The sequence below is a fragment of the Streptomyces sp. NPDC059989 genome, from assembly GCF_042736975.1.
Classification (GTDB): domain Bacteria; phylum Actinomycetota; class Actinomycetes; order Streptomycetales; family Streptomycetaceae; genus Streptomyces.
This window is the reverse complement of sequence record NZ_JBHWUO010000052.1, coordinates 3,472-49,091: the sequence shown is the minus strand read 5'-3', so window position 1 is coordinate 49,091 and position 45,620 is coordinate 3,472. Positions and strand designations below refer to the sequence as shown.

General features: G+C 69.1%; 40 protein-coding genes and 4 pseudogenes. 20 read left to right on the top strand and 24 right to left on the bottom strand.

The window, feature by feature from the left end:
* Positions 1 to 104: 104 nt before the first annotated feature.
* A complete protein-coding gene (locus ACFWBN_RS32585) occupies positions 105 to 1,469 on the bottom strand; it encodes an NAD(P)-binding domain-containing protein (RefSeq protein ID WP_385182946.1) in 1,365 nt (454 codons plus the stop codon).
* 132 nt (positions 1,470 to 1,601) lie between these two features.
* Between ACFWBN_RS32585 and ACFWBN_RS32580 the strand changes: the two genes are divergently transcribed.
* Positions 1,602 to 1,964, top strand: coding sequence for an ArsR/SmtB family transcription factor (locus tag ACFWBN_RS32580; protein ID WP_385182935.1), 363 nt, complete (start codon positions 1,602 to 1,604; stop codon positions 1,962 to 1,964).
* Complete coding sequence (locus ACFWBN_RS32575; RefSeq protein ID WP_385182932.1) at positions 1,961 to 2,455, top strand: GNAT family N-acetyltransferase; 495 nt, start codon at positions 1,961 to 1,963, stop codon at positions 2,453 to 2,455. The genes ACFWBN_RS32580 and ACFWBN_RS32575 overlap by 4 nt, the downstream gene beginning before the upstream one ends.
* A gap of 17 nt (positions 2,456 to 2,472) precedes the next feature.
* Here the strand turns inward: ACFWBN_RS32575 and ACFWBN_RS32570 are convergent, their stop codons facing one another.
* From ACFWBN_RS32570 to ACFWBN_RS32555, 4 genes are all read right to left on the bottom strand, one after another.
* Positions 2,473 to 2,751, bottom strand: coding sequence for a hypothetical protein (locus ACFWBN_RS32570; protein ID WP_385182929.1), 279 nt, complete (start codon positions 2,749 to 2,751; stop codon positions 2,473 to 2,475).
* 89 nt (positions 2,752 to 2,840) lie between these two features.
* Positions 2,841 to 3,896, bottom strand: a complete 1,056-nt coding sequence (locus tag ACFWBN_RS32565; protein ID WP_385182926.1) for an ArsO family NAD(P)H-dependent flavin-containing monooxygenase — start codon at positions 3,894 to 3,896, stop codon at positions 2,841 to 2,843.
* Complete coding sequence (locus ACFWBN_RS32560; RefSeq protein WP_385182923.1) at positions 3,893 to 4,684, bottom strand: aquaporin; 792 nt, start codon at positions 4,682 to 4,684, stop codon at positions 3,893 to 3,895. The genes ACFWBN_RS32565 and ACFWBN_RS32560 overlap by 4 nt, the downstream gene beginning before the upstream one ends.
* A 40-nt stretch (positions 4,685 to 4,724) precedes the next feature.
* A complete protein-coding gene (locus tag ACFWBN_RS32555) occupies positions 4,725 to 5,039 on the bottom strand; it encodes an ArsR/SmtB family transcription factor (protein WP_385182920.1) in 315 nt (104 codons plus the stop codon).
* 76 nt (positions 5,040 to 5,115) lie between these two features.
* On the opposite strand from ACFWBN_RS32555, the gene ACFWBN_RS32550 reads away from it, so the two are divergent.
* From ACFWBN_RS32550 to ACFWBN_RS32540, 3 genes and pseudogenes are all read left to right on the top strand, one after another.
* The gene (locus tag ACFWBN_RS32550; RefSeq protein ID WP_385182917.1) at positions 5,116 to 5,745 is read left to right on the top strand and encodes a low molecular weight phosphatase family protein; all 630 of its coding nucleotides are present in this window, start codon (positions 5,116 to 5,118) and stop codon (positions 5,743 to 5,745) included.
* Between the two features lie 57 nt (positions 5,746 to 5,802).
* Positions 5,803 to 6,222, top strand: coding sequence for an arsenate reductase ArsC (locus tag ACFWBN_RS32545; RefSeq protein WP_315895706.1), 420 nt, complete (start codon positions 5,803 to 5,805; stop codon positions 6,220 to 6,222).
* 4 nt (positions 6,223 to 6,226) lie between these two features.
* Positions 6,227 to 6,426 (top strand): annotated as a pseudogene (locus tag ACFWBN_RS32540) (NAD(P)/FAD-dependent oxidoreductase); the annotation flags it as partial.
* Here the strand turns inward: ACFWBN_RS32540 and ACFWBN_RS32535 are convergent.
* The 3 genes and pseudogenes from ACFWBN_RS32535 to ACFWBN_RS32525 all read right to left on the bottom strand — a co-directional run.
* Positions 6,415 to 6,838: pseudogene (locus ACFWBN_RS32535) on the bottom strand (cation transporter); the annotation flags it as partial. The pseudogenes ACFWBN_RS32540 and ACFWBN_RS32535 sit on opposite strands and share 12 nt — an antisense overlap.
* Before the next feature lie 11 nt (positions 6,839 to 6,849).
* A pseudogene (locus ACFWBN_RS32530) lies at positions 6,850 to 7,223 on the bottom strand (ArsR/SmtB family transcription factor).
* A 78-nt stretch (positions 7,224 to 7,301) separates the two neighbouring features.
* Positions 7,302 to 8,531 carry an MFS transporter gene (locus ACFWBN_RS32525; protein WP_385182913.1) on the bottom strand — a complete coding sequence of 410 codons (1,230 nt, stop codon included), beginning with the start codon at positions 8,529 to 8,531 and terminating at the stop codon, positions 7,302 to 7,304.
* 490 nt (positions 8,532 to 9,021) lie between these two features.
* On the opposite strand from ACFWBN_RS32525, the gene ACFWBN_RS32520 reads away from it, so the two are divergent.
* Positions 9,022 to 9,873, top strand: a complete 852-nt coding sequence (locus ACFWBN_RS32520) for an MBL fold metallo-hydrolase (protein ID WP_385182910.1) — start codon at positions 9,022 to 9,024, stop codon at positions 9,871 to 9,873.
* A 373-nt stretch (positions 9,874 to 10,246) separates the two neighbouring features.
* Here the strand turns inward: ACFWBN_RS32520 and ACFWBN_RS32515 are convergent, their stop codons facing one another.
* Both ACFWBN_RS32515 and ACFWBN_RS32510 read right to left on the bottom strand, forming a co-directional pair.
* Entirely contained in the window at positions 10,247 to 10,675 is a 429-nt protein-coding gene (locus tag ACFWBN_RS32515; RefSeq protein WP_385182908.1) for a nucleoside deaminase, read from the bottom strand.
* A gap of 11 nt (positions 10,676 to 10,686) precedes the next feature.
* Entirely contained in the window at positions 10,687 to 11,535 is an 849-nt protein-coding gene (locus tag ACFWBN_RS32510; RefSeq protein ID WP_385182905.1) for an LLM class flavin-dependent oxidoreductase, read from the bottom strand.
* A gap of 94 nt (positions 11,536 to 11,629) precedes the next feature.
* Between ACFWBN_RS32510 and ACFWBN_RS32505 the strand changes: the two genes are divergently transcribed.
* On the top strand, positions 11,630 to 12,097 hold the full coding sequence (locus tag ACFWBN_RS32505; protein WP_385182902.1) for an Lrp/AsnC family transcriptional regulator: 468 nt from the start codon (positions 11,630 to 11,632) through the stop codon (positions 12,095 to 12,097).
* Between the two features lie 419 nt (positions 12,098 to 12,516).
* On the top strand, positions 12,517 to 13,758 hold the full coding sequence (locus ACFWBN_RS32500; protein WP_385182899.1) for a tyrosine-type recombinase/integrase: 1,242 nt from the start codon (positions 12,517 to 12,519) through the stop codon (positions 13,756 to 13,758).
* A gap of 474 nt (positions 13,759 to 14,232) precedes the next feature.
* Here the strand turns inward: ACFWBN_RS32500 and ACFWBN_RS32495 are convergent, their stop codons facing one another.
* The 13 genes from ACFWBN_RS32495 to ACFWBN_RS32435 form a co-directional block, all read right to left on the bottom strand.
* Positions 14,233 to 14,436, bottom strand: a complete 204-nt coding sequence (locus ACFWBN_RS32495; RefSeq protein WP_385182944.1) for a winged helix-turn-helix domain-containing protein — start codon at positions 14,434 to 14,436, stop codon at positions 14,233 to 14,235.
* Between the two features lie 764 nt (positions 14,437 to 15,200).
* On the bottom strand, positions 15,201 to 15,344 hold the full coding sequence (locus ACFWBN_RS32490; RefSeq protein ID WP_385182896.1) for a hypothetical protein: 144 nt from the start codon (positions 15,342 to 15,344) through the stop codon (positions 15,201 to 15,203).
* A gap of 119 nt (positions 15,345 to 15,463) precedes the next feature.
* Positions 15,464 to 15,910: a hypothetical protein gene (locus tag ACFWBN_RS32485; protein WP_385182893.1), complete on the bottom strand. Its 447-nt coding sequence runs from the start codon at positions 15,908 to 15,910 to the stop codon at positions 15,464 to 15,466.
* An 11-nt stretch (positions 15,911 to 15,921) separates the two neighbouring features.
* Positions 15,922 to 16,344, bottom strand: a complete 423-nt coding sequence (locus ACFWBN_RS32480) for a hypothetical protein (RefSeq protein WP_385182890.1) — start codon at positions 16,342 to 16,344, stop codon at positions 15,922 to 15,924.
* A gap of 552 nt (positions 16,345 to 16,896) precedes the next feature.
* The gene (locus tag ACFWBN_RS32475; RefSeq protein WP_385182887.1) at positions 16,897 to 17,106 is read right to left on the bottom strand and encodes a hypothetical protein; all 210 of its coding nucleotides are present in this window, start codon (positions 17,104 to 17,106) and stop codon (positions 16,897 to 16,899) included.
* A gap of 187 nt (positions 17,107 to 17,293) precedes the next feature.
* On the bottom strand, positions 17,294 to 18,151 hold the full coding sequence (locus ACFWBN_RS32470) for a BTAD domain-containing putative transcriptional regulator (RefSeq protein ID WP_385182941.1): 858 nt from the start codon (positions 18,149 to 18,151) through the stop codon (positions 17,294 to 17,296).
* Positions 18,152 to 18,265: 114 nt separating this feature from the next.
* Positions 18,266 to 18,871 (bottom strand): LuxR C-terminal-related transcriptional regulator, encoded by a 606-nt coding sequence (locus ACFWBN_RS32465; RefSeq protein WP_385182884.1) that lies wholly within the window; start codon positions 18,869 to 18,871, stop codon positions 18,266 to 18,268.
* 414 nt (positions 18,872 to 19,285) lie between these two features.
* Entirely contained in the window at positions 19,286 to 20,221 is a 936-nt protein-coding gene (locus ACFWBN_RS32460) for a JmjC domain-containing protein (RefSeq protein ID WP_385182880.1), read from the bottom strand.
* Positions 20,218 to 21,963, bottom strand: a complete 1,746-nt coding sequence (locus ACFWBN_RS32455; protein WP_385182877.1) for an AMP-binding protein — start codon at positions 21,961 to 21,963, stop codon at positions 20,218 to 20,220. The genes ACFWBN_RS32460 and ACFWBN_RS32455 overlap by 4 nt, the downstream gene beginning before the upstream one ends.
* Entirely contained in the window at positions 21,950 to 23,362 is a 1,413-nt protein-coding gene (locus ACFWBN_RS32450; protein ID WP_385182874.1) for a class I adenylate-forming enzyme family protein, read from the bottom strand. Before ACFWBN_RS32450 ends, ACFWBN_RS32455 begins: the two co-directional genes overlap by 14 nt.
* A gap of 6 nt (positions 23,363 to 23,368) precedes the next feature.
* On the bottom strand, positions 23,369 to 23,617 hold the full coding sequence (locus ACFWBN_RS32445) for an acyl carrier protein (RefSeq protein ID WP_385182871.1): 249 nt from the start codon (positions 23,615 to 23,617) through the stop codon (positions 23,369 to 23,371).
* A gap of 78 nt (positions 23,618 to 23,695) precedes the next feature.
* Entirely contained in the window at positions 23,696 to 25,024 is a 1,329-nt protein-coding gene (locus ACFWBN_RS32440) for a condensation domain-containing protein (RefSeq protein WP_385182868.1), read from the bottom strand.
* Positions 25,012 to 27,207, bottom strand: coding sequence for a peptidase domain-containing ABC transporter (locus tag ACFWBN_RS32435; protein WP_385182865.1), 2,196 nt, complete (start codon positions 27,205 to 27,207; stop codon positions 25,012 to 25,014). Before ACFWBN_RS32435 ends, ACFWBN_RS32440 begins: the two co-directional genes overlap by 13 nt.
* A 1,021-nt stretch (positions 27,208 to 28,228) precedes the next feature.
* Here ACFWBN_RS32435 and ACFWBN_RS32430 point away from each other — a divergent pair.
* From ACFWBN_RS32430 to ACFWBN_RS32380, 11 genes are all read left to right on the top strand, one after another.
* Positions 28,229 to 31,261: a glycine--tRNA ligase gene (locus tag ACFWBN_RS32430; protein WP_385182938.1), complete on the top strand. Its 3,033-nt coding sequence runs from the start codon at positions 28,229 to 28,231 to the stop codon at positions 31,259 to 31,261.
* A gap of 397 nt (positions 31,262 to 31,658) precedes the next feature.
* Positions 31,659 to 34,682: a BTAD domain-containing putative transcriptional regulator gene (locus ACFWBN_RS32425; protein WP_385182862.1), complete on the top strand. Its 3,024-nt coding sequence runs from the start codon at positions 31,659 to 31,661 to the stop codon at positions 34,680 to 34,682.
* A gap of 244 nt (positions 34,683 to 34,926) precedes the next feature.
* A complete protein-coding gene (locus ACFWBN_RS32420; protein WP_385182859.1) occupies positions 34,927 to 35,277 on the top strand; it encodes a hypothetical protein in 351 nt (116 codons plus the stop codon).
* Positions 35,278 to 35,503: 226 nt separating this feature from the next.
* Positions 35,504 to 36,685 (top strand): radical SAM protein, encoded by a 1,182-nt coding sequence (locus ACFWBN_RS32415; protein WP_385182856.1) that lies wholly within the window; start codon positions 35,504 to 35,506, stop codon positions 36,683 to 36,685.
* Positions 36,682 to 37,542, top strand: coding sequence for a radical SAM protein (locus ACFWBN_RS32410; protein WP_385182854.1), 861 nt, complete (start codon positions 36,682 to 36,684; stop codon positions 37,540 to 37,542). Before ACFWBN_RS32415 ends, ACFWBN_RS32410 begins: the two co-directional genes overlap by 4 nt.
* A 7-nt stretch (positions 37,543 to 37,549) precedes the next feature.
* Positions 37,550 to 38,359 carry an aldo/keto reductase gene (locus ACFWBN_RS32405; protein ID WP_385182851.1) on the top strand — a complete coding sequence of 270 codons (810 nt, stop codon included), beginning with the start codon at positions 37,550 to 37,552 and terminating at the stop codon, positions 38,357 to 38,359.
* Complete coding sequence (locus tag ACFWBN_RS32400; protein ID WP_385182848.1) at positions 38,346 to 39,029, top strand: phytanoyl-CoA dioxygenase family protein; 684 nt, start codon at positions 38,346 to 38,348, stop codon at positions 39,027 to 39,029. Before ACFWBN_RS32405 ends, ACFWBN_RS32400 begins: the two co-directional genes overlap by 14 nt.
* The gene (locus ACFWBN_RS32395) at positions 39,026 to 39,712 is read left to right on the top strand and encodes a phytanoyl-CoA dioxygenase family protein (RefSeq protein WP_385182846.1); all 687 of its coding nucleotides are present in this window, start codon (positions 39,026 to 39,028) and stop codon (positions 39,710 to 39,712) included. The genes ACFWBN_RS32400 and ACFWBN_RS32395 overlap by 4 nt, the downstream gene beginning before the upstream one ends.
* A 61-nt stretch (positions 39,713 to 39,773) precedes the next feature.
* Entirely contained in the window at positions 39,774 to 40,967 is a 1,194-nt protein-coding gene (locus tag ACFWBN_RS32390) for a cytochrome P450 (RefSeq protein ID WP_385182843.1), read from the top strand.
* Between the two features lie 184 nt (positions 40,968 to 41,151).
* Entirely contained in the window at positions 41,152 to 42,399 is a 1,248-nt protein-coding gene (locus ACFWBN_RS32385) for a YcaO-like family protein (protein ID WP_385182840.1), read from the top strand.
* Positions 42,400 to 42,402: 3 nt separating this feature from the next.
* Complete coding sequence (locus ACFWBN_RS32380; RefSeq protein ID WP_385182838.1) at positions 42,403 to 43,578, top strand: TfuA-like protein; 1,176 nt, start codon at positions 42,403 to 42,405, stop codon at positions 43,576 to 43,578.
* 44 nt (positions 43,579 to 43,622) lie between these two features.
* Here ACFWBN_RS32380 and ACFWBN_RS32375 read toward each other — a convergent pair.
* Positions 43,623 to 44,443, bottom strand: a pseudogene (locus tag ACFWBN_RS32375) (hypothetical protein); the annotation flags it as partial.
* Positions 44,444 to 44,871: 428 nt separating this feature from the next.
* On the opposite strand from ACFWBN_RS32375, the gene ACFWBN_RS32370 reads away from it, so the two are divergent.
* Entirely contained in the window at positions 44,872 to 45,294 is a 423-nt protein-coding gene (locus tag ACFWBN_RS32370; protein WP_385182835.1) for a hypothetical protein, read from the top strand.
* Positions 45,295 to 45,620 lie beyond the last annotated feature (326 nt).

Below are 45,620 nucleotides of genomic sequence, written 5' to 3'. Positions count from 1 at the left end.
GTGGGTGCCGGGGGGGGCCCCGGGGGGGGGGGGGGGGGGGGGGGGCGGCCCCCCCCCCCGGGTCGGGGGCGGCCCCACGCCGGCCTGGGTGTTGGGCACGGTGGTCAGCAGCCGCCGGAGGAGGCGGGGGCGCCGATGGTGAGGGTGGCCGGGGCGGCGCAACAGCCGCCGCCGGTTTCTTCGGCGGCTTCGGGCTGGTCGAAGAGGCCCGCGCCGCCGCAGACGCCGGTCTCGGGGAGGGTGAGCTCGACGCGCTCGGCGGCTGCCTGGTCGCCTGCGAGAGCCGCGGCGATGGAGCGGACCTGCTCGTAGCCGGTCATGGCGAGGAAGGTGGGAGCGCGGCCGTAGGACTTCATGCCCACCAGGTAGACGTCCTTGTCCGGGTGGGAGAGCTCGCCCGCGCCGTGGGGGTAGACGGTGCCGCAGGAGTGCTGGTTCGGGTCGATCAGCGGGGCGAGTTCGGTCGGTGCCTGGAGGCGCTCGTCCAGGCCGAGGCGGAGCTCGTCGAGGAAGGTGAGGTCGGGGCGGAAGCCGGTCAGGACGATGACCTCGTCGACAGGGTCCAGGCGGCGGCCGTCCTCACCGACGAGGACCAGGCGGCCGTCCTCGGTCTTCTCGATGGCGTCGGTGCGGAAACCGGTGACGGCGTCGGCGTAGCCGCCGTCGACGGCGGCCTTGGCGGCGAGGCCGAGGGCGCCGCGGGCGGGCAGCTGGTCGGCGGTGCCGCCGCCGAAGGTGGAGCCGCTGATCCCGCGCCGGAGGATCCAGGTCGCGTGCGTCCCGATGCCGTCCTCTTCGTTCTTGGCGAGGTCGGCGAGGTAGGCCAGAGCGGTGAATGCGGAGGCACCTGAGCCGATCACGGCGGTGCGCTTGCCGGCGTAGCGGGTGCGGACGGCCGGGTCCTTGAGGTCTGGGACGCGGTACGTGATGTGGTCGACCGCGCTCTTCTCGCCGAGTGCGTGCAGGCCGCTGCCGCCTGCCGGGCTGGGGGTGGACCAGGTGCCGGAGGCGTCGATGACGGCGCGGGCGAAGATCCTCTCCTCGCGGCCCTCGGGGCTGGTGAGGTGGACGACGAAGGGCTGGGTTTCGCGGTCGGCGTCGACGATGCGGTCGCGGCCGGTGCGCGAGACGCCGGTGACGGTCGCGTTGTAGCGGACGCGGTCGCCGAGGACGTCGGCCAGGGGCTGGAGGTAGAGCTCGGCCCAGTCGCCGCCGGACGGGTAGGTGGCACCGTCGGGCTTCACCCAGCCGGTAGGGGCGAGGAGCTTCTCGGCCTCAGGGTCGACGACCTCGGACCAGGGGGAGAAGAGGCGGACGTGCGACCAGTCGCGCACGGCGGACGCGGCGGCCGGTCCGGCCTCCAGGACCAGGGGCTCGATGTCCCGCTCGATGAGGCGGGCAGCCGCGGCGAGTCCGATCGGGCCGGCGCCGATCACGACGACGGGCAGGGCTTCGGTAGATGCGTTCACGGCGTTCACGGCGTTCACGGCGGGCTCCCCAGTTGATTCGACGTCTGTCGATGTCCTGACGCCTCCAGAGTGGACCCTGGATCGACGTTCGTCAACATAGACATCCGTCGAAATTTCTCGGATGATGGGGGCATGACTACGAAGGTGTTGCCGCTGCTGGAGCCGGAGGCCGTGGCGGCATGCTGCTCGCCCCTGTCGGAGCGCCCGCTGACGGCCGAGGAGGCCGAGCGGACCGCCGTCATGTTCAAGGCCCTGGGCGACCCGGTCCGCCTGCGGCTCTTCTCGCTGGTCGCCTCGCACGAGGGCGGCGAGGCATGCGTGTGCGACATCTCCGACGTCGGCGTCTCCCAGCCGACGGTCTCCCACCACCTGAAGAAGCTGCGGGAGGCGGGGCTGCTGTCCTCCGAGCGGCGCGGCACCTGGGTGTACTACCGGGTCGAGCCCTCGGTGCTCGCCGCCATGGGCCAGCTGCTGACCCGCGCGGCCTCCGTTTGAGCATCACCATCGCGCCGCTGGCCGCAGCGCACGCGGATGAGGTCCTGGCGATCTACCAGGCGGGAATCGACGAGGGCAACGCCACCTTCGAGACCACCACCCCCACCTGGCAGGTGTTCGAGGCGAGCAAGCTGCCGGAGCACCGCTTCGCCGCCGTCGGCGAGGACGGCAAGGTACTGGGCTGGGTCGCGGCGAGCGCGGTATCGGACCGGTGCGCGTACGCGGGCGTGGTCGAGCACTCCGTCTACGTCCACCCCGCCGCCCGCGGGCAAGGAGTCGCCATGCAGCTCCTCACCGCACTGATCGACTCGACGGAGGCCGCGGGAATCTGGACGATCCAGTCCGGCATCTTCCCCGAGAACCGCGCGAGCCTCGCCCTCCACCAGCGGGCCGGCTTCCGGATCATCGGCACCCGCGAACGCATCGGCCGCCACCACGGCGTATGGCGCGACGTGGTCCTGCTGGAGCGCCGCAGCCCCGCTGTCACCTGACGTTTCCCGTCTGCCGGTCAGTACGGGCGCGGGGACATGACGTGCTGCTCGCCGTCGGGCAGGTGCAGGATGCAGCGCGGGACACCGGGCCCGGATGCCGTCCTGACCTCGGCCGAAGTCGGCGGGTCGGTGGGCAGTTCAATGGGCAGGACGATGGGCCGGTCGTGGGCGGTCGTCTCGTGGGCGACTTCCTTGCCGTCCACGAGGACTTCCACCACGGGGTTGCGGCCAGTCTCGACGGTGACGCTTACCGAGTGGCCGGCGTGGTCGATGTGGAAGTGGTGGCGCATGTGCATCGGACGGCCTTCCCGCAGGCCCCCCGGACAGCCTTGCGGTTCCAGGGTAGGCGTGCCGGCAGGTCACGGCGCGGAGCCTTGCCCTGCAGTCAGGACAGCAGGGATGCGATCCCACGTGCGGCGTCGCGGGCGGGACGGCCAATGCCGATGAGGGTGGCGGAGGCGGGGCCGGTCCAGTCTCCGTAGCCGAGCAGGTGCAGACGGGGCTCATCCAGCGCCCGGGTGCCGGCGGTCGCGATGTGGCCGCGGGTGCCACGCAGGCGCAATGAGGCGAAGTGGGCGAGGGCTGGGCGGAAGCCGGTGCACCAGATGACCGCGTCCGCTTCCGCGAGGGTGCCGTCGGCCCACTCGGCGCCCGTGGCGGTGAGGTGGGTGAACATCGGCTTCGCATGCAGGAGTCCGGCATCGCGGGCGGCGCGTACGGGCGGCACAGCCACGATGTCACCGAGGGAGGCCACGCCACCGGTGTCGGTGCGGCCGGCGTCCAGGGCGCGGCGGCGGGCGGTGGCCGCGTCGAAGAGGGCCCGGCCGTCGATGTCGTCGGCCAGGTAGCGGGGCGGACGCTGGGTGACCCACGTCAGCTCGGCCACAGAGGCGAGGTCGGCGGCGATCTGGGCGCCGGAGTTGCCGCCGCCGACCACGATCACCCGCCGGCCCGCGAACTCGGCGGGGCTTTCGTACTGCACCGTGTGGAGCTGGCGGCCGGAGAACTCCCGGCGACCGGGGACGGCGGGGATGAACGGGCGGGTCCAGGTGCCGGTCGCGCTGATGACCGCGCGGGCCTGCCAGGCGCCCGAGTCGCTCGCCACCCGCAGACGAGCGCCGTCGCGATGGACCGCGTCGACCCATGCGCCGCGCTGGACCGGCAGCTCGTAGCGCTTCTCGTAGTCGGCGAGGTACTCCACGACATGTTGTGCGTCCGGGTACGTCTCTCCGGGCTGGGCGGGCATCAGCCGCCCGGGCAGCGAGGAGTACTGCGCCGGGGAGAACAGACGGAGGGAGTCCCAGGTGTGCTGCCAGGCCCCGCCGGGTGCCGCCTGGGCGTCGAGGATGACGTGCTCGATGCCCAGCCGGCGCAGGTGGTAACCGGCGGCGAGCCCTGCTTGGCCGCCGCCGATCACCACCACGTCCGTGCGCTGCGTCATGCTGCGGGCTGCTCCGTGTCGCTCTTGCCGCGCATGAAGATGACCGCCACGAGCGCCAGGCCCACCACGGCGCCGACCAGCTGCATGCCGATGAAGCCGACCACCGAGGCCGGTGCGATGCCCGCGAAGGTGTCGGTGAAGGCGCGGCCGATGGTGACCGCCGGGTTGGCGAAGGAGGTGGAGGAGGTGAACCAGTACGCGGCGCCGATGTAGGAGGCCACGGCGACGGGTGCGAAGCGGAGGCGGTCGGTGCGGGCCAGGCCGAAGATCAGCAGGATCAGGCCGGCGGTCGCGACGACCTCGCCCAGCAGCAGGTTTCCGGCGGAGCGGTCGTGCGTGGACCACTTCACCAGCGGCTCGCCGAACATGGCGTCGGCCAGGATCGCGCCCGCGATGGCCCCGACGATCTGCGAAGGCGCGTAGACAGCGAGCTCGCGGGCGGTGACGCCGGCGCCGCCGCGGCGGGCGGTCCACCACTCGGCCAGGGTGACGGCCGGGTTGAAGTGCGCACCGGAGACCGGACCGAGCAGGGCGATCAGGACGCCGAGCCCGAACACGGTGGCGGTGGAGTTGGCCAGCAGCTGGAGAGCCACGTCCTGGGTGAGCTCGGTGGCCTGGATGCCGGAGCCGACGACGATCGCGACCAGGGCCGCGGTGCCGACGAGCTCGGCGGCGGCGCGGGCGATCAGCGGGGTGCGGGGCGGGGTCGCGCCGGGGGCGGGCTGGGGCGCGTCGGCGGCTATGTCGCTCTCCACTGCGGGGGCGGCGACGGGCTCGGTGGCGGTCAAGACGGGTTCTCCTCGGGCAGGTGAGGCAAAGCGCGGAAGGCTATGGGCAGGACCGCTTGAGGTTCGCTTCGGCGGTGGCACGCGCGGTCGTGGCGAGGTCGGCGAACTGACCGGCGAGGACTTCGATGACTTCCGGACGCAGGCGGTAGTAGATGTACCTCCCGCATGGCTCCGTATCCACGACCCCGGCCTCGCGCAGCACCTTCAGGTGGTTGGAGAGGTTCGTCTGCTTGGCACCCGTCTCCTCCACGAGGTGGGTGGTGCACAGCGTCTCGCGAGCGAGCAGGGTCACGATCCGGAGCCTGAGCGGGTCGGCCAGAACCCGGATCAGATCAGTGTCGACTGACGTCATCATGGACTGATACTGTCACATCAGCTGAGGCTGACACCAGTCCGAGCTGACCTTATTGGCTCCTTTGAACGGGAACGCCATGTCCACGCCTTCCTCGCCCCTCCTGCCGGACGAACGCCTGGCTGCGGGGGCTGCCCATCTCGCCTCCCGGTACGCCGGCCACTTCGCGCCGGAAACCGTGCTGAGCCTGCTCTCCGATTCCTCCGCACGTCTTGCCGAACAGGCACGGATCCGCACGCACCTGGTCGTGCCGGCGGAACGGCTTACCGCCGAACGCCTGGACGCCCTCGCCCACACCCAAGGGCTGACGAGCGGGCCGACCCGGGTGCTGTTCGTGTGCAGCCAGAACGCCGGCCGCTCCCAGATGGCCGCCGCCCTCCTGGCCCACCGGGCAGGCGAGCGGGTAACGGTCTCCTCCGCGGGCACCCACCCCGCCGACGCGGTGGAGCCGCACATCGCCCAAGCCCTCACCGAGGCCGGCGTGGACCTGGCCGATGCCTACCCCAAGGCCCTGACCCAAGAGGTCGTCCAGGCCGCCGACGTCGTGATCACGATGGGCTGCGGCGACGCCTGCCCCGTCATGCCCGGCCGCCGCTACCTCGACTGGCCCGTGGCCGACCCCGACGGAGCGCCGATCGCCGTCGTCTGCGACATCCGCGACGCCATCGACGCCCACATCACCGAGCTGCTCACCCAGCTCGCCCCCTGAAGCCCCACAGATCCCCACAGATCCCCACCGCAGTCGCCTCACCCCAAGGAAGAACAGATGTCCTCCGCTCCTGCCGCCTCCGTCCTGTTCGTCTGCATCCACAACGCGGGCCGCTCCCAGATGGCGGCCGGGTTCCTGCGCCACCTCGCGGGCGACCGCGTCGAGGTCCGCTCCGCCGGCTCCGTCCCCGGCGAGCAGATCAACCCCTCGGCCGTCGCCGCCATGGCCGAGCTGGGCATCGACATCTCCGACCAGAAGCCGAAGGTCCTCACCCCCGAGGCCGCCCAGGCGTCCGACTACATCATCACGATGGGCTGCGGGGATGCCTGCCCGTACTTCCCCGGCAAGACCTACCTCGACTGGCAGCTGGAGGACCCGGCCGGCCAGGGCGTCGAGGCCGTCCGCCCCATCCGCGACGAGATCAAGGGCCTCATCGAGGGCTTGATCGCCGAGATCGACGCCAAGAAGCAGGGCTGATCCCGTGACCGACGCGACCACCGCCGACGAGGCATACGCAACGTCATCATCATCGGCTCCGGCCCCGCCGGATACACCGCCGCCCTCTACACCGCCCGAGCGCAGCTGAAGCCCCTGCTGTTCGGCAGCTCCATCTTCGTCGGCGGGTCGCTGACCACCACGACCGAGGTGGAGAACTTCCCCGGCTTCCCCGACGGGGTCGACGAGGGTGGCGTTGAGGACCAGGCCGACCAGGAGGACTGCGGAGAGGTACGTGCACAGCAGGGTCTGCTTGGAGTCGGCGACCGCGCTGGCGGAGCCGAGTTCGCGACCGGCCCGGCGTTGGGCAGCGGAGAGGAAGGGCATCACCGCGAGCGACAGGGCGGCAATGACGATGCCGGGGATCGAGCGGTCGGCCTCGCCGGAGCCGCCAGGCGACCGCGGTGGCGGAGGAGACCTCGATGACCGAGTCGAGGCCGAAGCCGATCAGGGCGGTGGAGGAGGCGGGCGTCCCTGCGGTGATCGCGACGATCGCCTCGATGATGTTGTAGGCGATGGTGGCGGTGACGAGCAGGCGTATTCGGCGGGCCAGCACGTCTCGGCGGGCCGGTGACGGACCCAGCGATATCGAGGCCATCAGCAGCAGCCCTACGTCTCGGATTCCAGGCAGGCCTTGTCGGCCTCGACCGCCACCACGGCGGCGCGCAGGTCGTCCAGGGCGTGGGCGAGGCGTTCGTCTGCGAGTTCGTAGCGTGTGCGCCGGCCGTCGGGAACGGTGACGACCAGGCCGCAGTCGCGTAGGCAGGCGAGATGGTTCGACAGCCGGGTCCGGGAGACCCCGAGCCGGTCAGCCAGATCGGACGGGTACGCGGGAGCCCTGGCGCCGCGCCAGCAGCAGGCGGCAGGCGGCAGGCGGCAGGCGGCAGGCGGCAGGCGGCAGGCGGCAGGCGGCAGCGGATCGGATCGGCGAGCGCGCGGCCGAAACGAGCCGGCACCTCGATGTCAGAAGCGACGGTCAGCACACCGCAACAGCACAAAGAATCCTGAATTCAGGGAACCATGGATCGCGGTTTCCGCAGGCGGATCTCTCTCCCGTCGAGCTATCGGCGGCGCGCAGAGATGAGCAAGCCGGCCAGGGCCAAGACCATCCAGGCCGTGAGGTAGGTGAAGGCCGCAGCCGGGGAGACGGTGGTCCAGAGGATGCCGGCGATGGTGCTGGCGGCGAGGTTGCCGAGGGACTGGACTGTGGCGAGCATGCCGAAGGCGGAGCCGCGCAGGCCCTTCGGTGCGAGGGCGGCTACGGCGGAGTGCTGTGCGGTCTCGACCGCGCCGATACCGACGCCGGCGAGGACGAACGGGATCGCGAGAAGGGCGATCGCGGAGGCGTCGATAGTGAACAGGCCGTAGGAGAAGGCGAAGGCGGCGACGCCGCCAGCCAGGACGATGACCGGTCCACGGTGGCCGAGCTTGTCGGAGAGCCGCCCGGCGGGGACGGAGGCGACGGTGGCCGCGACGTTGTAGGCGGCGTACAGGCCGAGCGCGATCGTGGTCGCGGTCTTCGTGCCGTGTTCGGGAGTCAGCAGGTCCGAGGCGCGCAGAATCAGCAGGGTGGCGGCTACGTTGCCGACCTCGAACGCGGCGACCGCACCCAGCAGTTTGCCCAGGTCACCCCGGAGGACGGGCTTGATGCGGATCTTGAGGGGCACCTTGTCCCTGCTGGTCGGGCGCGGGGTCTTGCGGATCGCGTAGATGATCGCGCCGGCGGCCATCAGCCCGGGAATGACCGAGAGGCCGATCGCCCACTGGACGCCGACCCACGCGACCAGGCCGAGAGCAAGCAGGGGCCCGAAGATCGCGCCGAGGTTGTCCATCATCCGCTCGAACCCGTACGCCCGCCCGTACGCCTTGGGCGGGACGATGTCCGCCAGCAGGGCGTTGCGGGCAGGTACCCGAAGCCCGCGTGCGGTCCAGGCGGCGGCACGGAGAAGACCCACCTGCCACACCGCGGTGGCGCCCGCGGTCGCCGCGCCCAGTACCGCGGTCGTCGCGTACCCGCCGACGGCGACCTTCCGACGTCGCGCCGGATCGTCGGCGAGGACGCCGCCACCGAACCTGGCCGCCCCCGCCAGCGCGTCGGAAATACCCTCGATCGCCCCCAGCGCAGCGGCGGGAGCGCCGAGCGTGGAGGTCAGCAGGGAGGGCAGCAGCGCGGTCGGGATCTCATGGCCGACGTCGGCGAGGAAACTGGCCGAGCCGATACCTTTGACGCCCGGGGTGAGCCACCGGTCCTGGTCGGGGGCGGTGTCAGCGGGCGGCGCGGTGTCAGTCATGTTGGGCAGTCTGACGGGCGCAAGGAGTCGTTCACAGTGGACGATCCCACCAGCTCCGCAGGCCGGGGTCTGCGATCTCTCCGAGGCCGCCGACCTCGCAGATCGCAGGAGAACCCAAGTCTTCGAGCGCATCTACGCAACGGAACGGTGATCCGGGCTGCCCCTGCCTGCCCATCGTTCGGGTTCCCGTGCCGGCTTCGCCCGGGACGGAGTCCCCGGACTCCCCGGAGCGGCAGTTCCGGTGGGCCTCCCGGGGCGGCCAGGGTCGGGTGCAGCCGATATGGCGTGCGCGGCGAGGCCCGGTGCCCCAGAGGGCTCTGGGGCATCAGCATCACCGGGCCGCCCCGAACATACGGCTCTCCGGATCCGCTGAAGGCCATAGTCGCTCACCGCAGCCGACCACCACGAGTTCTGCGGTTGACGACAGCCCGGCAGGCGGCTGCACTGGATACATGGACGCTGCGGCGACTCCACACTAGGGAGAGCAGCGATGACAGCCACGGATACCTTCAACCTTCTGCAGCCGTACAAGATCGCCGAGGAGACGTTCGTCATCCCGTGGGCTCTTGAGGCCCCGCCGGTCGGCCACTTCCCGATGAACTCGATGGTGATCCGGGGAGCCGAACCGATCCTCGTGGACACCGGGGCGCCCGCAGTGCGCTCCCAGTGGCTGGAGGCAGCCTGGTCCGTCGTGGATCCCCTGGACGTACGGTGGATCTTCCTCACCCACGACGACCGCGACCATGCCGGCAACCTCCTGGCGGTCCTCGCCGACTGCCCGAACGCGACCCTGCTGACGACATGGTTCTCCATCGGCCGCATGGCCGAGGAGTGGGAGACCCCCATCAACCGGTGCCGCTTCATGACCGACGGCGACACGATCGACGCGGGCGACCGCACCCTGGTCGCCAAACGACCGCCTCTGTACGACAACCCCACAACCCGCGCCCTCTTCGACCCGAAGACCAACGTCCTGTGGGCCGTCGACACCTTCGCCACGAACGTGCCGACCCCCATGCCCGAAATGGCAGCGCTGTCGCCGGACGAATTCCGCGACGGCCAGTTCTTCGGCGGAAGGCTGGTCTCCCCCTGGGTCGCGCTGCTGGACGCCCAAAAGTTCGGGACGGTGGTCTCCGCATTCCAACACCTGAACGCCGAGGTCATCGCCGGCTGCCACTGCCCTGTCCTCCGCGGTTCCCAGATCCCCGAGGCCTACGACCTCCTCCGCCAGCTCCCCGAGATCCCACCGTGGGCAGAGTTCACCCAGGCCGACCTGGACCAGTGGATGGCGGTTGCCGAGAGTTCGGTTCCGCCGGAGCAGCCGCGGCCGTCGGGGACGTGAGACGCGCTGTCGCACGGCGCCGCAGTGCCGTGCACACCGGTGTCCGGCGTCAGTGACCGTGGTCACTGCCGCTCAGTCTCTGAGAACCGCGACCCGCGCGGATGTGGGCGGATCACCCGGTCGCGCAGGTCCGGGACCGGGCGTACGTGCTGCACCATCCGCCCGGTCGTGGGTGAACTGACCCCGCACGGCGAGCTCATCGCACTGCCCGACGAGCCGTCGTGCTGGGGGCTGGACCCGTTCGCCGCAAAGCCGGGCTCGGCAATTCGAGCAGACGCTGCGGAAGTTCGCGAGCCTGTGATCCGGCACTCCGGTCTGGGGACGAAACGGGGGCCACCCCCAACCCACCCGGCACTCCCGGACGACCTCATCGTCAGCGGTAGTATCCCTCGACCACGGACCGCACCTCGTCGAGCAGCGCGGGGCCCTCCTGCGGCACCGGCGGCCGGCCGCTGCCCGGCCTGATGTCCAGGAGCTGTTCGTTGGACAGGGCGAACACCACCCGTCGTAGCCCCGCCCGTTGGATGACCGCCTCGCACATCCCGCACGGCTGGCAGCTGGTGTACATCGTGGTTCCCGCCGCGGTGGCCGCGTCCAACTCCCTCGCGGCCCACCTCGCCAGCTTCAGTTCCGGGTGCGCGGTGATGTCCTTGTCAGTGAGGGTCGTGTTGTGCGCCTCTGCCAGAACCGTCCCGTCCGGTCCCGTCAACAGCGACCCGAACGGCGGGTCACCGCCCTCGCGCGCCTTGGCTGCGAGCGCGATGGCGCGCCGGAGGAGGGTGTGGTCGTCAAGTGTGGTCATGACTGCTCCGTTCAGGTGCGGGGAGAGTAGAAGTGAGCGGCCACCGTGGCGAGCGCCTGCCAACCCGCCTGTGGGCGGCAGGTCTCGCGGGGGTCGCCGTTGTAGGGGTCGAGGACAACGGTCTCGGCGCCCAGCAACCGCAGTTGGTCGAGGTCGTCCATGATCTGGTCGATCGTTCCCTCCCCGGCGAGGCGTTGCGGTCCGGTGACCGGTGCCTCGGTGAGCTTGAGAGCGATCCGGGGGGCCAGGGCGGGCACGGGGAGGTGTTGCTCGTCCGCGCACGCCTTCAGCCTGACCACTGCTTCACGCAGCCACGGCATGGTGCAGCGCAGCGGATGCCATGCGTCCCCGAGCCGCACGGACCGGCGCAGCCCCGCGTCGCTGTTGCCGCCAACCCATACCGGGATCCTCCTGTTTCCATAGGAGGAGGTGTTCGCCCAGGCCGCCCGAATGTCCCGCAGGTGATCGTCGGTCAGTCGTCCACGGCGTTCGAACGGGATCCCGAGAGCAGCAAACTCCTGCCGTGCCCAGCCCACCCCCACGCCGAGGACCAGCCGGCCACCGCTGAGCTGGTCCAGGTTGGCCGCCATACGGGCGGTGAGCAGGGGGTGTCGGTAGGGAGCGATGAGGACCGTCGTGCCAAGCCGGACCCGAGTGGTGAGACCAGCCAGCCAGGACAAGGTGGTGAACGGCTCGTAGAAGGGCGCCGGATATCGCTCGGCTACGTCGGGAGTGATGGCGATGTGGTCCGAGACCATCAACAGGTCGAAGCCCAGGCCCTCCACGGTCTGGGCCCAGCTCCGCAGGATTCCCGGGTCGGTGCCGGGGCCGAAATTGAGGACGTTGATTCCGATCTTCACGAAGCCCAGGCTAGTCAGGGACCAGGGACTGCCAGAAGGAATTCCTGCCTGTTCAGACGCGGTTCGCCCGTGGATCGCCCGGTAATCTGGGCGGATGACCGGGAATCTTGACGCGACAGACTGGGCGATCCTGGATGAGCTTCAGCGGGACGGCAGGATCGCGTTCACAGAGCTGGCACGGCGGGTGAATCTGAGCGCGTCGGCGACGACGGAGCGGGTGCGGCGGCTGGAGGCGGCCGAGGTGATAACGGGGTACCGGGCGGAGGTGGACCTCGAGCGGACCGGATACATGGCGCTGGCCGTTGTTCGGCTGAAATATCCGGGAACCCGGCACGAGCCCTTGCGTCAACTGCTCGGGGAGCGCTCGGAGATCCTGGAGTGCCTGCGCACCACCGGAGACGACTGCTACGTCCTGAAGGTGGCAGCCACGTCGATGGCCCAGCTGGAGGAGATTGTCGACGCGCTGGCCCAGTTCGGGAGCACGACCACCAACCTCGTCCTCAGTCGGACTCTGCCGTTCCGCGGCCCACGAGAGCCTGGGGCCACTACCCGGCCGCTCTGAGGCCCGCGGGGCGTACGTGATCGGCACGGCCCGGGCGGCCAACCACACCTTCCTGCGGGAGCTCCGCGCGGACGAACTGCTCGACTACACGAGGCCGACTTCACGAGCCTCCGTGATGTGGACGTCGTGATCGACACGATCAGCAGGGAAGCGGGGGCCTCTCCCCGGGCGCCGACCAAGATCCGGGCCAGTTCCGGACCAGCCCACTACGCTTCCCCGCAGGCAGCCCGATTCTTGCTGATCAGCTGAGGTTCGATGCATGTACCACCAGCAGACGAAGAGCTGGGCGTCCCCCGGAGCTGGTTCAACGCGCTGCCCTTGGCGCCCGGACAAGGGAAACGCACGGGTCACCATGCATCCGACGGGCGTGGTGGTCGCGTGTGGTCCCAGGCTGAAGGAGCCAGACCCTTCTCCGCCTCGTGGAGGCGAATTGCCATGCGCACCACCGCCGGCTTCGCCGTCGCCGTCCCACCCCAGCCCGTCGCCGGACGACGGGGCGGCGGGGCGGCTACCCCAGCCAGGATTCGGCCGAGCAGGCCCTGCGCCGGTTCCTCGAGGGAGAGGCCGGCGGGTTCTACGCGGACCCGAAGCAGACGGCCGCCGCCTACCTGAACACCTGGCTCACCGCGAAGGCCCTCGTGCTGAAGCCGACGACGATGGCCCGGTACCGCGACTACGTCCGCAACGACCTCGTCCCCGCGTTCGGCACCCTCAGGCTCGATCAGCTCGATCAGCTCGATCAGCTCGCTCACCGGCACATCTCGGCCTTCGTCACCAGCCAGCCGGCCGCCGGCCGCGGCCGGACGACCCTTTACCGGTGCCTGGCCACCCTCTCCAGAACGGCAGATCTGGACCGCGGGCGAAGCCGTCCGCTTCCTCCAGCACTGCCGGCACACCGACCCGGAGAGGGCCGACCTGTTCGAGTTCCTCATCGGCACCGGCCTGCGCAAGGGCGAAGCCCTCGGGCTGCACTGGACCGACGTCCACCTAAAAGAGAGCGTCCTCTACGCACGTTGCACGCTCTCCGCGATCGACACCAACCACCTCGTCATCACCACCCCGAAGACCCGTACCAGCAAGAACTGGGTCGCCATCTCACCCCGCGTCGCGCCGCCCTCCAACACCGGGCCCGGTCAAGGGCTCACGCCCACAGCGACCCAAGCGACCCGTTCTCCGGGCTCGTCTTCTGCAGACCCGACGGCCGACCGCTTCGGCCCCACACCGTCCTCGACCGGCTCCGGCAGCTGTCCCAAGAAGCCGGCGTACCGCGGGTGACCGTTCACGACCTGCGGCACCTGGCCGCCACCATCACCATCACCGCGGGCGTGCCTCTGACCGTGGTCTCCAAGACGCTGCGGCACTCCACCCTGTCGACCACCGCGAACCTCTACAGCCACCTCACCCAGCAGGCAGCCCGCGAAGCCGTCAACATCATCGACCACACGCTCACCGGAGCCGAGACGGCCAACCACCCAACGGGCCGTACGGCGTGGCTGCGACCACCACGCGACCACATCCACCGGCTCAGTGAGGTCGTCCGCCGAATCCGCTCCCCCGCGGCACCGGCCTTCCGCGCTACGGCCTCCCGGCCACAGACCGGACCTGCGACCACACTGCTACCACCATGGCCCCGGACGCACGAAAGGCCGCCCTCTCGATAGCGAGAGAACGGCCTCCGACCTGCTAAAAGCATGGTCGGGACGACAGGATTTGAACCTGCGACCCCTTGACCCCCAGGAGTGAGGTTCGTGGGTATTTTCTGGATATAACAGAGTTAATGGGGGCGTAAGTTGTGCGTAAGAGGCTCCATCGTGCGCCATCACGCATACCGTGTGGTGCCCAACTGGTCCCCAGCGAGCGGGCTCTGCCCTGCCATCAGGCACTCGGCGAGGCGAGGCGGCATGAACCAACCCACGCACCGCGGCCGCCGCGGGCGTGGTGGCCCGTGGATACGATCAAGCACCGCGTCCGCGCGGTTCTTGCCGGTCTGCGGGCCGGCCTCGTCGAGGTCATGACCTCTACCGCAGGTAGCCCACGAGCCCTTGCGTCCCCAGTTCCTCGCGCGAGGCGGCGTCATCGACTGACGGGCTTCGTCCTCGAAGAGGCTCCAGCCCTCACACGCCGCCGCGGTGTTCTTACCCGCGGCCAGGTCTCCTTCTTCCAGACCGCGATCGCCGCGGCGTCCCGCTCGATCGCCCGCCGGGCTGCTGCCAGGACCAGCCGTGCCGCTTCAGCAGCAGCCACGTGCCCTCCACCGTGTAGCTCACGTGGAGCAGGTGGCCGATCAACGTCTTGATCCGTGCAAGTGTCCACCACTGGTCGGCCCAGCCGTGGACCATCGGCCCGCGTTCCAGCTCCCGTTCCTGCCTCGCGATCTGCGCGTCGCTGAGCCTCGGCCGCTCCGACGACCCCTTCGACAGGACCCCGCTTCGCCGCGCTCGCGCCATTGGCGGCGCCACCGGCTCACTGACCCGCAGCGCGGCAGCGATCTCCCTGTTCTTCTGCCCGCCCTCGAAGCGTCCCACGGCCTGCAGCCGGACCCGCTCCCTCACGGCCCTCCCGGCGTCGGTCAACCCGCCGCCCTGCGCGTATCTCACGGTCCAGGGCTACCGGAGCGGGACCGGCCGCCGTCAGGCGAACGCATCCGACACCACCCAATCAAGTTCAGTACCTTGCCCAGAGCATGTTCGGTAATGTGCCGCGGTGTACTTCACCACGGCGCCCAACGCGCGGGAATCTGCCCGTACTCGTCCAGGCATAGTCTCGCTCGGAGACGACAACTGGGATGACTACGGGTTCAAGACGGTCTTCCATTTGCTGCGGCGCATCGGCGCCTGCGACTTCTGGGGCAGAACCCGGCCGTGGTGCGCGACGCGAAGGCGTTCAACTACCACTTCCCCCGCAGCGCGTTCTCGGGCCTGCCGTCGTTCGGCGGCTCGTACCCGGCCGCACAGAACGACAACAGCTACCACATGTTCTCGGCGGGCGGCACGGACTGGCTGATCCTTGCCCTGAAGTACGCGCCCACCGACGCCGAGATCGCGTGGGGCAATCAGGTCATCGCCGACCACCCGAACCACCAGGTCGCGATCGTGACCCACGCCTACCAGAACGGCACGACGAAGGACTCTGTCGGCCGAAAGCTGTGGACCAGGCCGGCGGGGTCGACCGGATCGCCCGAAGCCCCGAATTCACCAACCGCATCCGGCAGTCCGTCATCAGCCAAAGCCGCTTCCAGATCGAGCACTGATCCACTACCGCCCTCAGCCGCCGCTCGCTTCGCCGGTCAGCACGGCCCCCGCCCGCACCATCGTCAAGAGCAACCATCAGCCGCGGGGCGAGGGGGATCTCATCCCGGCCCATCGGTCATGGGTAGCACCTCGGTTCGCCGGGGCGCTCGAAGTAGAAGCCCCGCGGCCCTTCGGGTTCCGGGGCACCGTCACACAGGCAGGACCGGCCCCCGCCTTCCACCAGAGCGCTGCCGTCGTGGAGGAGTTTGCCGTCGAAGCGCCGCCCGACAGAGCCGAACAGGTATGTACCGCGGCCGAGCCGCATCAGCCCCGCGACCACGCACCGCGGCGGGACGGGCAGTCCACCCGACACCAGCGGGACAAGTAGGAACAGGTTCCTCTTCTCGCGTGCGCTCGGGCCGGTCCACAGCGCGACGATGACGGCCGCGTCGTCCGGCGCGGGAACACACCCGCGGACGTAGTACGGCCTGGCAATGGGAGTGTCTGTGTAGTGCGAGAGGGCTGCGGAAACGGCATGCTGTGCGCGGGCAAGGCAGCCCTCGGAGCAGGTCAGTTGACCCATGACGGGCATTTCTACATCCCCCGGCAATAGGCCGTGATGACTCCGACCTTCCCCTTCGCCCCGGGCGCTTCGTACCTGCCGTCGTCTGTGGTATTGGCGTAGCGGACCTTGACCACGAAGTCGACCTGACGGCCCTTCTTGATGGCCGATCCCCAGTACTCGAGGTCGCGCTGCTGGTCGGACAGCTTGTCGGGCTTGCCGTTGAGGGCGGCGTTGATGAGCCTGCAGCTCGTGCTGCCATGCGGCCGGGAGAAGTGCTGCCACCCCAGCTCGGAGTTCCCCGTCCGCGTGGGGATGCGACGGCTGTCCCAATCCGTCTGCACGCACCTCTCCGTCGTGTCCCAGGACTCGAGCGGGGCGCCGGCCGGAGCGGCGCCCAGGAGTGCCACGACCGCCACCAGCACGGCCGCCCGCTGTAAAGAAGCAGTGATCACCCGTCAAGGATCCCGACCTCCTCGCCGATGCGTACAGGGGCCGCAAGTGCATTCACCCGAATGCTTCGACCGCACTCGGCGGGCTGGTTCCCCGCATTCGGTCGTCCACCCGAGATGGGCGTGGCCGAGCACGACCCGATACCCACGCCCGCCACGCAGAGATCCGGGGTCATCGATTCAGGGCCGTTCGGTGCCCGTGCGGCCCCGGCGAGCGCGCCGGGGCAACACCGGCGGGAACCGCGTTCCGGTGATCGGCCAGTTGGGGCAGGCCGACAAGAACCCTGTCCGCAACGTGCGCCGGATCGGCAGCGCGGAATCGGGCCACGCCGGGGGCGTCACGTGGCGTGGGGACGGGTCCGGTTCCGGCCGGTGGTCATACGGGGTCCGTCCCGGTGGACGCGGCGGCTGTGAACGTGTTCCACGGTTGTGAGGATGCGGTGGTCGCCGCACACCCCTGGGGTGAGTCCGCGCCCCACCCCGGCTGCGTCACGCCGCCCCCGGCCGACGGTCACTCCTGGCGATCGCCCGCGTCGATTGCCCGCCGTCGGCCAGTCACGAGAGGGGCCTGTGGTATTCCGACCCCGTGCCGTTCCACTCCAGGTCCGCGGCCCGGTCGTGGTGGTTCACCGTGCCGGACGACGGGTGGTTCGCCACTCCGCCGACGGAGGAACCGCCGATGACGGCGGCCAGGATGAACGGCAGCGCCAGAACAGCGACCGAGAGGGACTGACGCAGCGGAACGCCGGATTTGTATCGCTTCATTTTATGCATCCGTTCTGGTGAGTTCTGCGCCGCGTGCCACGGGGCCCACAGCGATTGGCCATGCTGCCAGACCGTGATCAACAGGCGATCAATGTGCAGGTCGGGCAGTGAATCGGTGGCTGCTGTGCACAATGCCGCGACGGCCGCCTCCGCGACGAAAGCGACTTCCCACGGGCCGTGAACGACGTCATGGAGCGACGCTCCGGTCCGCCGTTAGGCCACCCATGATCTCCGCGTCGTCGGCCAGGATCGCCTGGTGCAGGGCATGCAACTGCCGTCCGGGGAAGATTCCCAGGTCGTCGGCGAGCAGCTGGTGCGCCTCGCGATAGGTGGCCAGCGCGGCGTGGCGTTGGCCGGACCGCCACAGGGCCATCATGAGATCCGCGCGCAGTCGTTCCTGGTGCGGATGATCAGTGACCGTGGCGAGGAGTTCGGGAATTATCTCGAAGTGCTGACCGTCCGCGAGCTGCGCCTGGAAGTACTTCATCAGCAGTCCGAGCCGGAACTGTTCCAGCCTGGCCGCCTCGGCCTGCATGACCAGAGTGTGGGTGAGGCCGCTCAGAGGCTTACCCCGCCACAGCCGGATCGCTTCGCGCAGCAGCCTTCCGGCCTCCTTGGGCGCACCGTTGTGGAGGCTTTCCTGGCCGAGCCGCCACAGTTGCTGGCACCGCACCAGGTCAACCTGATCGGACTCGGCCGTGAGCTGGTACCCGTCGCTGGTCGTGATCAGACGGACGCCGGTCGCGTAGGCGAACTGCCGGCGCAGGCGGCTCACGTACAGTTGGATGTTCTTCTTGGCGCTCGAAGGTGGCGTCTCCCCCCAGACGGCCTCGATGATGTTGTCGACCGAGACGTGCCGGTTGGCATGGAGACACAGGTAGGCGAAGAGGATCTGTGGCTTCGCTCCTCCCGGGGAAACGGTGACACCGGACACGAGGATCTCGAGCGGCCCTAAGAGATTCAGCTGAGTGGGGCCGGTCTCGACCCCCGCGTCCGGGTCGGCGTCCGAACGGGAGGCTCCGCCGCCCTGCCACGCTCTGCGCATGAGCTCCACTTCTACCCCCTTACGAGAAACAAGGACCATCCGAGGAAATAGCGACGCGTCCTGATGACGGGCCGCATGTCAGACGAGGGGCGGGGTATAGACTCATCCGGATTCCTATTTTATGAACTCATCGGCGACCCGGGGCGGCCACGAGTTGATTTGCAGTATTCCCGTCGAGTAGGCGAGCGCGATCAGCGCCACCCGATTCGGCATGCCGAACTGCCGGAGCATGCGCGAGATGTGGTAATCGACGGTCTTGGGGCTGATAAATAAACGTGAGGCCAGAAATTCTGATGTCAGTCCTGCCGCGGTTCCTTCGAGGATTTTCGCCGCCATCTCACCGATGACCAGACTCTCCCTGACGGTCTTCGGGCCGGCGGGGTCCGTGGGGTGGAAGAGCTGTATGGCCACGGCCCTGTTCGGCGAACTACCCCACAGGGCTGTCGCCGTGAGCACGGCACTGAGCGGTGTGGCAGACCGTCGCCGCAGTGCTATGCGGTGACTGAACTGGTCCCGATCTCCGACGAGCAGCTGGTTCAGGCCGCGGTCAAGAGCCTCGCGGAGGTCCGATTCTATGAGGTAGCTGAACGGCTTTCCGTACAGTTCCTCGCCCGACCCGCCAAACTGCCGGAAGAATTCCGGACTCCCGTACTGCATTTGGTGCTTACGGTCGAGGAAAACCAAGAACTCTCTGTCCGTTGTCAGCGCGGAATGACCCATTCGTGCTCCTGTGGCTTTCGACTGCACCCTGCCGGCCCGATCGACGGCGACTCGCAAGGCAGACCTGTCGTAGGCGCCGCCAGGCATGGAGCGCTGCACGCGCCCGACCTGTTCGGTTACGGCCATACTGGCTCACGGCGATCAGCGCACGATCAGTGCGGAATCGATGAGCGCGGGAGCTGCCCGCACCCGGGAACTCTGCGGTCCCGGGCCCGCTTCCGAGGAATGGCAGCGGGACGGCGGCCGGCACCCGGGTACAGCGAGCGGAGCGGCACCGGGCGCCGGCGGACCGTCCGGTCCCCGAGCCGCGACGACGACGGGCCGGCCGGGGTCCTCGGACCGGTGCCCGGTGTCAGCAGGGCTCCGGACGCCCGATGGCGACCGGTACGGCCTCCGCCGTCGGGACGCGCGGAATCACCGCGGATCGGCGTACCCGGCGGCCAGGTCACCGAGCGAGACCGGTGCACCGGGATCGGGCAGGGCGGCAAGCCTGGTCCGCCTCGCGTGGTCCACCAGGTCCTGAGGGGTCAGACCGGCCAGTGCCTTGCTCACGTGCTCGAGCATGGCGGTGGCGGCGGCGAGGACGGCTTCGTCGTCCAACGGGCGCGCTTCGACGTTCATCGCCCTGGCCGTGAGCTTCTGAAGGCTGCGGAACAGATCGCCCTTGTGGACCTCACGGATCGTCAGCGACAGGTGCACGGACAGGCCGCCGCTCCCGACTGCCTCATGGGCGAAGGCGCGTGGGATGTACAGGACGTCACCGGCGTGCACGGTGGCGCGCAGCACCTCCGCCGGCTTCTCCCCTTCCGTACTCCCCTCGCGCCATTCACCGTTCGCCGGTCCCTCGTAGACACGCCAGTCCTTACTGCCGGCCAGTTGGAGAACGAGCACATCGGCGTCGTCGCGATGCAGTGGAGCTCCCTGGGCGCCGGGCGGGGTGACGAAGCAGAACGCCTCCACCGGCCGCTGGAGTTCGGCCGACAGACGGGCCAGCAGATCGCGGGTGGGGCGGTGCCACTGGTCGACCCGGTGCAAGAGCAGGGTCGCGCCCTGCTCGATCAGCCCCCGTATCTTCTTCTGGTCGGCGAACCCCGGATGGGAGACGCCTCGGACCGAACGTGCCGAGAAGTAGGTGTCGGCGGGCAGGGGACCCTCGGCGCTGGTCATCTCCAGGTAGGGCTCGAGCAGGAAGCCGCTGGCGAGGGCGTCGTCCACGTCGGCCGGCGTGAAGGGACTGACGAGGGAGCCGTCGGGAGTGAAGACACTGGGACGGCGGCGCCAGTGGTCGGCGGCGAAGGCCACTGGGTCGCCGACCCACCGGGACAGTGTCGTGGAGTGCGCAATGGTCATGTCGTGCGTTCCTCTCTGTGCTCGGACGATGTGCGCCGGGGCACGTGGGGCCTGAGAATGGGCAGGTCGCCCCGCTCGAAGCGCCGTTTCGTCTCGGAGATCCGCACCTTGCCGCTGGTCGTCACAGGAAGGCCGCCAGCGGGCAGCAGGGCGACCTCGGAGACGTACAGGTCGAGGACCTGGGCGAGCCGGCGCCGCACCTGGGCGGCCACCTGCGCGGGGGACGGTGCGCCGGAGCCGCCGGTCACTTCCGCCACCAGGCACAGGAGTTCACCGGCCGCCTCGCCCCCGACGGTGAAGGCGGCGCACCGCCCCGGTCTGAGGCCCGGTACGTCGGCACAGGCCGCGGCGATGTCCACCGCGTGGAAGTTGCGGCCGCGGTGCACGAGTACGTCGTCCGTCCGTCCGAGGACGAACAGCTGGCCGCCGTCGAGGAACCCGAGGTCCCTGGTGGGGTGCCAGTGGGATCGCCGGACCGGCTTGCGCCAGTAGCCGCTGAAGAGTTGCGGGCCCCGGATGTAGATCTCTCCCACGCGGTGCGGGTCCTGGCGGCCGTCGCCGATGCGTACCCGGGTTCCCGGCAGCGGGACGCCCGAGGAGAGCAGGGTGGTGGAGGGGGTTCCCCGCGCGGCGCGGACCGCGTGGCCCGCACGCAGTGCTTCGGTGCTGACGGCGAGGCGGAGCGGCGGGAGTTCGGGGGTGGTGGCGGCGACCGTGAGGGTCGCCTCCGCCATCCCGTACGAGGGACACAGGACCTCGGCCCGGAACCCCGCTGCCGCGAACCGGGCGGCGAACCGCTCGGCGGTGGCGGTGCGGACCACCTCACCCGCGCTGCGCGCGACCCGCCATGCACGCAGGTCCAGGGTGGCCATCTCGTCGTCGGTGGTCTTGCGCGCGCACAGGTCGTACGCGAAGTCGGGAGCGCTGGACAGTGTGCCGCGGCAGACGGTGAGAGCGGAGAGCCATTCCGCCGGACGGCGGGCGAAGCGCTCGGTCGGCAGGAGCACGGACTCGTATCCGCTGAACAGCGGCCTGAAGATTCCGGTGATCAGACCCATGTCGTGGCTGAGCGGCACCCATGTCACGGCGACGTCGGCCGGGCTCTCGCGGTAGCAGACGGCCGCCTGGCGGCAACTCGACCGCAGGGCGCGGTGATCGATGACGACGCCCTTGGGAGAGCCGGTCGATCCGGAGGTGTACTGGAGAAAGGCGGGCGTTCGCGGGCTCACCCGTGCGTCGGGCCCGCGGCCGCGCTCCGGCAGGGCGGCGGCGACCGCCCGCAGCTCTTCCCAGGTGCGGATCGGGACCCGCGTGGCGGAGTCCTCCAGCGCGGCGCGCACCGTGTCCCGCCACGCTTCCGTGGTGATCACGAGAGCCGGGCAGCAGTCCCGGACGATGGCGCGCACTCGCTGCTCGAACGCCTCCGCGCGCATCGTTCGCGGGCCCGGGGCGGGAACCGCGACGAGTCCGGTGCCGATCACGGCGAGGAGGACGGCGGCGAACGTCTCGTCGTTCGGCAGCACCAGAACCACCCGGTGTCCGGGTTCGGCGCCCAGGCCCCGCAGCGCGCGGGCGACGGTGTCCACCAGCCGGTCCAGTTCCCCGAAGGTCGTACGGCCCAGGATCTCGCCTTCGTCCCAGTTGGTCAGGGCGATGGCGTCCGGCCGATGCCGGGCGTGGTGCCGGAGCCATCCGGTGGCTGTGGCGGAGTCGTGGGCTGGTCCTCCGCTACCGGGGACCATGGGGAGCGCTCCGGGCCAGGACGCCGAGATCGGCCCGCCTCAGCTTGCCGCTGGGCGTACGGGGCAGGGAGCCCGAAACCGCGAGCACGACGCGCGGGGAGGGCAGGTCCAGTTGTTCCGCCGTGGCCTCGATGGCGGGCACCGGGTCCTGGAAGTCGGCACCGTGACCGTGTTCCACGAAGCACACCGGAACGTCGCCGGCGCCGTCGAAGGCGGCGGCGTCGGTGACTCCGGGCAGCAACCGGATGTCGTGCTCGAGCCGCGCCATCCGGATCTCCCGCGGACTCTCGGCCCGGCCGAGGACGAACAGATATCCCTCGTCGTCGAGATGGCCCACGTCCCCGGTCTTCAGCACGCCGGTGTCGGACGGAGCCCGGTCGGCCGCCCGCAGCAGGATGTCTATGTCCCCGGTCTCGCCCGCGAGCACGGGCCGGCCCTCCCGCGAGATCTCGACCCGGATCCCCGGCAGGGGCCGTCCGACCGATCCCGGCCTGGCCAGCCACTCCGCCGTCGTGATCTCGGTGATGACACCGTGGGACGTGCCGTAGTACTCGTGCAGGACCGGCCCGAACAGGTCGATGGCCGCGCGCTTGACCCCGGGTGGGCAGGCGGCTCCGCCGTGGAAGACGACCTGGAAGGGGTGGCGCAGTGCCGCACCGGCCTCGACGAGGTCGGTCAGGCGGTCGGGGCTGAGCATGACGCTGTCCGCACGGTGGCGGTCCGCCAGCTCCGTGAAGGCGTCGCAGGACCAGGTTCGCTGGACGACGACCGTGCTGCCCGCCTGCAGCGCGTACAGGGCGGGGCCGAGAGTGCCCAAGTGGTAGGTGGGGTTGGCCATCAGATGCGGGCCCCGGCCGGCTCCGGCGCCGTAGCGTTCGACGACCGCGACCCCGCGGTACGGCCTGCGTGGGCGTGTCCGCGCCACGGCCTGCGGCAGTCCGGTGGTGCCGGAGGTGGCGAACACGAGGCGGCCCGCGGCCGGCGGCGTCGCAAGCGTGCCGGGGCCGTCCGCCCGGGCCGTCAGCTGCGTGTCCGTCACGACCGGGCAGGGCAGGGCGGGGCCGTCGGCCCAGGGCTGCGCACTGATGTGCGCGGCGGTGGACACCGAGGCGAGCAGGGACGGTCCCATGGGAATCCCGAGCAGCTCACGGTCGATGGGAAAGAGTCCGAAGCCGTGTCGCAGCGCGGCCAGGGCCAGTGCGAAGAAGGCCGGCCCGGTGGGGATGTCGGTCGACACGACCGCGCCGTCCGGGATCCCGTGGGCGCGCAGCCCTCGGGCCAGGGCGTCCGCACGACCGGTGAGATCGCCGTAGGTGCTCTGCTCGCCGTCGGCGATCACGGCCACGCGGTCGGGGTGGGTCCGCGCGGTGGCCCAGGGGTCCCAGAGATAAGGCTTCATGATTCCTCAGTGCTTGGCTGTCGGCGAGGCGGGAGAGGGCTGCGCGAGCGCGGCGGCGAGTGCCGCGAAGTCGGGGAGGCTGGCGACCAGTTCGACATCGACCTCAACACCCAGGCTCTCCTCCAGACGGAGGCTCAGTTCGACCGCGGTGATGGAGTCGCCGCCGAGGGCGAAGAAATCGTCCTCGGGCACGGCCGGCCTGCCGAACACCTCGCTCACGGCGGTCAGTACCTCGTCAATCGGCGTGTCGGACATGGCGCCTTCTCTGCTGGGGGGCGTGGGACGGAATCGGGTAAGGCGGGGAGGCGGACGGCCCTCACGGCTCTCGCCCGGTCATCCGGCGGGGCCGGTGGCCGCCAGACCGGCGAGCATGTCCTCCAGGACCGACCGTGCCAGCGGGCGGTCGGCTCGGTGCCCGTCGTAGAGGAGGTCGATGCACAGGCGGTCGCGGAACTCGGTGCACCGGAGGTGAAGTGCGAAGGTGTCACGAAAGGTGATCCGGTGCAGCGGGTAGGCGTCAGCCGTGATCCGCAGACCGCCGATGCCGTCCGCGACCGCGGAGTTCCCTTCGAACCGGCGCAGGTTGACGTAGATGTCGCGGCTGACGCGTGCGCCGCCGGTCTCCTCCGCCTCCCGGGTCAGCGCGGTGAGGTCCCCGGCGTCGAGCCTCTGGTGCCGGAGCCCGTTGAGCAGTTGATCACGCACCTGTGTCCGCACGGAGAAGGCGTCGGCGCCGGCATCGCGCAGGGTCAGTGGGCAGGAGCCGGCGAACATGCCCACCACGTCCATGTCCCGGGACGCACGCGAGTCCATCGAGGTCCACAGTCCCACTTCGGACATGCCGGTTCGAGCGGCCAGTGCGGTGACGAACAACCCGACCGCCGACTGCAGGACGGTGAAGCGGAACTCGGCGCACAGATCACGCAGCACCGTGACCGTCGCGGCCGGCAGTTCCGCGCTCACCACGCCTCCTTCCGCAGGGTCGGCCCCGGCGGGGCCGGTACGGGGCCAGGAGACGCGGGTCATGAAGGCCAGGCGTTCTCGCCAGCTCGCCTGCGCCTGCTCTCGCAGCCGCTCGCTCGTCCGCTCCCGCTGCCGGACCGCCGCGTCGGCGAACGAGGGGGCCGTGTCCGGCGGGGATCCGCCGTCGCGCAGGGTCTGGTAGTCGCGCCAGACCTCATGCCCGAAGAGGTGATGGGCCCGGCCGTCGAAGACGAGGTTCTGGAAGGTGGCCAGCAGCGCGTGGTGGTTCTCGTCGTAGCGCAGCAGCCTGATGACGAAAGGCCGTTGTGTGCCGTACGACCACGGGGTGACGCAGTCGCGGGACAGAAGGGCCGAAGCGTAGTGGGAGAACTGTGCGGGCGAGGCGGCCTTCACCTTCACCCGTCGGACGACTTCCTCCTCGGCCTCGATGCCCCGGGTCCACTGCAGGGGGTGCGGGCCCGGCACCGGATCCATCTGGAGCTGCAGGGCGTCGTGCCGGACCACGAAGGCGCGTACGGCCGCAGCGAGGGCGTCCGTATCGAGGCCGCCCAGGATCTCGAACGCGAGCTGAGTGTTCTTGTGGGACCAGCCGCTGGAGAGGGTCTTGGTGTGGAACCACTCCTGCTCGTAGGTCAGGGGGAACGGGGTACCAGCCCGTGGGGCAGTCAGGCCAGGCACAGGTACTCCGTTCCGCTCTCCTTGAGGACGGCGGGGGTACCCGCCTCGACGATGCGCCCGTCACGCATGACGACGACCTGGTCCGCCTCGTCCATCACGGTCAGGCGGTGGGCTATGACGACGACGGTGATTCCCGCGTCCAGCAGCCCCCGCATGATGGATTCCTCGAGAACCGGGTCGAGGGCGCTGGTCGCCTCGTCCAGGATGACCAGTTCGGGCTTCTTCGCCAGCGCCCGGGCCAGCACGATCCGCTGGCGTTGTCCGCCCGACAGACCGTGGCCGCCGGGGGCGACGAGGGTGTTGTACCCCATGGGCATGGCTTCGATCTCCTCGTGGATGTGCGCCAGCCCGACCGCCGTGATCAGATCCGACTTGCTGATGTCGTCGCCGCCGAAGAGGATGTTGTCCCGGATGGTGCCGCCGAAGAGGTGCGCGTTCTGGTTGACGTAGCCGATGCGCCGCCGGTAAGTGGGCCGGTCGAGTTCGGCCAGATCGGTGCCGTCGACGGTCAGGGTCCCGCCGGTGGGTGTGTACAGTCCGGCCAGCAGCATGCCGAGGGTGGACTTCCCGGAGCCCGAACGGCCGATGATGGCCATGAACTGCCCTGGTTCGAGTTCGAAACTGACGCCGTCGAGGGTGGGCCGCGGAGCTCCCGGATAGCGGAAGCCGACCGCTTCGGCCTTGATCCGGCCAGGCCTGGCCACGCCGGTCTCGGCGAAGGCGCCCCGCGGTTCGGGGGCCGCTCGCAGGACGTCGTCGAGTTTGGCGACGGTGGGCCGGACCGCGGCCAGCTGGGAGCCGGCGTCGAAGAGGCCTTCCAGCGGGATGAACAGGGCGATCGTCAGTGTCATGAAGCCCATGGCCTCGCCGAGCGAGTAGCGGTGGCTCAGGACCAGCCAGATCCCGGCGACCAGCACGATCAGGGGCGCGGCGAACTGCAGCGTGCGGCTGAGGGACGCGAACAGGGCGAGGTTGCGGCGGGCGCTCAGACGCTTGTTGACCTCATGGACCAAGGTGTGCGACCAGCGCTCCACCGCCCGGCCGTCCATGCCGGCGGCCTTGAGCGTGGTGATGCTCTCCAGCATCTCCACCAGTTCCTCCTGGGCCTTGGTCTGGCGTTCGAGGACTTCTTGGCTCAGTCCGGTCTGCCGGCGCCAGGTCAGAACGAGGATGGCGGTGTGCACGACGACCAGCACGGTGACGAGAAGCGACAGGAGCGGGTTCGCGACGGCAATGACGATCAGATAGACGACGATGAGCAGGCTGTCGAAGACGGCCGAGACCGCGGTGAGGCTCAGGACCTGGACGAGCACGTTGCTGGTGCGGACCCGTAGCGCGAGATCACCGGAGTTGCGCACGGTGAAGAAGTCGTAGGGCAGGTCCGCCATGTGCCCGACGATGCCCAGGGTGAGCCGCTTCTCGATGACGGCCTGGCGCCTGGTGACCAGAAACGATCGCGCCACGGACAAGGAGAAGTAGAGGACGACCAGACCGGCCAGGAGGGCGCAGGCCGTCCACGCTCCGCCGGTGGGCCGGTTGCCGAGGACGCGTTCGACCAGGAATCCGGCGGTGAGCGGCAGGGCGAGTTCGAAGGCCATGAGTCCGGCGGAGGAGGCGAGGATCAGCGCCAGTTCCCGGCCGTGCGGCAGAAACTGCCGCAAGCGGTGCCAGGGGCCGAGGAGTTCACTGCCGCGTCGGCGCCGGCCGGAGTCGGCTTCGAGCGGCTGCTCGAACTCCAGGGCCACGCCCGTGAAGGACTCGGCGACCGTTGCCATGGTGAGCCTACGGCGTCCATGGACAGGGTCGATGACATCCACATGATCTTTGCCGGCTCCCTCCAGGACGACGAAGTGGTTGAAGTTCCAGAACAGGATCGAACCGGGGGACAGCCGGGCCAGGGCTTCCGTGCCGGCGCGTACGCCGCGGCCCTTGACGCCGTATTCGCGGGCGATCTCCAGGAGGGTGCGGGCCGATGCGCCATTGCGTCCGGAACCTGCACGCGCGCGGATCTCGTCGAGGGACACGTCCACGCCGTGGTGGCGCAGCACGGTCACGAGAGCGGCGGGACCGCAGTCGCTGACCTGGGTTTGGAAGCAGAGCTGCAGCCGCGCTCCGCGTGTGCGTCGCCTGAACCGCTCGCGGACCGCCGTCATCCGCTCGGCTGCTCCCGTGGGCCGGGTCACGGCTGGAGCGTGACCGAAGACCGGTCCAAGGCCATCGCTCCTGCGATGGTGTTCGAGCGCCTCGGCGTTGAAACGCGAATCGCCAGGCATGAGTCCCCTCCCGTTGTGAGTCACTGGCCGGTCCGCCCGCGACGAGACGTCCGGACGTGAGCCGCCGGCCCGTCCGCCGAAGAAGCGCAGGCTTCTTCGGCAGACGGACCGCGGACTTCAGATCGTCAGATGACGCAGGTGGGGGAAATCCCGAACTGGCCGCCGACGATGTCGTCCAGCTCCTCTTCCGACAGGTCGGAAATGTCGATGTCGTCGAAGTTTTCCATGACTTCTCTCTTTCGCAGGGGCTTCTTCGCGTCCGTGGATCGGATTCTGTAACCAGAGAACGGTGTCGAGCCACACCAAGAAATCACCGAAAAGCGATGCCCGGATGAAATCCACTACAGGCACCGAACCACCTGACAAGAGGAAGCACAGGGGATGTAATGCATTCACTTCACGTCCGGATGACCGAACGCCTGAACCATAGAGAGCATCATCCGATCGGTCAAGCCTCGATTCACCGTCCGCATTATGCTCAATCCACAGCGCCTACGAATTCCCGCCCGCCTACACCGCGAACTGAATGGGATGGGGCAAGAAGGGAAGAGTTTCGCATAAACGTCCGCACTCATGGTCGCATGAGAATCGACTGGCAGAACGGCAGCCCGGAAAGACTAGTGGATTCCCCATATTTTCGAGTTCCCGCCCGTTCGGCCGCCGGGCGCGCGCACCTCCGGCCGGCGGGACGCGGCCGACGACGACGGGGCCGCGGCGACGGCCGCCGACAGGTCTCGGCCACTCGGGGGAACACCGGCCGGCCCGCTCGGACAGTCACAATTGGCCGGGCCGTGGCGCCCGTTGGCTCCCCGGCGACGCCGAGCGGAAACGCCCTGATGGGTACACTCACCCAGGCCATGGTCTCCTGAGTCTCAGCCGGGAGATGCTCTGAGTGTGTGCCACCCGTGGAGGAATGATCTCGGTGTTGACGATGCAAGAAGCACTGCTGGTGCTGAACAAGTACTGGACCGAACACGGGTGTTTGGTCGTTCAGCCCATGAACACCGAGGTGGGTGCGGGCACGCTCAACCCTGCTACGTTCCTGCGGGTCCAGGGACCGGAGCCGTGGCGTGTCGCATACGTGGAACCGAGCGTCCGGCCCGACGACTCACGTTACGGCGAGAACCCGAATCGGCTGCAGACCCACACGCAGTTCCAGGTCATCCTCAAGCCTGAGCCCGGAAACGCGCAGGAGCTTTTCCTGGGCAGTCTGCAGGCCCTGGGCATCGACACGGCCGCACATGACATTCGCTTCGTCGAGGACAACTGGGCGTCCCCGGCCCTGGGCGCCTGGGGGCTCGGCTGGGAAGTATGGCTCGATGGTCTGGAGATCACCCAGTTCACATACTTTCAGCAGGCAGGCGGCATCACCCTCGACCCGGTGTCCGTCGAGATCACCTACGGCCTGGAACGCATCCTGATGGCGCTTCAGGGCGTCAATCACTTCAAGGACCTCACGTACGCGCCGGGTGTCACCTACGGCGAGGCGTTCGGCCAGGCCGAGTACGAGATGAGCCGCTACTACCTCGACGAGGCCGACCTGGAGACCCAGCGGAGCCTTTTCGAGGCCTACGCGGGCGAGGCACGCCGCATGCTCGACGTGCGTCTTCCCGTCCCCGCGTACTCCTTCGTCCTCAAGTGCTCGCACGCGTTCAACGTGCTCGACGCGCGGGGCGCCATCTCCACCACGGAGCGGGCACGTTCCTTCGCCCGGATGCGCGGGTTGGCCCACGAGGTCGCCGAGTTGTGGGTCGCGCGACGCGAGGAACTCCGCTTCCCCCTGGGCCGCGTGTCGAGCAGCGACTCCGCCCCGGCCGACACCGCAGTGAGCGAGGCTCCGGACCGGGCGGCGGCCGCGGAACCCGTCGGGCCCGAGCAGAGCACGGTGGCCCCGCCGGCCGAGCCGGGGGCGGCCACCCTCGTGGTCGAGATCGGCGTGGAGGAAATGCCGCCGGCCGAGGTCACCCGGACCTCGCAGGCGGTGCGCACCGCGTTGACGGAGAAACTGGGCGCGACCCGGCTGGGACACGGTGAGATCAGGGTCGACGCCAGCCCCCGACGCGTGGTGGCCACCGTCTTCGGCGTGGAAGCCCGCGAGGCCGACTACGAACAGACCGTGCGCGGGCCCCGGGTCTCGGCGGCGTTCGACGCGGACGGAAACCCCACCAAGGCGGCCATCGGCTTCGCCAGGAGCAACGGCGCCGAACCGGCGGACCTCGGTCGCGTCACCGTCGGGGCCAACGAGCACGTCGCCCTCATTCGGCAGGTCGTCGGGCGCTCGGCCGAGGATGTCCTCTCCGCTCTCCTCTCGGAGGTCGTGACCGGCCTTCGCTCCGAGAAGAACATGCGGTGGAACGCTCCGCGGCTCTCCTTCACCCGTCCGATCCGCTGGATCATGGCTCTGCTGGGAGAGCAGGTCGTCCCTTTCACGGTGTCCAGCCTGACGTCGGGACGTACGACGCAGGTTCACCGTGACGCGGTGCCTCCCACGGCGCAGGTGCCGACGGCAGACGGGTACCTGCCCTTTCTGAAGGAGCACGGAATCCTCGCGGACGCCGCGGAGCGGCGGAGCCTCGTGGTGGACGGCGCGGCGCGACTCGCCGAGGCCGTGGGCGGACGCATCCAGACGGAGCAGTACGGCGCGTTGATCGACGAGATCACCAACCTGGTCGAGTCCCCCACCCCGATCCTCGGGAACTTCGACCCGAAGTACCTCACGCTGCCCGCGGACATCCTCGTCACCGTCATGCGCAAGCACCAGCGCTACCTTCCCGTGGTGGATGCCGACGGCAGCATGCTGCCCCACTTCGTCGCGGTGGCCAACGGAACGTGCGACCACGACATCGTCCGCCACGGCAACGAGGCGGTGCTGCGCGCCCGGTACGAGGACGCCTCCTTCTTCTGGAAGGCGGACCTGGAGACCCCGCTGAGCGAGATGAGGGAGAAGACGCACCTCCTCACGTTCGAGGAGCGTCTCGGCTCCATGGCGGACCGCGCCGACCGCATCTCGGCCATCGCCCTCCGGCTGGCGAAGGTCATCGGCCTGTCCGGCACGGACCACGACGTCCTGGAACGGGCCGCGGCCCTGACCAAGTTCGACCTCGGCTCCCAGATGGTCACCGAACTGTCCAGCCTCGCGGGCATCATGGCGCGCGAATACGCCGTGCGCGCGGGCGAGAGCCAGGCGGTGGCACAGGCCCTCTACGAGAACGAACTGCCGCGTTCCGCCGGCGACACGTTGCCCGAAACCCTGCCGGGGGCTCTGCTGGCCCTGGCGGACCGGCTCGATCTGCTGGTCGGGCTCTTCGCGATCGGGGCCGAACCCACGGGCAGCTCGGACGCGTTCGGGCTGCGCCGCTCCGCGCTGGGCGTGGTCAACATCCTCCTCAGCAGGAGCGAGCTGGCCGCGATCAGGCTCGGCCAGGCGCTGGCCATCGCGGCGGAGCATCAGGCCGTCACGGTCGAGCAGAAGCATCTGGAGGACGCGTCCCAGTTCGTGCTGCGCCGCTTCGAGCAGCAGCTGATCGAGTTGGGGCACTCCACCACCGACGTCCGCGCGGTGCTGGTGCGCGGCGACTCGCCGCGGCTGGCCACGCGGACCCTGGAGGAGCTGGAAGGCCTGCAGGGTGACGACCGGTTCGCCACCGTTCTTGCGGCGTTCCAGCGGGTACGGCGCATCGTGCCGGCCGGGCTGGAGGCGGTGTACGACCCCGAGCAGCTCCATGAGCCCGCCGAGCAGGCTCTGCACGCTGCCCTGGCCAAGTGCCGGCATGTCCTCGACGAGGAGACCTCGCTCGTCCGCCTCACCGCGCAGACGGGCGAGCTGGTCGACGCGGTGAACATCTTCTTCGACAACGTCCTGGTGATGTCCGAGGACCCCGCAGTCCGGGCCAACAGGCTGGGCCTGCTCGCCGGAGTGCGCGACCTCGCGGAGGGCATCGTCGACTGGGAGTCACTGGCCTGAGAGGTCCGGCCGACCATTGACGGTTCATGAGCGGGTGCCCGTACGGGCACCCGCTCATGTGTCGGGTCAGTGACCCGCCACGGCTCCGTGCACCGGTCGGTCACGCGACCGGAGCGGTGTCCAGGGCACTTCGGCCGGCACGGCGAGCACGTCGTGCCGGCCGTTCGCATGTCCTCCCCGGAGCCGGTCTCCCCTGCCCCCGCAATCCCGGCGGCTCACGTTGTATGCGCATTTTCGAGGGCGAACCGGCGTGGCTGATAGGATGATCACTCGCCGACCGCCATCGGCTGGCCACCCGCGCACAGGTGATCGATCCAAGCGTGAACCGCTCCCCACGGTGGGTTGGTGACCATGACGAAGGCGTTCGGAATGGTCGAGCAGGGAGGGCCCTGGCGAGGTGACGGAAGAACTGCTCTTCGCCGTTCTCGGGGCGGTCCGTGCATACCGGGGCGACGCGGAACTGCGCCTCGGTCCACCCCAGCTCCGGGCCATGCTGGCGGTCCTGCTCCTGCGACCGGGGCACACCGCGTCGAAGGCACAGCTGGTGGACGCGTTATGGGGTCCCACGCCCCCCAGCAAGGCCACCACCACGATCCGCACCTACGCCTGGCAGTTGCGCATACTCCTGGAACCGGACCGCTCCACGCCGAGCGTGCTCGTGTCGGTCGGCGACGGCTACCGCCTGGTCGTCCCCCCGTCCTCGCTCGACGTGGGGCAGGCCGAAACGCTCACTCGTGAGGCGGCGCAGGCACGTGCCTCGGGCCGGTTGGAGGAGGCGCGCGACCGGCTGGTCCGTTCACTCGACCTGTGGCAGGGAGAGACTCTGGCCGGAGTGCCCGGACCCTTCGCCATGCGGCAGCGTGACCGGCTCGAGGAATTTCGCATCGCTCTGCTGGAGGAACGTTGCGACCTCGACCTGGCCCTCGGCCGCCATCGCCAGGTCATTCCCGACCTGGCGGACCTCACGGCCATGCACCCCCTGCGCGAGCGTCCGTACGGCCTGTTGATGCGCGCGCTCTACGGGGCGGGCAGACAGGCCGACGCGCTTGCGGTGTTCAGCAGTGTCAGGAAGCTGCTGCTGGAGGAGCAGGGCATCGATCCCGGGCCTGAGCTGACCGCCACCTACCGGCAGGTCCTGGAGAACGATCCGGCACTCTCCATAGCGGCCGTCGAGGAACCCGCGGTGCCCGAGGAACCGAAGGCGGCCGAGGAACCGAAGGCGGCCGAGGAACCGAAGGCGGCCGAGCCCCTCCCCGCGGCCGCCCGGGGCCGGGAACTGCTGCCCGTTCCGGCACAGCTTCCGCCGCTGCTGCCCGACTTCGCCGGCCGCACCGACGCCGTCAGCGACATGCACACCCTGCTGACGACGCCCGGACGGCGAGCGCCGACCGTCGTGGCGTTAGCCGGGATGGGCGGGATCGGGAAGACCTCACTGGCCCTGTTCACAGCCCACGGCGTACGGCACGCCTACCCGGACGGGCAGCTCTACGCCGATCTGCGTGGAGCGGACGACAACCCCGCCGACCCCGTCGGCGTCCTGACGGGGTTCCTGCTGTCGCTGGGCGTCGCCGCCGAGGCCGTACCCGACACCCTCGCAGACCGTTCCAAACTCTTCCGTTCGATGCTGGACGGCCACAGGGTGCTGATCGTCCTGGACAACGCACGTGACGCCTCGCAGGTCCTGGACCTGATGCCCGGATCGGCCGGCTGCGGAGTCATCATCACCAGCAGGTCCCGTCTCTTCGGTCTGCCGGTCACCCAACAGCTCAGCTTGGACACCTTCAGGCCCGACGAGGCCCTCTCGCTGCTCGCCGCGGTCATCGGCGCCGAACGGCTCGACGCGGAACGGGAACAGGCCCTCAAACTGCTCCGGCTGTGCGGACTCCTGCCGCTGGCCATCCGGATCGTGGCCACCAGGCTGGCGTCCCGGCCGCGGTGGGCCATCGCGACACTGACCGCCCGGCTCGCCAACGAGCAGCGACGCATCGAGGAACTGCGCGTGGGCGACGTGTCGATCCACGCGGTCTTCGAACTCGGCTACCGGCAACTGCCGCCCGAGCAGGCTCGCGCCTTCCGGCTGCTCGCCGCCCCGGGGTCCCTGGACTTCGGTCTGCCGGTGGCCGCGGCCGCACTCGCGACGGACGAGGAGACGGCGGAGGAACTGCTGGAAGCCCTGGTGGACGCCGCCATGATGGAGTCCCCCGAACCGGGCCGCTACCGCTATCACGACCTGCTCCGCGCCTTCGCCCAGCGCGCGGAACCGGAACACCAGGACGATACCCGGCAGGCTTTCGGCAGGCTGCTCGACTACCTGCTGGCCACCGCGTGCAACGCCTTCGCGCAGGCCGTGCCCGGAGACCCGGTGGCGAACTCCCTCGGCGCGCTGCGGTCCAAGGGGCTGCACTTCGACGACGTCCACACGGCGCGTTCCTGGATCACCGGCGAGATCGGACTGGTGACGGCGGCCGCGCTGCACACCGTCGGCCGGCGGACGGATCCCTACGACGGCCAGTTGCGGACCGCCGTCGACCTGCTCATCGCGGTCAGCCCCTTCTGCGCCGACGTCCGGTTCGAGGGGCTGCGGTCCGCCGCACTGGAGCTCGCGCGGGAGGCCGAGCTCAGGGGCGACCAACGGGTTCTGGGCCGGGCGCAGTTGCTGTGCAGCAGCATCGCCCTGCAGGCCACCCGCCCGTCCGACACCGAGCAGCACGCGCGCCTGGCCGTCACAGCGTCGAGGAACACGAAGGACACGGTCATACTCCGGCAGGCGCTCAACAACCTCGGTGTGGCGGTCATGTTTCTGCATCGGTACGACGAGGCGGTGGCGTGCTTCGACGAGGCGATCACACTCGCCCGCGTCCTCGGCCACAGGTCCGGCGAGGCGGCGACCACCATCAACGCGGCGCTCGCCCGCGTGCGCAGCGGCCGGGCCGCCCAGGCGATACCGGCCTGCGAGACGACGCTGGTGACCTTGCGTTCCATGGGCGACCTTCCGGGGGTCGCCTACGCGTTGTACGTGCTGGCTTTGGCACTGCACGAACACGAGCGGTTCGGTGACGCCATCGCCCGCTACACCGAGTGCCTCGCGGTCTGTCGGTCCGCCGGCATCTGGGGGCGCGAGGCCCACGCCCTGTACCGGCTCGCCGAAACACTCCGCAGGACAGGGCGGTACGACGAGGCGGTGCGGTACGCCACCGAGGCCGTGGTCCGGTGCGAGCAGATCGGAGCCGTGCGGGACCACGCCTACGCGTTGATGGTCCTGGGCCGGGCCGAGGCCGATCGCGGCGGCATCGACACCGCCCGCGTCCAGCTGCGCAAGGCGCACGCGCTCTTCACCGGTCTCGGCCTGCCCGATGCCAACGAGATCCGCCGGATTCTCGATCATCTGCCGGGCGGCTCCGCACCGACGGACCAACCGTGACGGTACCGGTCGCCGACCCATATCGGCACATCGCGTCACGTCGCTGAAATCCCCTCGCCTGGAGCGGGAATGCCGAATAGGCGAGGCACACGTCGAATATACCGGGGATGGACCACGCATATTCCCCGGCGTGCGAGAGTGGGCGTCAGCGGTCGCAATATGCGCCAAAAAGCCGTGGAGCAATCAGTGATTCAGCTCCGGGGCAGCGCGGACCGAATGTGACCCTTTCTTAGGAGGCGTTTTAATGCCCAAACCTCGCGAACAGAAGGACAACCACCTCATCTACGCCGACGCCGTGGGGTCGCGCGGTAAGTCGGGCGTGTGGTTCGGCGATCGCGAAGACTTCAAGACCAAGCAGGTCAGCGTGATGGACGCCGTCAAGGAGCGGATCGAGTGGGTGCCGGTCGAGGACGCCGTCATGGCGATCAGCCTTGACCCGCCGGGCATCGTTCTCATGGCGCCCAACCCGTCGCTGCCCGGCATCATCGTCCTCGCCGACGGTGCGACGTCCGAGAACACCGAGCATCTCAAGAAGCACTACACCGAGATCGTTCAGGGTGTCCTGACGGACGCGAACATCGCGCAAGAAGACTAATCGCTCCCTCCTGCTGCGGTGCCATCGGCAAGCAACGGTGGCACCGCAGCGGGCTTCTCGCCGTGCGGTTCGATTCGACGCATGGCTGGTTCCGTTTCTTTAGGAGTTCACCGTGACGAACGATGCCGATCGACTCTGGAACAAGTATTTGCTTGTCACTCAGGGGGCGGAGGGTATTGTTTTCGATCCCATCTCCCTGGGGAGCGCGAGTCTCACCGCCGACGAGATGAAGCAGATCCGCGACAACGAGCCCCGGATTCTGGCGGAGATGAAGCAGCTGGGCTTCACTCCCGAGCCGCCGGCCGCACCTCAGCGTGATCTGATCTTCGACCGGATCAACAGGCTGGGCATGACCGGAAAGCCGCCGCGGATCAGCGGATACCGCATCGTGGTGACCGACCGCTGCAACATGACCTGTACGTACTGCTTCGTGGACACCAACACGGGCGCCGACGACATCACCATCCCCGACCTCCGCGAAGGGCTCGAGTACCTCTTCGAGCAGAACGCCGGCCAGGACGAGGTCACCATTCAGTGGTTCGGCGGTGAGCCGACCACCCGGTTCGACCTGATGCAGTACGGAGACGAGTACGCTCTCGAACTCGCCGAGAAGTACGGCGTGGGGCGTGTGCAGTTCACCGTCGTCACCAACGGTGTCCTGATCAAGGACCCCATGATCGAGCACTTCAAGAAGTTCAAGTACGGCGTGGGCGTGTCCTTCGACGGGGCTCCGGACGACAACCAGGTCGAGCGGTTCCTGCTGTCGGGCAAGCCTGCGGACAAGCGGATCCACCGGAACATCCAGCGGCTGATCGATGCCGGGGTGCACGTGGGCTGCAACCTCACCCCCACGCCGATCAATGTGAGCAACCTGCCGGACACCGTCGAGTACGTGCTGTCCCTCGGCATCAACTTCATCTACGTCAACACCCCCATCCCGATCTCCGGCCGCTGGCACGTCGACGGCGAGGCGCTGTGCCGCGCGGTGTTCCGTTCGCGGCTTCTGGCGCTGTCCCGCGGTGCCATGCTGTTCTCCTCGCTCGACCGCATCTATCAGGCCCTGGACACCCGCCTGCCGAAAATGTACGAGCACATCCAGCAGGACGGCGGCCTGAACGCGGCCCTGCTGTCCCGCGGGCGCATCTCCATCCTCGACCTGAACTGGCGCGACGAGTCGTTCGTCTTCCCGATCAGTCAGCTTCGGGAGCAGCCTGAGCTGCTGGCGGGAGCCGCCAAGAACCTCCTGCCGGCGAAGGAGTGCGGAGAGTGCCCCGCCGCCGCCGTCTGCGGTGGTCCGTCCCGCAACGACGTCTCGCTCCGGAACAACCCCGAGCCCGATCCGCAGATGTGCGACTTCTTCCAGGTCGGTCTCGAACTCGCCCTCACCGACCAGACGGGATTGCAGTGACCGACAGCCTCGGAGCACTCCGGGGAGTGCTCGTCTCGACCGCCGACAACTGCGAAGTGAACTGCCGGTTCTGCTTTCGGGCCGATGTCGGACGCGACGTCCTGAGCCTCGACACCTACGCCCGGGCACTGTCTCGGCTCCACGAACTCGGCGTGGACGAGCTGTGCTTGTCCGGCGGCGAGCCGACCGACCACCCGGAGTTCCGTCAACTCGTGCGTGTCGCAGTCCAGTTCGGCTTCCGCACCTCGGTGGTCACCGCCGCAAGGACCGGCCCGCGACTCGATGCCATCGCCGGAGTCGCCGGCATGCTCAGTCACGTCACGGTCTCCGCCGACAGCCGTAGAGCGGACGAGATCGGCCGCACCGGCCGGACGATCTCCTCGACGCCGAAGGTCTTCGAGGCGTTGGGACACCGTCGGGCGAGCCTGCATGTCACCGCATACGAGCTGGACGAAGCCGACCTGAAGGCCATCGTCTCGGTGGTCGAGACGGCCGATGTCCCGGTGGAGGTCAGCCCGCTGCTGCCGTCGTCGACGTTCCGTTTCGAGAATCCCCACCTCAAGCGCGACCTGGCGTTGATCGAAACGTTCTTCGGCATGTCGGAGCAGTTGAGGACAGTGGTGTCGGACTACCACGAGTGGCTGCGCGGCCCGGTCGTCCGGTCCTGCCAGTCCGCGCGGCTGTACCTGTCCGCGGACGGCTTCCTGCGCCGCTGCCCCTACGACAGCTCTCAGCAGGTGTCGGTCTTCGCGGCACGGCAGGAGATCCGCGAAGCGCTCGAGCAGTCGTTCTGCGAACCACCGGCCACCGGTCTGGCCTGCATGGCGATCTGCCGTTCGGAATCCCAGGAAGGGTGAGTTGTCCATGAACACGATGCAGGATCAGCCGTCCGTGGTGATCGGCACCATGCGCTGCTCGGGGTCCTTCAACGGCCTGATGGTGCTGGGCCGCGACGCGGACGAGGGCCGGGAGTTCGTCGAGGGCGCGATCGCTCGGGGCTTCACCACGTTCGACACCTCGCCCGTGTATGCCCGCGGGAGAGCGGAGGAGGACCTCGGCGCGCACCTTCCCCGCGACGCGTCGGTCTGGACCAAGGTCGGGATCGACACCACCACTCCCCTGCCCACCCTGGACTACAGCCTGGAAGGAATGGCCAAGTCGCTGCAGGGAAGCCTGAAGCGGCTCGGGCGCGACCACGTCGAGGTCGCCTTCGTGCACAATCCAGAGCCGAGGCGGCTGTCGGACATCGACTTGGCCGGGTTCGCAAGGCACTGCTCACAGACGGGGCAGGCGGATCTGGTGGGCGTCAGTGTGCTCCTGCCGGACGTGAGTCTGCCTCAGATCGCCGGCAGGCTGCCCGCCGGCAGCGTGGTCATGTGCGAGGCGGACCAGCTGGATCCGCAGGACACGAACGTGACGCGCCTCCTCGCCGACTACCGTCTCGTGGTCCGCAGTCTCTTCTCGGGCGGCTCTCGGCTGCGGGCGGTACCGCCCGAGCGCAGGGCGGAGGCGATCGCCGCCAGGATCTCCGAGATTCACGAGATCTACCGCCCCGAAGCCGTGGTCATCGGCCCTCGGACCGAGGAGCAGCTGGATGGCTACGAGGCGGGGCCGGCCCGGCTCACGTCCGCTGCTCGGCACTCCGCACCCGGGCGGTCCCGTGTCACTCGATGAGGCGGAGGTCGCGCAGCAGCTGCGGGTGTTCGGATTCGCCCACCTCCGGGGAGCCGCCGCGGACACCGTGGAGGAACTGCATCGTGCTTTCGGCCGGCTGATCGATCTGCCGGCTGACGGTACGCCGAACGAGAGGGTCACCAGGTTCGACGCCCTCAACGAGATGCCCGAGCTGGGGCTGGTCTCCGGATCGGCGTGGGTGGACGCGATCTGCGGGGCGTTCTTCGAACGCAACCACCAGGTCATCACCAGCGATGCCAACGCGCTCGTCGGCGACTCGTACTGGCACTCGGACGGTTTCTACACCACGCCGTTCCTGCGTTTCGCTCTGTACCTGGACACCACCGCGCACGACACGGGTGCCCTGCGCTTCCTTCCCGGTTCGCATCGAGCCGACAACGGCTGGCTCGGGGAACCGACCCAGCACGTCATCAGGCACAGGGAGGACCTCGGTCTCACCGGTGGCGACGTTCCGGCGGTGGTCGTCGAGTCCCAGCCCGGCGACGTCATCGTCTTCGACACGAACGTCCTGCACTCGGCATGGCACGGCGGCATACGACGGCAGCTGGCGTTCAACTGTGTCGGTGACCCGGCGACCGAGACCGAGCAGCGCGACACGCGTCGCTACTTCCTCAACCGCTACGTCTCCGGATCGGTGTCAATCGGATGAGACTCACCTCTTTGTCGGTGACCGACGCCGAGGTCACCCGCTTCAGGACGTTCGGATTCCTTCACCTGCGCGGCGTGCAGAACGACGTCGTGGCGGCCGTCGCCGACGCCTTCGAAGACGTCTTCGAGAACTTCCCGCAGGTCGGCCGGCAGGGGCGTGCGGGCGTCGCCCGGATCGCCGAGCGCAGCGCGGTGCTCCAGAAGGTGCTCCTGGCCGACGACCGGTGTCCTGGGGTGGCACGGAGGCTGCTGGGCACGGACGTCGTCTATGTCGGCGGCGACGGAGTCCGCTACAACGGTGCCACCTACTGGCACCGGGACGGCAACCACCGCGCTCTCCGGCTCCTCAAGATAGTCCAGTATCTGGAGCCGCTCGACGGCGACACCGGAGCGCTGCGCTTCATTCCCGGCACCCACCGCAGAGGCGGGAGCTGGGACTCGTTCGCCGCCGAGATGGAGAACCCGCTGCGTCGCCTCGGGATGCGGCCCGCCGAGGTGCCGGCCTTCACCGTCGGCTCCTCCCCCGGTGACCTCATCGCCTTCGATCCGCACTCCTACCATGCGTCGTTCGGCGGTGCCGACAAGCGGCGGCAGATCACCACGACGTATGCGGCCGTGCCGCAGTCGGCAGAAGCGCGACAGGAGCTGACGAGCTATCTGCTCGCCGACCGATCTCTCCTGTAACCCCCTCCCCCGGTACTACGTCAGCCTCAAGAAGCGCGTGAATTGAACGGGTTGGTTTGTGATGGACAACGTAACGGCGGAGACCACGGTGCCGCAGATCCCGACGGACCGGGAAGCGGAACCGGTCAAGTGGTTCGACGAACTGCGTGAGTCGCACGGTGTGCACTGGGACGCGATCACGAACACGTGGTACGTGACGCGATACGACGACGTGTACGAACTTCTCCCTGATCCCCGGCTCGGCGCCCAGGTGGAAACCTATTGCCCGCCCTCGCTGACGGAAGAGCAGGAGAACACCTACTGGCGGGTGACGGAGTTCATCGACCGCTGGCCCGTGTTCTCCGATCCGCCGCGGCACACCGGTATGCGGCGTCTGCTCCTGCCGCTGTTCACGCCCGCCGCCGTTCGGCAGATGGTCGCCGCGATGGCGGATTCCATCGCGGCGACCAGTTCCACGGTGACGCCCGACAGGCTGTTCGCCGATGTCGTCAGGCCGGCTCTGGCAGCCGGCCTGAGCGATCTCCTGGACGAGGATACGGACGGCTTGGCACAGCTCGCCGACTGCGCCACCCGGATCCTGGCCGTCGGGCCGATCGAGACGTACGACCCCGCCATCGGGCGGCTCGCGGAAGAGGCCGTGGACGAGCTGACCGGGCTCGTCGCGCAGCGCTGCGCGGTCCCCCGGGGGGTCCTCGCCTCGGCGCTGAGCCGCGCTCTGTCCGACGGGACGTTGGATCTTCTGGACGCGACCGCGATATACGCCCAGCTGGTGAGTGGCGCGCTGGAACCCACCGCGGCGGCTGTCGCACGCCTGTTGGAGGCGTTGACCGGCCCGGAGAGCGCCGCCGTCGACCTCAAGGAAGACGTCGACGGGGCCGTGGACGAGGCGCTGCGGCTTGCCACGCCCTTCCACTTGGCCACCAGGCGCGCGCTGTCCGATCTGACCCTGCACGGTCACACCGTACGGGCCGAGTCGCGCGTGGTCCTCGTACTCGTGGCAGCCAACCGCGACCCGAGGCGGTTCGCCGACCCGGGCACCTTCCGTGCGGACAGGACCGGGGCTCGCCATGTCGCCTTCGGGCGGGGCCGGCACGCGTGTCTGGCCGCCGGACTCACGCGGCAGGTCATGAGGGAGATGATGCTGCAACTCGCGTCGGCAGGCCTGTTGGAGCAGCTGCCTCGGCTGACCGCGGTGTGGAAGGGGGACTTCGGGGCGCGTTTCGCCGACGACCTCGTGGTCACGCGGGACGCCTGAGGCAGGCCGCAGGGGCACGCACCGGGCCGTCGCGGTCCCCTGTGCCGTGACGAGCGCCGGCAGGGCCGCATGGACCGGCGACCGTCGCCCCTCTCCGGCCCGCTCCGCCGGCTCCTGAAACGCAAGCGCCGCGCGGTGGTCCGCGTTCCCATCGATCCCCGCTTCCAGATAAGGCATCACGATCATGGTCAAACCGGACAGCCTGACAGCCCTTCGCCCGGACAGCTTTCAGCCTGATGCGGAAAGCACGAAGGCCGGACACACCAGAAGTTTCGAGGAGACGTGGGACTCCCTGAAACCACTGCTGCCTCGCGTCCCCGTCACGCGCGTGTACGACACCACCCCCCTGGATTACATCAGCTCCCCCGTGTGGTCGGCCGTGACCCCTCTGGCCAAAGACCTGACGGTGAGCGCGGGAAAGGGGGCGACGCCGATCGCGGCGAAGCTCAGCGCCGTCATGGAGGCGATCGAGCGAGTCTCGGCCGAGGAAATTCCGGCCCTCCGGATCGTCAGGGGTTCCTACAAGGAACTCGCTCCCGCCGCTGCGGTCGACCCGGAGGACTTCAGCCTGCCGCAGGACACGACGTACCGGCCCGACGCCGTTTTCTCCTGGACGGGGGCGTACGACCTGGCGCAGGGGGGCCATCATCTGGTACCGACCGACCTCGTCCTCAATCCCTCCACGGAAGGCATGACGGCGCGGATCGAGACCAACGGGCTCGCCTCCGGGAATACGTATTCAGAGGCGGTCCTCCACGCGGTCTGTGAGCTTGTCGAGCGCGACGCGGTGTCGGAGGAAGCGTTTTACTCCGCTCACCACGACCCGCTTTTCTCTCCTCGTCGACCTTTGAGGGTCATATCCCCGGAGTCGGTTCCAGCCGGAACCGCGAAGGAGTTCATCGACGCGCTGACCGGTCAGGGTCTGGTTGTCCGGATACAGGATCTGACCAACGTGATCGACGTTCCGGTCATCCGGGTCGTCCTTTTCGACGACGGCTACTTCGGGCAGGAGGGCAAGCTGACCTACTTCCCCGGGTACGGGGCCGACCTCCAGCCCGAACGGGCGCTGCTTCGCGCTCTCACCGAGGCGTGCCAAGGTCACGCCAGCTTCGCCACGGGCGCGCGAGAGGTGTTCGAGACCGGGCGCGCCAGACGCAGGCCGGCCGAGCTGAAGCGGATCGACTCTCTTTACCGGAACCCCGGCTCCCTGGCGTTCCCGCAGGCCAAGGACGGCAGCGGCAACATCCTGCAGAACATACACACGGTCGTCGGCCGGCTGCGGGACGCAGGACACGAAAAGTGCCTGGTGACAGAACTTACCCGCGAGGATCTCGGCGTGCCGGTGGTTCGTGTCCTGATTCCGGGCCTCGCGTCTCCCTACGGCGAGAGTTCGCGAACCCCTACCCTCCGCCTGCTGGAATCGGTGATCTGAGCCATGAGAACCACCATATTCACCGGGCCGTCCCTGCCGCCGGGCGAGGCACGGGCCCTTATGCCGCAGGCGCACGTCCTTCCCCCCGCGAAACGCGGCGACGTCTACCGGGCCAGAGAAATCGGAAGCTCTCGGATCCTCATCATCGACGGATCATTTTCGCAGGTGCTCCCGGTGTCACCGCGAGAGGTCGTCGAGGTGGCTCGCGACGGCGCTCAGATCGTCGGGGCGTCCAGTATGGGGGCCATACGGGCCGCGGAATGCTGGCCCGTTGGCGTCCACGGTGTCGGAGCCGTCTACAGGATGTACCGGTCCGGCCTCTTCGATTCGGACGACCCCGTGGTGGTCGCGACGGATCCCGACGACGACCACTCGGCGGTGAGCGTCGCCCTGGTCAATATCCGTGCGGCGATCAGAAAGCTGTACGGTCTGAAGCTGATCACCCGGTCCCAGAGTGTGGAGCTTCACCGGGTCGCCGCCGAATCGTACTATCCCGACCGGGTCTGGCGGCTTCTGTTCAAGAAAGCCGGGATCGATGACCCGAGTGGCGTGATAGGTGAAGTCGCAGCCTCCGTCGACATCAAGAGGGTGGACGCGCTGAGGGCTGTTCGCTTTCTTTCGCTCCTGCCCGACGGGGCACCTGCCGATGGCAACGGCCGCCGATTCAGCCAAGGGCCCCGATACGCCTCGCACGACCCGCTTCTCGGCCACAGCCGTGAAGAACTCGATCTGTCACTCCCTCCGTTCATCTTCGGAACCGGCCGGTATCAGAAATACATCCGGTTCCTGCTGGCCGGACAGCTCGATTTCGCAGGACTGAACACCGGGAGCGATTCGAAGCTGTCCCGAAATCCCTCGGTCGAGCCAGCTCTCGCACGCCTCTTCCTGGACATTCCGTCACTGTCCGCAAACCTGATGGACAAGATTCATCAATTCAGGCAGTTCGAGACGGAAGTGATGCTGTGGCATGCGGTTCACCGGCTGAAGGATCACAAGACGAGCAGAACGGAGGTGACACCTCCGCATGAGACCAGGGTCAGGGACTCGATAGCGAAGGCCCACGGCTATGACAACTGGGACGCGCTGACAACCGACTTGCGTGACGACGCTCTGCCCAGCGGGGTCCCCCTCAGCTGGATCGAGGAATCCTGTCACGACTTGACTCTCGCCCGGTCCTGACACCCTCGGGACCGCCGAGCGGCGACACCGACGGAGGCCGGCGGCAGGAGCAGCGGTCTGGCCCGGTCGAAACGGTCGGCTGGAGGATCCCAGGGCTCCTCCAGCACGGCCAGCCCCTCCGGGCCGCCCTGGCGCCAGGCGGCGACCGCGCGGGCCAGGTCGCCCGGTGTGCGGCTGACGGCATCAGCGGGCGCAGAGGGCGCGGGTGGACGCGGTCAGGCCGGGGCCGGGGCGGCGGCGAGGCGTACCGATCCTGCCAGAGGGTCAGTTCGCCGACCGGGTCGTGTCCGGTGGCGAGCATCGCGTGGGCGCGGGCGGCGGCGTCCGTGGCGAGCTGGTCCAAGGTGAAGGGGTCGGGTCCGCCGGGCACGCCCGGGTACACGGGTGGCTGCTGGTCAGTGCGTCGAGCACCTCGCGTTCCCCGCGACCGCGCAGCAAAGGCAGGACGAACGGGTCGGCGTCCAGCAGCCGCGCGGTCTGGTAGCAGAGGGCGGCCGCGTGCTTGCAGGGGTGCTCGAAGTCCCGGTGCAAGGGGGTTCGAGCTGGCCGGGCCCCGGCAGCACGCGATACGGCCGCGGCCGACTCCCCTGCACGTAGGCGAGGACCAGCCCCGGCGTCACGGTGATGGCATCCACCTGTCCCTGCTCGGCGTACCCGCGCCCGCGAGCCAGCCGCTTCGCGTCCAGCGTGCCTTCCTCCAGCGCCCGCACCCAGGCGTTACCCCACCAGGTCCCGGCGAGGTCGGCATGGGACGGCGGGGCCGGGAAGGAGGGGAAGGTGCGGCGCAGTTCGGTGGCGCGCTGAGGGTCGCCATGGTGCCGGGCAGGCGTGGGGAGGCCGCAGGTACGGCGGGCCGCGGTTCCGTGGGATCCGTCTCGTGGTGGCGCGCCGCGATGGGGTGTGCCTCGTCCTCTCGGGGCGTTGCGCCGGAGGTCGCTGCTCGGCCGGGGCGTCGGTCCGGGCCGGCTCCGGTTCCGGTTCCTCCTTCGACATCCTGAACGCGGTCCCCCAGGAACTGCTTCAGGTCACGGGCGGTGCGGCCGCGGGCCGTCTCCTTCGCCGTCGGCGAAGGCCGGCGTACCGCGCGGTCTGGGGACGCTTCGAGAGCCTCCGCCGCAGCCGTCTCGTCCCCGCAGGCGCGGGGTCGACACTTTCTGACGTGGGGGTTTTGCAGCGAAGGGGACCGCTTTCGTATAGTTGCTTCTAGGAGCGACCCGGCATCACCAGCGTATCGACGGTGATTGGGCCTGATGGCAGATGCTCCAGCACACAAGCAAGTTGGCGGCGCCCACCGTGCTCACGGCCGACGAGCCCCGGCGGATAACGGATTTCCTGGCCGGCATCGATGTCAGCGTCGCCCAGATCTCCGAGCGCAAGCTCGGCCTAGAGGCGAGGTTTCCCGAGTTCCTCCACCACCTGCTCCCACCGACATGGGCCACCGTCCGCAGCGATGTGCTCCGTGAGCTGGAGCAGGCCGAACGGAATCACGTGACGAGCTGCTTGAACGGCTGGCTCCGCTGGCCGGCTGAACAGCATCGTTTGACCGCCCCGAGGCCGCTCCACCCTCAGGACCTGCCCCGTTCCGCTGCGTTGGCGGCAACAAGCCTTCCTCCGTTCCACACGGAGACGGCCCTGTCGCTCCGAGAGCACATGAACGACAAGGCCCTGCCCAAATCCCGGTGGGCGGGCGGCATCGATGTCTGCACCACAAGATGACACCTTGGGAATGGGCCAGCAGACCGGAGGAAAGCTCGTCAGAAGGCCATCCGCGTGACGCCGACGACGAATGCCGCAGGCGCTACTCCACGGAAGTCCACTGTGGGGTTAGCCGGGCGACCTCGAGTCGGACGCGTTCGAGTGTCCGTCGGAAGCCGTCGCGCCCGATCACGTCGGCGTCAATCAGCTGCGTCGCCGATGCGTTTGTGGCGCACCTTGACCGGGTCAAGGTGGGCCCCAAAAGCGCCCAGAGGGGGTGGTGCCCCCCCGGGGGCTTTTACACAACAGACGCGGCCGACGCGTACGATGGGGGAGATATCGGGGGT

Excerpts from the sequence above, each read along its gene's own strand:
- ACFWBN_RS32580 (WP_385182935.1), top strand. The coding sequence starts at position 1,602 with ATGACTACGAAGGTGTTGCCGCTGCTGGAGCCGGAGGCCGTGGCGGCA.
- ACFWBN_RS32570 (WP_385182929.1), bottom strand. The coding sequence starts at position 2,751 with ATGCACATGCGCCACCACTTCCACATCGACCACGCCGGCCACTCGGTA.
- ACFWBN_RS32565 (WP_385182926.1), bottom strand. The coding sequence starts at position 3,896 with ATGACGCAGCGCACGGACGTGGTGGTGATCGGCGGCGGCCAAGCAGGG.
- ACFWBN_RS32555 (WP_385182920.1), bottom strand. The coding sequence starts at position 5,039 with ATGATGACGTCAGTCGACACTGATCTGATCCGGGTTCTGGCCGACCCG.
- ACFWBN_RS32550 (WP_385182917.1), top strand. The coding sequence starts at position 5,116 with ATGTCCACGCCTTCCTCGCCCCTCCTGCCGGACGAACGCCTGGCTGCG.
- ACFWBN_RS32545 (WP_315895706.1), top strand. The coding sequence starts at position 5,803 with ATGTCCTCCGCTCCTGCCGCCTCCGTCCTGTTCGTCTGCATCCACAAC.
- ACFWBN_RS32525 (WP_385182913.1), bottom strand. The coding sequence starts at position 8,531 with ATGACTGACACCGCGCCGCCCGCTGACACCGCCCCCGACCAGGACCGG.
- ACFWBN_RS32520 (WP_385182910.1), top strand. The coding sequence starts at position 9,022 with ATGACAGCCACGGATACCTTCAACCTTCTGCAGCCGTACAAGATCGCC.
- ACFWBN_RS32515 (WP_385182908.1), bottom strand. The coding sequence starts at position 10,675 with ATGACCACACTTGACGACCACACCCTCCTCCGGCGCGCCATCGCGCTC.
- ACFWBN_RS32505 (WP_385182902.1), top strand. The coding sequence starts at position 11,630 with ATGACCGGGAATCTTGACGCGACAGACTGGGCGATCCTGGATGAGCTT.
- ACFWBN_RS32495 (WP_385182944.1), bottom strand. The coding sequence starts at position 14,436 with ATGGTCCACGGCTGGGCCGACCAGTGGTGGACACTTGCACGGATCAAG.
- ACFWBN_RS32485 (WP_385182893.1), bottom strand. The coding sequence starts at position 15,910 with ATGGGTCAACTGACCTGCTCCGAGGGCTGCCTTGCCCGCGCACAGCAT.
- ACFWBN_RS32475 (WP_385182887.1), bottom strand. The coding sequence starts at position 17,106 with ATGAAGCGATACAAATCCGGCGTTCCGCTGCGTCAGTCCCTCTCGGTC.
- ACFWBN_RS32470 (WP_385182941.1), bottom strand. The coding sequence starts at position 18,151 with ATGCGCAGAGCGTGGCAGGGCGGCGGAGCCTCCCGTTCGGACGCCGAC.
- ACFWBN_RS32465 (WP_385182884.1), bottom strand. The coding sequence starts at position 18,871 with ATGGGTCATTCCGCGCTGACAACGGACAGAGAGTTCTTGGTTTTCCTC.
- ACFWBN_RS32460 (WP_385182880.1), bottom strand. The coding sequence starts at position 20,221 with ATGACCATTGCGCACTCCACGACACTGTCCCGGTGGGTCGGCGACCCA.
- ACFWBN_RS32455 (WP_385182877.1), bottom strand. The coding sequence starts at position 21,963 with ATGGTCCCCGGTAGCGGAGGACCAGCCCACGACTCCGCCACAGCCACC.
- ACFWBN_RS32450 (WP_385182874.1), bottom strand. The coding sequence starts at position 23,362 with ATGAAGCCTTATCTCTGGGACCCCTGGGCCACCGCGCGGACCCACCCC.
- ACFWBN_RS32445 (WP_385182871.1), bottom strand. The coding sequence starts at position 23,617 with ATGTCCGACACGCCGATTGACGAGGTACTGACCGCCGTGAGCGAGGTG.
- ACFWBN_RS32430 (WP_385182938.1), top strand. The coding sequence starts at position 28,229 with ATGCAAGAAGCACTGCTGGTGCTGAACAAGTACTGGACCGAACACGGG.
- ACFWBN_RS32420 (WP_385182859.1), top strand. The coding sequence starts at position 34,927 with ATGCCCAAACCTCGCGAACAGAAGGACAACCACCTCATCTACGCCGAC.
- ACFWBN_RS32415 (WP_385182856.1), top strand. The coding sequence starts at position 35,504 with ATGAAGCAGATCCGCGACAACGAGCCCCGGATTCTGGCGGAGATGAAG.
- ACFWBN_RS32405 (WP_385182851.1), top strand. The coding sequence starts at position 37,550 with ATGAACACGATGCAGGATCAGCCGTCCGTGGTGATCGGCACCATGCGC.
- ACFWBN_RS32395 (WP_385182846.1), top strand. The coding sequence starts at position 39,026 with ATGAGACTCACCTCTTTGTCGGTGACCGACGCCGAGGTCACCCGCTTC.
- ACFWBN_RS32390 (WP_385182843.1), top strand. The coding sequence starts at position 39,774 with ATGGACAACGTAACGGCGGAGACCACGGTGCCGCAGATCCCGACGGAC.
- ACFWBN_RS32385 (WP_385182840.1), top strand. The coding sequence starts at position 41,152 with ATGGTCAAACCGGACAGCCTGACAGCCCTTCGCCCGGACAGCTTTCAG.
- ACFWBN_RS32380 (WP_385182838.1), top strand. The coding sequence starts at position 42,403 with ATGAGAACCACCATATTCACCGGGCCGTCCCTGCCGCCGGGCGAGGCA.